The organism is Micromonospora matsumotoense (genome assembly GCF_900091525.1).
GTDB lineage: Bacteria > Actinomycetota > Actinomycetes > Mycobacteriales > Micromonosporaceae > Micromonospora > Micromonospora matsumotoensis.
In genome coordinates this window covers 1-57671 of the sequence record NZ_FMCU01000028.1, presented here as the reverse complement: position 1 = coordinate 57671, position 57671 = coordinate 1, and the positions used below count along the sequence as shown (strand labels likewise).

General features: G+C 67.3%; 49 protein-coding genes and 4 pseudogenes (1 of these 53 running past the window's edge). 32 read left to right on the top strand and 21 right to left on the bottom strand.

Annotation, left to right across the window (positions count from 1 at the left end; all coding sequences use genetic code 11):
* From GA0070216_RS31380 to GA0070216_RS34165, 14 genes are all read left to right on the top strand, one after another.
* Positions 1-634, top strand: partial view of an APC family permease gene (locus GA0070216_RS31380; protein WP_091253752.1) — the 3' end only. It extends 881 nt beyond the left edge of the window; 634 of the gene's 1515 nt are visible here — the last part of the coding sequence; the start codon falls outside the window, past its left edge; the stop codon is at positions 632-634.
* On the top strand, positions 631-1269 hold the full coding sequence (locus GA0070216_RS31375) for a GNAT family N-acetyltransferase (RefSeq protein ID WP_091253750.1): 639 nt from the start codon (positions 631-633) through the stop codon (positions 1267-1269). Before GA0070216_RS31380 ends, GA0070216_RS31375 begins: the two co-directional genes overlap by 4 nt.
* A gap of 310 nt (positions 1270-1579) precedes the next feature.
* Positions 1580-2173, top strand: coding sequence for a hypothetical protein (locus tag GA0070216_RS31370; RefSeq protein ID WP_091253747.1), 594 nt, complete (start codon positions 1580-1582; stop codon positions 2171-2173).
* A gap of 58 nt (positions 2174-2231) precedes the next feature.
* Complete coding sequence (locus GA0070216_RS31365) at positions 2232-2825, top strand: hypothetical protein (RefSeq protein WP_091253743.1); 594 nt, start codon at positions 2232-2234, stop codon at positions 2823-2825.
* The gene (locus GA0070216_RS31360) at positions 2825-3109 is read left to right on the top strand and encodes a hypothetical protein (RefSeq protein WP_141723260.1); all 285 of its coding nucleotides are present in this window, start codon (positions 2825-2827) and stop codon (positions 3107-3109) included. Before GA0070216_RS31365 ends, GA0070216_RS31360 begins: the two co-directional genes overlap by 1 nt.
* A gap of 167 nt (positions 3110-3276) precedes the next feature.
* Complete coding sequence (locus tag GA0070216_RS31355; protein ID WP_091253737.1) at positions 3277-3906, top strand: 3'-5' exonuclease; 630 nt, start codon at positions 3277-3279, stop codon at positions 3904-3906.
* A 100-nt stretch (positions 3907-4006) separates the two neighbouring features.
* Positions 4007-5230 carry a methyltransferase, FxLD system gene (gene fxlM, locus GA0070216_RS31350; protein WP_245722861.1) on the top strand — a complete coding sequence of 408 codons (1224 nt, stop codon included), beginning with the start codon at positions 4007-4009 and terminating at the stop codon, positions 5228-5230.
* Between the two features lie 126 nt (positions 5231-5356).
* Entirely contained in the window at positions 5357-6565 is a 1209-nt protein-coding gene (gene fxlM / locus GA0070216_RS31345) for a methyltransferase, FxLD system (RefSeq protein ID WP_091253731.1), read from the top strand.
* Between the two features lie 82 nt (positions 6566-6647).
* Positions 6648-6806, top strand: a complete 159-nt coding sequence (locus tag GA0070216_RS31340; RefSeq protein ID WP_091253729.1) for an FxLD family lanthipeptide — start codon at positions 6648-6650, stop codon at positions 6804-6806.
* A 163-nt stretch (positions 6807-6969) separates the two neighbouring features.
* A complete protein-coding gene (locus GA0070216_RS31335; protein ID WP_091253727.1) occupies positions 6970-9981 on the top strand; it encodes a lantibiotic dehydratase in 3012 nt (1003 codons plus the stop codon).
* Entirely contained in the window at positions 9978-11201 is a 1224-nt protein-coding gene (locus tag GA0070216_RS31330) for a lanthionine synthetase C family protein (protein WP_218108337.1), read from the top strand. Before GA0070216_RS31335 ends, GA0070216_RS31330 begins: the two co-directional genes overlap by 4 nt.
* Positions 11202-11215: 14 nt before the next feature.
* Positions 11216-12034, top strand: a complete 819-nt coding sequence (locus GA0070216_RS31325; RefSeq protein ID WP_091253725.1) for a thiopeptide-type bacteriocin biosynthesis protein — start codon at positions 11216-11218, stop codon at positions 12032-12034.
* Positions 12031-13194 (top strand): hypothetical protein, encoded by a 1164-nt coding sequence (locus GA0070216_RS31320; protein ID WP_141723258.1) that lies wholly within the window; start codon positions 12031-12033, stop codon positions 13192-13194. Before GA0070216_RS31325 ends, GA0070216_RS31320 begins: the two co-directional genes overlap by 4 nt.
* Positions 13195-13264: 70 nt before the next feature.
* Positions 13265-14293: a YaaC family protein gene (locus GA0070216_RS34165; protein ID WP_176739233.1), complete on the top strand. Its 1029-nt coding sequence runs from the start codon at positions 13265-13267 to the stop codon at positions 14291-14293.
* Between the two features lie 270 nt (positions 14294-14563).
* On the opposite strand, the gene GA0070216_RS34160 is transcribed toward GA0070216_RS34165, so the two are convergent.
* From GA0070216_RS34160 to GA0070216_RS31305, 3 genes are all read right to left on the bottom strand, one after another.
* Positions 14564-15439 (bottom strand): hypothetical protein, encoded by an 876-nt coding sequence (locus GA0070216_RS34160; protein WP_141723256.1) that lies wholly within the window; start codon positions 15437-15439, stop codon positions 14564-14566.
* Positions 15436-15843 (bottom strand): RusA family crossover junction endodeoxyribonuclease, encoded by a 408-nt coding sequence (locus GA0070216_RS31310; RefSeq protein ID WP_176739232.1) that lies wholly within the window; start codon positions 15841-15843, stop codon positions 15436-15438. The genes GA0070216_RS34160 and GA0070216_RS31310 overlap by 4 nt, the downstream gene beginning before the upstream one ends.
* A 222-nt stretch (positions 15844-16065) precedes the next feature.
* Positions 16066-16839 (bottom strand): DUF6338 family protein, encoded by a 774-nt coding sequence (locus tag GA0070216_RS31305; RefSeq protein WP_091253714.1) that lies wholly within the window; start codon positions 16837-16839, stop codon positions 16066-16068.
* 292 nt (positions 16840-17131) lie between these two features.
* Between GA0070216_RS31305 and GA0070216_RS31300 the strand changes: the two genes are divergently transcribed.
* The 8 genes from GA0070216_RS31300 to GA0070216_RS31265 all read left to right on the top strand — a co-directional run bounded on the left by GA0070216_RS31300 (position 17132) and on the right by GA0070216_RS31265 (position 27171).
* The gene (locus tag GA0070216_RS31300) at positions 17132-17329 is read left to right on the top strand and encodes a hypothetical protein (protein ID WP_091253710.1); all 198 of its coding nucleotides are present in this window, start codon (positions 17132-17134) and stop codon (positions 17327-17329) included.
* A 1263-nt stretch (positions 17330-18592) separates the two neighbouring features.
* The gene (locus tag GA0070216_RS35920; protein ID WP_245722863.1) at positions 18593-18913 is read left to right on the top strand and encodes a hypothetical protein; all 321 of its coding nucleotides are present in this window, start codon (positions 18593-18595) and stop codon (positions 18911-18913) included.
* 308 nt (positions 18914-19221) lie between these two features.
* Complete coding sequence (locus GA0070216_RS31290; protein WP_091253707.1) at positions 19222-20433, top strand: hypothetical protein; 1212 nt, start codon at positions 19222-19224, stop codon at positions 20431-20433.
* A gap of 86 nt (positions 20434-20519) precedes the next feature.
* Positions 20520-20972: a hypothetical protein gene (locus tag GA0070216_RS31285; RefSeq protein ID WP_091253705.1), complete on the top strand. Its 453-nt coding sequence runs from the start codon at positions 20520-20522 to the stop codon at positions 20970-20972.
* Positions 20969-21646, top strand: a complete 678-nt coding sequence (locus GA0070216_RS31280; RefSeq protein WP_091253702.1) for a hypothetical protein — start codon at positions 20969-20971, stop codon at positions 21644-21646. The genes GA0070216_RS31285 and GA0070216_RS31280 overlap by 4 nt, the downstream gene beginning before the upstream one ends.
* Positions 21643-24735 carry a coiled-coil domain-containing protein gene (locus GA0070216_RS31275; protein ID WP_091253698.1) on the top strand — a complete coding sequence of 1031 codons (3093 nt, stop codon included), beginning with the start codon at positions 21643-21645 and terminating at the stop codon, positions 24733-24735. Before GA0070216_RS31280 ends, GA0070216_RS31275 begins: the two co-directional genes overlap by 4 nt.
* 29 nt (positions 24736-24764) lie before the next feature.
* The gene (locus tag GA0070216_RS31270; RefSeq protein ID WP_176739231.1) at positions 24765-26102 is read left to right on the top strand and encodes a serine/threonine-protein kinase; all 1338 of its coding nucleotides are present in this window, start codon (positions 24765-24767) and stop codon (positions 26100-26102) included.
* Between the two features lie 40 nt (positions 26103-26142).
* Positions 26143-27171 (top strand): hypothetical protein, encoded by a 1029-nt coding sequence (locus GA0070216_RS31265; RefSeq protein WP_091253688.1) that lies wholly within the window; start codon positions 26143-26145, stop codon positions 27169-27171.
* 83 nt (positions 27172-27254) lie between these two features.
* Here GA0070216_RS31265 and GA0070216_RS36760 read toward each other — a convergent pair whose 3' ends face one another.
* The 6 genes and pseudogenes from GA0070216_RS36760 to GA0070216_RS36755 form a co-directional block, all read right to left on the bottom strand.
* Positions 27255-27617 carry an endonuclease domain-containing protein gene (locus GA0070216_RS36760; protein WP_141723262.1) on the bottom strand — a complete coding sequence of 121 codons (363 nt, stop codon included), beginning with the start codon at positions 27615-27617 and terminating at the stop codon, positions 27255-27257.
* 331 nt (positions 27618-27948) lie between these two features.
* The gene (locus GA0070216_RS31255) at positions 27949-28857 is read right to left on the bottom strand and encodes a hypothetical protein (RefSeq protein WP_141723255.1); all 909 of its coding nucleotides are present in this window, start codon (positions 28855-28857) and stop codon (positions 27949-27951) included.
* Positions 28858-29106: 249 nt separating this feature from the next.
* Positions 29107-30114, bottom strand: coding sequence for a hypothetical protein (locus GA0070216_RS31250; RefSeq protein ID WP_141723254.1), 1008 nt, complete (start codon positions 30112-30114; stop codon positions 29107-29109).
* A gap of 810 nt (positions 30115-30924) precedes the next feature.
* Positions 30925-31941, bottom strand: a complete 1017-nt coding sequence (locus tag GA0070216_RS34875; RefSeq protein ID WP_176739230.1) for a DUF6907 domain-containing protein — start codon at positions 31939-31941, stop codon at positions 30925-30927.
* Between the two features lie 322 nt (positions 31942-32263).
* Positions 32264-32386, bottom strand: coding sequence for a hypothetical protein (locus GA0070216_RS36310; protein ID WP_281190482.1), 123 nt, complete (start codon positions 32384-32386; stop codon positions 32264-32266).
* Between the two features lie 23 nt (positions 32387-32409).
* A pseudogene (locus tag GA0070216_RS36755) lies at positions 32410-32504 on the bottom strand (IS5/IS1182 family transposase); the annotation flags it as partial.
* 748 nt (positions 32505-33252) lie between these two features.
* Here GA0070216_RS36755 and GA0070216_RS31235 point away from each other — a divergent pair.
* The 6 genes and pseudogenes from GA0070216_RS31235 to GA0070216_RS36515 all read left to right on the top strand — a co-directional run.
* Complete coding sequence (locus GA0070216_RS31235; RefSeq protein WP_245722859.1) at positions 33253-33579, top strand: AbrB/MazE/SpoVT family DNA-binding domain-containing protein; 327 nt, start codon at positions 33253-33255, stop codon at positions 33577-33579.
* On the top strand, positions 33576-34595 hold the full coding sequence (locus GA0070216_RS31230; protein WP_245722858.1) for a tyrosine-type recombinase/integrase: 1020 nt from the start codon (positions 33576-33578) through the stop codon (positions 34593-34595). Before GA0070216_RS31235 ends, GA0070216_RS31230 begins: the two co-directional genes overlap by 4 nt.
* Before the next feature lie 208 nt (positions 34596-34803).
* A complete protein-coding gene (locus GA0070216_RS31225) occupies positions 34804-35040 on the top strand; it encodes a glycosyltransferase (RefSeq protein WP_091253669.1) in 237 nt (78 codons plus the stop codon).
* Positions 35041-35358: 318 nt separating this feature from the next.
* Positions 35359-36141: a hypothetical protein gene (locus GA0070216_RS31220; RefSeq protein WP_141723253.1), complete on the top strand. Its 783-nt coding sequence runs from the start codon at positions 35359-35361 to the stop codon at positions 36139-36141.
* An 8-nt stretch (positions 36142-36149) separates the two neighbouring features.
* Complete coding sequence (locus GA0070216_RS31215; protein WP_141723252.1) at positions 36150-36728, top strand: hypothetical protein; 579 nt, start codon at positions 36150-36152, stop codon at positions 36726-36728.
* Positions 36729-36812: 84 nt separating this feature from the next.
* Positions 36813-37913, top strand: a pseudogene (locus GA0070216_RS36515) (IS630 family transposase); the annotation flags it as partial.
* 4288 nt (positions 37914-42201) lie between these two features.
* On the opposite strand, the gene GA0070216_RS31205 reads toward GA0070216_RS36515, so the two are convergent.
* From GA0070216_RS31205 to GA0070216_RS31190, 3 genes and pseudogenes are all read right to left on the bottom strand, one after another.
* On the bottom strand, positions 42202-43209 hold the full coding sequence (locus GA0070216_RS31205; RefSeq protein ID WP_141723251.1) for a hypothetical protein: 1008 nt from the start codon (positions 43207-43209) through the stop codon (positions 42202-42204).
* Between the two features lie 1061 nt (positions 43210-44270).
* Positions 44271-45112, bottom strand: a pseudogene (locus GA0070216_RS31195) (IS5 family transposase).
* 124 nt (positions 45113-45236) lie between these two features.
* Positions 45237-45602: a PGPGW domain-containing protein gene (locus GA0070216_RS31190; RefSeq protein WP_091253655.1), complete on the bottom strand. Its 366-nt coding sequence runs from the start codon at positions 45600-45602 to the stop codon at positions 45237-45239.
* A 211-nt stretch (positions 45603-45813) separates the two neighbouring features.
* Here GA0070216_RS31190 and GA0070216_RS31185 point away from each other — a divergent pair, with 211 nt between their 5' ends.
* The gene (locus GA0070216_RS31185; RefSeq protein ID WP_091253652.1) at positions 45814-49371 is read left to right on the top strand and encodes an NACHT and WD repeat domain-containing protein; all 3558 of its coding nucleotides are present in this window, start codon (positions 45814-45816) and stop codon (positions 49369-49371) included.
* A gap of 210 nt (positions 49372-49581) precedes the next feature.
* Positions 49582-50109: a hypothetical protein gene (locus GA0070216_RS31180; protein WP_091253649.1), complete on the top strand. Its 528-nt coding sequence runs from the start codon at positions 49582-49584 to the stop codon at positions 50107-50109.
* Positions 50110-50233: 124 nt separating this feature from the next.
* Here the strand turns inward: GA0070216_RS31180 and GA0070216_RS36305 are convergent, their stop codons facing one another.
* Positions 50234-50359, bottom strand: coding sequence for a hypothetical protein (locus tag GA0070216_RS36305; RefSeq protein ID WP_281190481.1), 126 nt, complete (start codon positions 50357-50359; stop codon positions 50234-50236).
* Between the two features lie 157 nt (positions 50360-50516).
* Here GA0070216_RS36305 and GA0070216_RS31170 point away from each other — a divergent pair, with 157 nt between their 5' ends.
* Together GA0070216_RS31170 and GA0070216_RS31165 are read left to right on the top strand one after the other, a co-directional pair.
* Positions 50517-51788 carry a lanthionine synthetase C family protein gene (locus GA0070216_RS31170; protein ID WP_245722857.1) on the top strand — a complete coding sequence of 424 codons (1272 nt, stop codon included), beginning with the start codon at positions 50517-50519 and terminating at the stop codon, positions 51786-51788.
* Positions 51682-52227, top strand: a complete 546-nt coding sequence (locus GA0070216_RS31165; protein ID WP_091253643.1) for a thiopeptide-type bacteriocin biosynthesis protein — start codon at positions 51682-51684, stop codon at positions 52225-52227. The genes GA0070216_RS31170 and GA0070216_RS31165 overlap by 107 nt, the downstream gene beginning before the upstream one ends.
* 212 nt (positions 52228-52439) lie before the next feature.
* On the opposite strand, the gene cas6e is transcribed toward GA0070216_RS31165, so the two are convergent.
* From cas6e to GA0070216_RS31130, 8 genes and pseudogenes are all read right to left on the bottom strand, one after another.
* Positions 52440-53105, bottom strand: coding sequence for a type I-E CRISPR-associated protein Cas6/Cse3/CasE (cas6e, locus tag GA0070216_RS31160; protein ID WP_091253640.1), 666 nt, complete (start codon positions 53103-53105; stop codon positions 52440-52442).
* 2 nt (positions 53106-53107) lie between these two features.
* Positions 53108-53809 (bottom strand): type I-E CRISPR-associated protein Cas5/CasD, encoded by a 702-nt coding sequence (gene cas5e / locus GA0070216_RS31155; protein ID WP_091253636.1) that lies wholly within the window; start codon positions 53807-53809, stop codon positions 53108-53110.
* Positions 53806-54570 (bottom strand): type I-E CRISPR-associated protein Cas7/Cse4/CasC, encoded by a 765-nt coding sequence (gene cas7e, locus GA0070216_RS31150; protein ID WP_281190483.1) that lies wholly within the window; start codon positions 54568-54570, stop codon positions 53806-53808. The genes cas5e and cas7e overlap by 4 nt, the downstream gene beginning before the upstream one ends.
* Before the next feature lie 113 nt (positions 54571-54683).
* A pseudogene (locus GA0070216_RS36750) lies at positions 54684-54938 on the bottom strand (type I-E CRISPR-associated protein Cas7/Cse4/CasC); the annotation flags it as partial.
* The gene (casB, locus tag GA0070216_RS31145) at positions 54935-55612 is read right to left on the bottom strand and encodes a type I-E CRISPR-associated protein Cse2/CasB (protein WP_176739229.1); all 678 of its coding nucleotides are present in this window, start codon (positions 55610-55612) and stop codon (positions 54935-54937) included. The pseudogene GA0070216_RS36750 and the gene casB, both read right to left, overlap by 4 nt.
* Positions 55609-56382: a type I-E CRISPR-associated protein Cse1/CasA gene (locus GA0070216_RS31140; protein WP_091253630.1), complete on the bottom strand. Its 774-nt coding sequence runs from the start codon at positions 56380-56382 to the stop codon at positions 55609-55611. Before GA0070216_RS31140 ends, casB begins: the two co-directional genes overlap by 4 nt.
* 13 nt (positions 56383-56395) lie before the next feature.
* Positions 56396-57292, bottom strand: a complete 897-nt coding sequence (locus GA0070216_RS31135) for an IS3 family transposase (protein ID WP_091245182.1) — start codon at positions 57290-57292, stop codon at positions 56396-56398.
* Positions 57289-57591 carry a transposase gene (locus GA0070216_RS31130; RefSeq protein WP_176738962.1) on the bottom strand — a complete coding sequence of 101 codons (303 nt, stop codon included), beginning with the start codon at positions 57589-57591 and terminating at the stop codon, positions 57289-57291. Before GA0070216_RS31130 ends, GA0070216_RS31135 begins: the two co-directional genes overlap by 4 nt.
* Positions 57592-57671: the final 80 nt, after the last annotated feature.

Here is a 57671-nt window from a genome sequence, read left to right as displayed (position 1 = left end):
CTTCGTCGACCTGGGCCACATGCTGTTCGTGACCTCACTGTTCGCCGCCCTGCTGTCCTTCCACCACACGGTGGGCCGCTACCTGTTCAGCCTCGGGCGTGAGCGGGTCCTGCCGGGCGTTCTCGGCCGCACCAGCCGGCGCACCGGAGCCCCGAAAGCCGGCTCGATCGCTCAGAGCGTCCTCGCGTTCGTCGTCTTGGTCGGCTACGCCATCGCACAGGCTGACCCGATCATCCACCTGTTCTTCTGGGTCACCGTGTCCGGCGGACTCGGGGTCCTCATCCTGATGACCCTGACCTCGGTCGCGGTCATCGGCTTCTTCGCCCGCGACCACCGGGGGGAGCCCTCCTGGCGCAGGATCGGCGCTCCCGTCCTGGCGACCGCCGCGCTGGTCTGGATGCTGTACCTGACCGTCGCACAGTTCGACGTGCTGCTCGGCGTCGGCGCGGACTCGCCGCTGCGCTGGTTGTTCCCCGCGTCGTTCGCTGCCGCCGCTGCGCTGGGCCTGGTGCGGGCGGGTCTGCTGAAGGCGTGGAACCCGGACGTCTACGTCGCGGTCGGCATGGGTGCCAACGCGGCACCGGCCAGCCCGTTCACGCTCGTGCCCAGCCTGGCCGAGGCAGGCCAGCCATGACCACCACGCCGGTGCGCCTCACAATCCGCCGGGCGCAGGCAGCCGACATCGAGCAGCTCTCGACGCTGCTGACCGACGCCTTCCTGATCTCGCCGGTCGGCGACTGGCTGATACCGGACGTCGGGGTGCGTCGGAAGGTCTATCTGCCGTACTTCGAGATCTTCGTTCGCCATGGCCTGGACCACGGCATCGTGGACGTCACCGACGACCTCACCGGCGTGGCCATCTGGCAGCCCCGCACTGACAGCGCCCCACCGGACGACTACGACGAGCGGCTCGCTGGAGCCACCGGCTGGTGGGTCGAACAGTTCCGCGCGCTCGACCACACGCTGGACCAGCACCACCCGCGCGGCGTGTTCCACCACTATCTGGCCTTCCTGGGCGTGCTGCCCGGCGAGCAGTCGCGTGGCGTCGGCTCGGCGCTGCTGCGCCATCACCACGCAGTGCTTGACGCCGAAGGCGTCCCGGCGTACCTGGAAGCGAGCCTGGCCCGCAGCCGCGACCTGTACCTGCGGCACGCCTACCAGCAGCGGGGCGTGTTCCACCTCCCCGACGACGGGCCGCCCCTGTGGCCCATGTGGCGCAACCCCTCTGTCCACCAGGTGTCTGCGCAGAAGAACGACAGCCGGTCATGACCGCTTCCTCCATTCTTATGCCGGGCCACCGATGGATCGGGCCAGTCGCGGTCGCGGTCTTCGCGATCCTTTTGGTACCCCGAGACCCTTCGGCAGTGCCGTCCCCCGTGGCGGCCAACGCAACGAGGCCACCGGTGGCGGCCAACTCACCGACGCCGCCTGCCGACGCGGCGGGACCGCTGATTGCGATGGCCGACCTGCTGGAGTCCACCCCGGCCGACGCCCCCACGGCGGGTACTGCTACACCAAGATCGAGCAGTGGGCACGGGCCGACGATCAGATCATCGGGTTCCTTACCGAGACCTGGCAGGTGGAGGACGGCTCCCAGATCCGGTCTGAGAAACGCCTTACTGGGCTGTGGGCCCGCACGTTCGACATGGCCCAGATCGGCGTGCGCCGCGTCTTCGACCCGATCAAGCCGCAACGGACGACCCGCAGTGCTGATGAGGTGGAGTCGTTCCGCGAACCGCCAAGAACCCCGTGGGTAAATCCGGCCGAGCTGGCGCGTGTCCTCGGCGCGGGCTATGGAGGCCGCCCGTCGACGGTCTCGTGCCTGCCGGCGTGCGACATCACGATGCCGCCGTTGGTCTTCTTCGACACCATCAGGAGCCTGTATCGCGAGACCTACCTCGATCGCGCCGCGCGGGCGGCGCTGCTGCGCCTGGTGGCCGTCCAGCCGGGAGTGAGCTTCCTCGGCGAGGCCACCGACCGGGCTGGGCGCAAGGCGATCGGAGTCACCGTCGCCGACGGCGGTACTCGTTTCTCCCTGCTGTTCGAGCGCAACACCGGCGTGCTCCTGGCCTCCGAATACGGCGTGCCGGGATTCGTACTGAACGACTACAGCCTCTACCTGACCGTGGACCGCCGAGGCGGCCTCGCCCCCGCAAACGGTGTGTCGGTGTAACCGACACCCGGCGAAGCCGGGCCGGTACCGCCCACCCCGAGCGTCCTTGGAGGAGACGATGACAACCCGCGTCACACCTGCGACGCCGCCCCTGGCGGCACCGGCCCGGACTACGCACACCATCGGCGGCCTGCTGCTCACCCTGATCAAGAAGATCATTCCCGGACAGGCGAGCACAACGCCCGGCAGTGGCCCGCCTGCGCACGGCCCTTGCGACCACGCACCCGCAGCCATCGGCAGCTGCACCCCCAGTACCCGCGTGTGGGCGTACATCGGCAGCGCATGGCTGCCCGCCACCGTCCACAGCACGATCGGCAGCTCCGCCCTGGTCGCCTACACCGTGCCCGGCTCCGACGAGACGATGGTCGAGACGGTTCATGCCACCCGCCTCCGGCTGCGCGACAGGCCCGCACAAGACTCCCGCCACGGCGACACCGTCTCAGCGAGCGGTGCGCCGGACGCTCCAGGGACTGCTGAGGCCGGCCAGGCACGCACCACCCTCGGTATACATCACACAGACGAGCACGGCATGTGCGCCGCTTGCGCCTACCTGGCCCACTTCTGCTGGGCGCCGTGTCCCCACGCCCGGCGGGCCATGTGGGTGCTCGCCACCGGTTCCGCCGCGTCCGCCGCGCCGACGGGAGCGCCGTGATGGAAGCCGTGTTGAACCGGCCGACCTCGGCACGCAGGCGGATCTATCAGGCTTTGGTCGAGCAGCCCGGACGGCAATGGACCGTTGGCACGCTGACCGAGGCGTTGAAGATCCATGCCAGCGTCAAGGAGACGACCGTCCGCGACGCGGTCAACCTGCTGCTGAGCCTGCGGCTTGTCGACCTGGTGCCCCACCAGCGCGCAATGACCATCAGTCTGACCGCCTCCGGCGAACGAGCCCTCATCGTCGCGCTGCGCCCTGCGCGAACCCAGAAGGGGGCGTGAGCAGCTATGCGCTTCGGTAGCAGCGTGTGGGGCTTCCTCACGGCCGCTCATTCGACGGCCATCTCGCAGACCCTGAGCGGGTCTCGACGCTGGCCGGCGGACGCGAACAGTTCGAGCAGGCGGCGCGGTGTGAAATGACTAACGCTACGTACGGGAAACTCACACAGATGGCTTCGCAGCTCTGGCACGACACCCCGATCGTCGCTCTCGACTTGGAGGGCAGCGGCGCCCAAGACCGCGACGTCGAGGCGATCCTGGAAGTGGCGGCCGTTCCCCTCGTGCACGGGCAGCTGGACCTTGACCAGGCGTTCACCTCGTTGGTCAACCCCGGAAGGTCGATACCTCAGCGGCCCTGGATCTCACCCGGGCTGACCGATGCGGCCCTGGCCAAGGCACCTGCGATGGAGCAGTTCGCGCCGAGACTGGCCGAGCTGATCGATGGGCGATGGCTGCTAGGACACAACATCAACGTGGACTGGCGGCTGCTGAGCAGGCGCGTGCCCACGCTGCGACCAGCAGGTCTGCTCGACACCCTCGCGCTGGCCCGGACGATGGACTTCCCCGACCGCTCCTTGTCCGCCCTCGTGGAACGGCTACAGCTGCGCGAGACGATGCAGGCGGCGGCCGGAAGCAGCCATCCTCACCGCGCGTACTGGGACACGGTCGCGACCGCCTATCTGTTGCCGAAGCTCGTCTACCGGCTGTGGCCGACGAAGCCGCCGACCTTCGACAGTCTTCGCTTGGCGGCCGAGGTTGCCCTCCCCAGCTCTGCCGACCAGCCGGGCTTGTTCGGCTGAACCCGGCCCCGCGCCCACCCCGATTGTCTGCCTGTGCGGAGCTGTGCCGATCAGCAACGCGGCAGGTGGTGTCCGGCCGAGATGAACGAAGGAGTGTCGAGTGGTCCAGGTTGTTGATGCCGAGCGCACTGCTGAGATGCGAGACGTGCTGGTCGCGGAACTGCGCACCCAGGGAATGATCATGTCCGACGCGGTGGAGGCCGCATTCCGCCGTGTGCCCCGCGAGCAGTTCATGCCTGACGACACCGACCTCGCCGTGGTGTACGGCTACGACCGCTCGGTGGTGACCAAGCGCGACGGGCACGGCCGGGCGATGTCCTCGGTGTCCGCGGCCTACATCCAGGCCCGGATGCTGGAGCTGGCCGATCTGCGTCCCGGCATGACGGTGCTGGAGGTCGGCTCCGGTGGGCTGAACGCTGCTTACCTCGCGGAAGTGGTCGGGTCGCAGGGCCGCGTGGTCAGTATCGACATCGACCCGGAGGTCATCGACCGGGCCGCGTCGGCGCTGGACGCCATCGGCCACAGCAGCCGGGTCCGTGTCTTGGTCGCCGACGCCGAGCGCGGCGTGCCGGGGGAGGGTCCGTTCGACGCCATCATCGTCACGGTCGGCGCGTGGGACGTCGCCCCGGCCTGGCTGCGGCAGCTCCGGCCGGACGGCGTGCTCGTCCTGCCGCTGATCATGAACAACGTCACGCGGGTGATTGGTTTCCGGCGCGACGGCGACCACCTGGTCAGCACCGCGACGGAGGTCGCGGGCTTCGTACCGATGCAAGGCGACGGTAGCCGTACCGACCAGGTACTCGAGCTGCCCGAACCCAGTGGCCGGAAGGTCCGGTTGACGTTCGACTCCGACGCGCCGGCGAACATGAGCCAGCTCGATGGTGTGCTGGCAACCGATCAGATCGAGGTCTGGTCTGGTGTCACGATCGAGCACGGGGTCTCCTTCGCCGACCTGCACCTGTGGCTCGCCTGGTACGCCGACGGGTTCTGCCGCCTGTCCGCTGACGAGGGGACTGCCCTTGCCGCCCAGAAGCGCTGGTTCCCGTTCGCCGTCGTGCAGGAGGCCGGGTTCGCCTACCTGGCGTTGCGTGACGCCCTGGAAGGCGCTGGCGCCGAGTTCGGAGCCCGCGCCTACGGCGCCGATGGGCAGGTGGCCGCCGCTGCGATGGTCGAGCAGATCCGCGCGTGGGATCGCGAGGGCCACCGCACGTCGCCCACCTTCGCCTACTGGCCCACCGGCAGCGACCCCGCCCGGATTTCCGCCGACGCCACGGTCATGGACAAGACCCACGGCGTCCTCACGATCTCCTGGCCCCGCGAGTAGCTGAACTCTCCGCTCGGCGAACGCGCAGGCCAGGGCTTATTACAGGCACTACCGGATTACCAACCAGACCCACCGGGCGAAGCGGCATGTAGGCAGCCGACAGCCCTCTACCCCAGAAGGATCGAGATGACGTTGCAGGTTGACGACTTCACTACCTTGCGCCAGGCCATGGTGACTGCGCTGCGCGACGAGGGGCTCATCACCACCGAAGCCGTCGCCGCGGCCATGATGGCGGTGCCCCGCCACGACTTCGCGCCGGGCGAGCTGCTGGAGAAGGTCTACCAGACCAACACCACCCTGGTTCCCAAGATCGACGCCCAGGGTCGCCAGACGAGCGTGGTGTCCGCCTCGCACATCCAGGCCATCCAGCTCGAACAGGCCGACGTACGGCCGGGCATGAACGTGCTGGAGATCGGCTCCGGCGGTTACAACGCCGCGCTGATCGCGGAGATGGTCGGGCCGACCGGCTCGGCCACGACCGTCGACATTGACGCCGACGTCATCGACCGCGCCCGCGCGGGCTTGCAACGGGCCGGGTACGAGCAGGTCAACGTTATCCTGGCCGACGCCGAGCACGGCGTGAGCCAGTACGCGCCGTTCGACCGGATCATCGTCACGGTCGGGGCCTGGGACATCCCGCCCGCCTGGCTCGATCAGCTCACCCCGGACGGCCGGATCGTCGTGCCGCTGCGCTTCGCCGGAATAACCCGGCTCATCGCCTTCGCCCGCACCCCCGACGATCACGTGCTGACGGCCGACAACTACCGGCTCGGCAAGTTCGTGCCGATGCAGGGCGACGGCGCCGCCGACGAGCAGCTGATCGCCGTTACCCCCGATGTCGGTCTGCGCGTCGACCAGAGCAGCGACCTCACCTTCGACGTGCCGGCGCTGCGCAAGGCGCTCCACACCGCACCGGTGGAGAGCTGGTCGGGCACGCCGTTCGACATGCCCGACGAGCTGGAGCTGTACCTGCTGACCAGCGGTCCGGAGCTGCCGATGCTGCACGCCGCACAGGAGGCCGTCGATCAGGGCGTGGTCAACCGCACGGTGCGTCTGGGCACCCCGGCGCTGGTGCGCGGGGACACCTTCGCCTACCGCATCAAACGCGAGAACCCGGACACCGTAAGCGGCTATGAGACCGGCGTCATCGCCCACGGCCCGCAGGCCGACCAGGTCGCCAGCGAGCTGCTCGACATGATCCGCACCTGGGCGGGCCGCTACTTCCGGCGCAACGCAGCGCGCATCACCTACCACCCGAACACCGCCGACGCCAGCGGCCTGACCGGGTGGCACACGACCAAGCGACACGGCGTCCTGGCCGTCAACTGGTCCTAAAAGACTTCGGCGCTCACCTCCGCAACCGACGCGGAGGTGAGCGCCGGGGAAACCCTATCCATCCCTCTCAAGGAGGTTGTCCATGACCCAGCTCGCCACCCTGCCCGACGTCGAGGGCGCGCTTGACGCGTTCGACCTCGACATCGAGTTCATCGAGGCCGGTAGCACCGTCGAGCACATCATCAAGATGACCGAGGACAGCTGCGGCAGCACGTGCGAGTCGGCCTGCACCAGCTGCTGACCCGCCGCACCGCACCGCTGGTAGCGCGCTCTGATCGCTAGCCCGGTCCTGCCGACCTGGCCATAGATCGGAGCCACCACATCGGGTCAGGGATGCCCGGTCTTAGGAGACAGGGCCGGGCATCCCACTCATTGACAGTTGATCACGCCCTAGGGAGGTCGGTGTGTACCGCAGCGTCAACGACGCCTTGATGCTCCGCGCGTCTGTGCTACACCCCGGCCTCCTCGGGCAATGGCCTGACCTGGCCAGCAGCGACGCGGCGGCCAGTTGGCGGCAGTGGCTCGAGCAGGCCCTGACGATCCCCGGATTCGCCGCCGCGCTGGGACACGCCTCACCGGATCTCGCTGGGCGGACCACGGCTGCTGTCAGCGGTGAGCTGGCGCAAGCCGACGTCCGCCGGGTGGTGCTCGCCGTCATGCGCTACCTGCTGCGGGCTACCAGTCGCGCCACACCCTTCGGGCTGTTCGCAGGCGTCGCCCCTGCCACCGCGAACCGCACCGGCGGTATCCGCTGGGGCACTGCCCATCGGCCCTTCGCCCGTATCCCGGCGGCCTGGCTGGCACGTGTTCTCGATGGCCTGGAATCCGACCCACAGGTGCGCCCGCACCTGACGGTGCGCGCGAACAACCTGCTTGTGCAGCGGTCAGGGCAGGTGGTGTTGGAGTACCGGGCCGCGACGAGCGATCCTCGGGGTGCGCCGGCGCATCTGCGGATCAAGGCGACCGACTCTGTCCGCGCCGTGCTGGCGCTGGCCGCCGAGCCGATCCGGTGGGCTGACCTTCGCGACAAGCTCGCGGCCGAGCACGGGGCACCGCACAACGATGCCGAACGGCTGATCAGCCAGATGGTGTCGCAGCGGCTCCTGTTGACCAGCCTGCGCCCACCATCGACCGCACCAGACCCCCTCCCGCACCTCGTAGACGAACTGGATAACGCTACGTCCGCGAGCGGCAATGCGAGCGGGCTGCTCAACCAGCTGCGTACCTTGCGCCACCTTCAGGCGCGACACGACAACGCGCCGAACATGGCGACGGCTGACGCCCGTCGCCGGGATCTCGGCGACGCCGCCGCGATGATCAGCCCTTCCCCGGCGATCGGAGTCGATCTTCGTTTGGACTGCGATCTCGTCCTGCCCACGACGGTGACGGCAGAAGCAGGCCGGGCCGCCGCCGTGCTGGCCCGTCTCGCCCGCCCAACCCTGCCAAGGTGGCGTGACTGGCACGAGCGCTTCCTGAACCGCTACGGCCTACATGCCCTGGTACCCGTCCTGGACGCGGTCGATGCTCAGGTTGGCCTCGGGTACCCGGCGGGATCCACCGGCGAGCCTGCCGAGGAAGCGGCCCTGGTGACCGATCGGGACCGGAGGTTGCTCGTCCTGGCACTGCGGGCGGCGCTGCGCCGTGAGCACGAGGTGGTCCTCGATGACGCCTTGCTGGAGCAGGTGGCCGGCGCGGCGCCGAACGAAATCTTCCCGACCGCCGAACTGACCGTGCGCGTCCACGCTGATTCGGTGTGCGCTATCGAGGACGGAGACTTTCAGCTGTCGATCGTACGGGCGTCCACGCAAGCCTTCTCGACCGCGGGCCGGTTCCTCGACCTGTTCGGCGAAGGCCAGCGGCGCCGGATAGCCTCCCGCGCAGCCGACATCCCGCCAGCCAGCGAGGGAGCGCTACTGGCACAGCTGGCAGCGGTCACCCGCTACACCGTCAGCTTGGACGTCAACCGCGCCGCCCCGGTGCTACCTCACCTGATCCCGGTGGGGGAATACCACCCAGCATCGCAGGACGTTATCGGGTTGGACGACATCGCGGTGACGGCCGACGCCCACCGCCTGTACCTGGTGTCGATCTCCCGCCAGCGCGCGCTACAGCCGGTCGCGGTCAACGCAGTTGAACCGGTACGGCACGCCCACCCACTCACCCGATTCCTGGCCGAAGCGCCCGTTGCCCTGGCGACCGCCTGTTCACCGATGGAGTGGGGTCCAGCGGCCAAAGGACTACCGTTCCTGCCCGCACTGCGCTACGGCCGCACCCTGTTGAGCCCTGCCCGCTGGCAACTGACCGCAGCCGAGCTACCTGACCGGCAAGCCACCTGGCAGCAGTGGGACCAGACGCTCGCCGCCTGGCGGCAGACCACCGGCTGCCCTGCCGCCGTCTGGCTCGGCGTCGGTGATCAGACCCTCGGTCTCGATCTGCACGAGCCCGCTCACCGGGCGGTACTGCGCGACCACCTGACCCGCGAACCCACCGCGCTGCTCCGGGTCATCCCTGAAGGCAACGGATGGATCGGCGGACACCCGCACGAGATCGTGATCCCACTGACCGCGACCGGCCCGAGGCCAGCAGCGCCACGCCTGAGCAGCCCCCCGGTCGACGTTCGCACCCACGGCGACCTGCCTGGCGGCAGCCACCATTACCTGAAGATCTACGCCCGACCGAGCGAGCAAACCACGATCCTGAGCAGCCATCTGCCCCGGCTACTGGCCCAGCGCCCGGACGGCTCGTCGTGGTTCCTGCGCCACGCCGACCCCGAGCCCCACCTACGGCTGCGACTCAACGGCCTACCCATCGAAGCCATCACCAGTTGGGTGCGGCAACTGCGTGACGCCGACCTGACCCGCCGAGCCCAGTGGGACACCGACTTCCCCGAGCCCGGCCGCTTCGGCGGCCCGGCCGCGTACCAGGCCACCACAGCCGTGTTCGCCGCCGACTCGGAAGCCACGCTTGCCGAGCTGGCCGTCACCCTGCGATGTCCGGACGCGAACCGGCAGGCGCTGACCGCCGCCAGCATGGTCGATCTCGTCGCCGCCGTCATCGGCAATTTGAACGAGGCTCTGCGATGGCTGATCTCCCGCACCCGTACGCACCGGCCAGCACCGGCCCGCCCCCTATACGACCAAGCCATCCTCTTGGCCAACCCGTTCGACCACACCGCCCTGACGTCCTTACCCGGCGGTAAGGCGCTGATCCAACGGTGGGCCGACCGTCGTCGCGCAGTGGCCGCCTGGCGAGACCACCTATCCGCCACCAGCGCTACCCCGCCGGTCGATCTGCTACCCGACCTGCTGCACCTGCACCACGTCCGCGTTATCGGACTCGACCTGGACAGCGAACGCGCCTGCCTGCACCTCGCCCGCGCCGCCGCACTCAGCTGGAAGACAAGGAGCACCCCGTGACCACCCCCACCATCACCGCCAACCCGGTGAACGCACTCACCGCCGCCTGCGCCAGACTCGCGAACCCTTCGATCGTCGACCCGTCACCCGACGGGCGGACTCGGCCGCAATCACTGGCCGGAGGCGCGGTGGGTATAGCCCTGCTGCACATCGAGCGCGCCACCGGCGGACACGGCGATGAAGCGACGGCCGACAGCTGGATACGCGCCGCAGTCAGTGAGCCCGTCAGCATCGGGCGCAACTCCGACCCGTTCCACGGTGCCCCCGCACTGGCATTCATGCTGCACAGCGCCCGCGCACTGGGCGGATACCACCGCGCCTACGCCAGCCTCAACGACGTCACGATCATCCTCACCCGGCAGCGACTGGCCGCCGCACACGCCCGCATCGACCGCCGCGAACCGCTGAACATGTACGAGTTCGATCTCGTACATGGCCTGACCGGACTCGCCCTCTACCACCTGCACGCCCAGCCCGACCACCCCGTCAGCCGGGAACTGGTCGCCTACCTCACTCGCATCACCGAACCCCTCAACGGCAACATCACCAGCCCGCCGTGGTGGCTGCACTCCGGCCTCGGCGGCACACCCGCCGCTGACTTCCCCCATGGCCACGGCAACATCGGCACGGCCCACGGCACCAGCGCGATCATCGCCACGCTCGCCTACGCCATCCTCCACGGCCACGACACCCCCACAGCACACGCCGCACTCGCAGCGCTCTGCGGCTGGACCGACCAGCACCGTCAAGACGACCCGGGCGCGACATGGTGGCCCGGATACGTCGTCCCCGACGCCGGACCCAAACGGCACCGGCCCTCCTGGTGCTACGGCACCCCAGGCATCGCCCGCGCACAGCAACTCGCCGGACTCGCCCAACACGACAGCACCCGCCAGCAGCAGGCAGAGAACGCGATGCTCGCCGAACTCACCGACACCCGCCAGCGCGAACGGCTCCCCGAGGTCGGCCTCTGCCACGGCAAAGCCGGACTTCTCCAATCCGCCTGCCGGATGGCCGCCGACAGCACCGACCCACACCGCAAGGCCCAGCTCACCGCCGAGATACCCGGCCTCGCCGCCGAACTCGCCAGCCAGCTCGACGCCGACACCCACATCGAGCCGGAGCTGATGAACGGCACCGCAGGAGCCGCGCTCGCCCTCCACACCGCCACGACCGGCGCCCCAGCCACCGGCTGGGACACCTTCCTCGCCCTCTCCTGAGCACGAAGACGCAGATGACGTCACCCCAGTGGCAACAGACCACGATCACCTTCGCTGACCCCCATGCCGCCGAACAGCTAGCCATCGCGCATCTCGCGCCGGTCCTGACCGAGGCCGAGGCCCGCCAGCTCATCACCACCTGGTTCTACGTCCGCAAGAGCGACTGGCGGCTGCGCTACCTCCCCAGTGCGGGCACGAGCGACGCCGAACGCTACGTGACCAGCGAGCTGGACCGGCTCACACGAGCCCGCCACATCGACTCCGCCATAGCCGGCATCTACGAGCCCGAAACCCACGCCTTCGGCGGTGCCGAAGCCATGGACACCGCCCACCAGCTCTGGCACCACGACAGCCGCCACCTGCTCACCAACAGCCCTGACACAGCAGCACGCGAACCCGAACTGTCGATCATGCTGTGTGCGGCAATGATGCGAGCTGCGGGACTAGACTGGTACGAGCAAGGCGACGTGTGGGCACGGATGGCCGACCACCGCGATCCTCCCAAGGCCCCCACCGTTGACTCCCTGCAAGCCGCCACGAAGAGGCTCCTCACCGTGGACCCGGCCAGCCTCATCCGCTACGAGGCGCCCCTGGCCGGCTGTCGCACGCTGTTCGAGGCATACGCCACCGCCGGTGACGCCCTCCGACAGCTCAACCAGGGCGGACATCTGCGCAGGGGTCTACGCGCCACCCTCGCCCACCACGTGATCTTCGCCTGGAACCGGCGCAGCGTCCCTGGCCTCCGGCAAGCCGCCATCGCCACTGCCGCCAAGAACGTCATCTTCGGCCCCGACCCCTCGACCAACGCTCCCGCATCAGGCGGTGGCTCATGAACCCTGCTGTCGCCCGCCGGTTTCCCCTGATCGCCCGACCCCGACCCGCCTGCACACCGCTGGCCCAGCGGATACACGACCTTCAAGAACGTGCCGCGCTCGCCCAAGAGCGCCATGACGCCGCCTCGGCGACCGCGGTGTTCAATCTCGCCGCCCTCCTGGCATCTGACTGCGGGGTGCCCAGCCTGGCACGCACCTGGTGCCACCGGCTCGCCATCGCCGCGATCGGCCATGACCACGATCCCCAGCACGCACTCGAACCCATAGTGAACCTCGCCCGGCTCAGCATCCGCGCAGGTGACGGCGTTGCTGCCTGGAAGCTGTTGGAAACCCTCTTCCAGGCAATCGACACCCGCACCGACACCGTGATCGACGGCATCGCCATCCCAGCCGCCCGCCTCACCCAAACTCCCGCCACCTACACCAAGGCCCGAACCTGGCTGTGGACAGTGTTGCTCGGCACCGGCGCCCACGCCCTCGCGGCCGCCGGGCTATGGGATGAGGCCAGCCACCGTCTCAAACGGTACAAGGGAGTCGGCGCACGCATGCTCGACGGCAGGCAGATTACCGTCGTCAGCCATCTCGTAGCGGGCCGCTACGACCAGGCACTCGCGACTCTGAGCGCGACCAGGCCCGGCGAACCATGGGAGCAGGCCATCACCACCTGTCTGTACTTGCACGTGCCCGCCCGGGGTGCAGCCGATCGAGTGACCGCCGCGCTGAGCGCCTATCAGGCGCTCGGACCCGCCGGCCGGGAACAAGTAGTCTTCCGCACGAGACTGGGTCTCACCCTCGTTGACGCTCTCGACGCCAGCCAACCCCAACGCGAGCAACTCGCAGTGAAGCTAACGCATGATGCTGCGGCCGACGGCTACGCCGCCCGCGAACTCCTAGCCCACCCACTATGCATGAGCATCGCGTACGACCGGGTGGCCGGACAGCTCACCCGTCTCGTTTCCGACTGCGGCCTCGATCTCCGCGTAATGCCAGAGGAACACGTCGTAACGCTGAACCAAGTTCTGGACGCCGCCGAAGCGGTTCTTACGCAGAAGGGCCGAAGTCAGGCTCCCCAACCCGCAGGTCTCGCTGACGAGCGCGGCGTCATCGGCGAGGTTGAGACGTCCCCTGTTCGACGGGGGCCTTACCGAGACACCTCCTGAGCGTAGCGCAGTACCTTGATGATCAAAAATGAGCTGGCATGTTGGCATCAACATGGAGAGCATGTGTTCCATGTCTAGAACGAACGATGACTCCGCGACCTGGGCGGCACTACGATCCAGCCGCTCGGATCCGCCGGCCGCCACCGTTAATAACTCCGAGCGGCGTGCAACGTACGTAGCGGCCCTGGAGCAGTCAGAACAGCTATTTAAGGCAGCGTCCGCGGTTGGCCCCGCTACGGCTCCGATTTTGCTGTACTACGGGATCAGTCAGGCCGGAAGAGCGATCATCGCGGCTGCGAGGTCCGTTCGTGACAACTGGCGGTTGAGTGGACACGGGATCAATCGTGGTGACCTCACTGTGGCTTTGCCTGCCGTCCGAGTTTACGCGGAGGGGGTACGGGGAAGCTTCGTCCGACTCTCAGCCGTCCTAGACTCTCCGATCTGGGACAAGGATGCTGAGGCAGTCGAGTTGACGGCGCTGTGGGATGCGTTGCCGCAAACCATCGAGTGGCCGCTACGAAACGACGATAGACGTCGGACGGCACATCTTCTGGAGTACCACGATTTCGGTGAGCCGCATCCACTGTTGGGCGTCTCGCTATGCGGCCTGCCGAGAGAGCTAGCCGAGTCGGCTTCCCTCAGGAAGGATCTCGCATTGTACTTACGGTCGTACCCGACGCTGCGCGGTTACTCCTACGTTAAGGCCGACGATGGGCCGGACGCCGATCCGGCAGTTGTCATCTACAGCAGCGGGCGAGGCGAGGTTCACCTCAACCTCGTGGTCGACAACGGTCGTTCGGTAGAGGATCAGGCCCGGCGCGCTTACTTCGAGACGATCGCGACTAAACATGGCGAAGCGTACCGCAGCTTCTATCTCGTGCCTGTCGTTGGCGAGAACAAGCATCCAATGCATCCGCTCATGACCTGGTGGGCGGTGCTCTATACGCTCTCGATGCTTGCACGCTACCAGCCCGCCGAGTGGGCAACCTACATCAACGTCGACCGCAGTTCACACGCGGTACCAATCGAGCACCTTCTGGCAGAGGCGCTGTCCGCTGTTCCAGGGCTTATCGCTTCTACGATTAGAGCTGTCCGCTGAGGAGTGCTTTCGGCGTGCGGCAGGCGAAAGGCCGCACGCCGAAAGCGACATGACCGAGCAGCTAGACGGTCTAGAAATCGTCAGCAACCGGCACAGGGCTACCCCAAGAGCTCGTTCTCAGGTACGCCGGTGCACCAAGCTCACGTAACAGCCCCGACACCTGCTAAAGACTTCTCTCTCATACTGCGCGCTACGCGGAGCCCTTTATCTCGCCGATCGGCAGGCCGAAGCCCGGCAGGCTTTCCATATCGCGCCTGGCCCGGTATTCGGTCAATCTGGCGGTTCAGTGCCCCGCTTCGTTACCCAATCAGTCGAGGTTTCCTCAACGAGCCTCACAGCTTCTTCGATATCCGCCTCTGTGGCGTCTGGGAACTTATCGCGCATGATATCGCCTGCGTCATGTGGGCCGTTGTCGAAATACTGGTAACCGCCCTCATGGTGATCATAAGGGAGCTGGTTCACTGGATCTTCATAGTGCTCTAGAAACCACTCCGCCATCTGATCAGAAGAGATGTACTTTCCCGTTGCTAGGCGTTGTGTAAATTCTATAAGATACTTTATGTCTGCTCTGGCGGGTGTCATTGGTCGACCCTGGTGGGCGATAATGTTTCGCAGAGTGGATAGTTTGATTAGTCGATCGAAATCGGCCTCATTGATGAGTCCCTTACTCGAAAGCGTTGATAGCAATCGTCGTGGTGGCTGCCAAGAGCTGGCCTCACCCGCCTTGGTTGCAAAGTGAGTAATTGCACCTTCAAGTGCAGCCCATGCCGTTAGCAAGCCAGCAGCCGGGCTCAGTTCGCTAATTAAAGACGCTTCGTTCGTCAGCTTAAGAACATCTAGCAATGCAGGTTCGTGCTCCGGAGTGTCGCCCAGCCAATAGACCTCAAATCGCGCACGAGGCAGCGCCGCCACTCTGCGAGATAGTGCATCGATTTGCTCGCTCTTGGCCGTCTGTCGAGAGGCAAATTCAACGACGAGGATTTCGTCCCCACGACTCGCGATTAGGTCAGGCGTGAAATCTCGCAACGTCTCGGGTAGCAAGGTTCCACGAGGCTCGACGTTTGTCGACCAGCCCTCCTTCCGAAGCTCCGCAACAACTTGCTGAAGGATCTCGGGCTGCGAGTTGGGCGGATGGGAGGTGATCATGGGAGCTCCCCAGCTGCTGGCGCAGCTTCGATGCGAATATGCACAAACGGCCCATTGGAGACGAAGCCGTCCGCCTGGGCCGGAGTCATCCCTTTAACGCGATATGCGGCATTAATGTCACGCAAGTGACCATGCGTATCGGTCAGTTGATTATCATCCACGTAGACGATCTCGCAAAGCGCGTCCTGTATCGGCTTGATCATATTGTCGACGTCAAGCGGCGCGCTGTCGTGGTAGTAGGTGATGTGGATCTGGATCTTGTCGGTGAGGGGCTGCTCGCCTGCTGGCCAAGCTCCCGTAGCCGAAGCGGCGACCTTCGCCTTCCATCGCTGCCGGGTAACCGACGAGGCTTGGACGGACGCCGGCACCCCTGGCACCCAGAAGTCCCACGGCAGCGAAATCACCCGCGGAGTGTACTTGATGCCCTCTCGCCCCGTTTGACGAGGGCGGCCAGCCTCGGTACAGACGCACCTGCGGGCAGCTGTGGCGGTTGCGAGAGAGCGCTGAGCTGCCGAGATGTACGGTCGGCCCGAACGGCGACGTGCGCCCACAGGCATCCTGCGAGCTGGTCGGCATGGAGCCGCTACCCGGGATGGGGCGCTCCGGGCGAGTCCTTGCTCGATGCCTCAGACAGGATCGGCCTGAACCTCCGGATCCTCTTCCTGAGCAGGTGCTGTTATCGGGTCCGTGGGGGGTGCGAGGTGAGTGACGTCCAAGCGGACGATGTTCCGGGCAGAAATGATCGTGAAGTGTGCGGGAAGCAGCGTTTTGGTGCCGTTTGCTGCCGTCATCTCGATGGGGGCCATCAGGCAAATCTCGCGGCTGTCGTCCTCATCCGTTCTGATGCTGTAGTGCCGCAGCCAACCGTAGATGTAGGTGCCGTCGTTCATCTGCGCACCGACGTAGATCGGTCCGGTTGGTGACGCGGTCCTTGGTAGCTCTTCCGGCTTGTCGTAGGCGTGAAAAGCCTGATACCAAGCGGAAGTCGGACGGATGGTCGTAGGGCCGGTGAGGTACTTCATCGGGGCCCGCTGGTTCATGTCAGACACCCATCGCGCGAGGCGAGGGTCAGCCGCGACCCATCCCAGTATGGTTGCGAACATGACCAGCGCGAGCGCCCACCATGCCAACTGGACGTGATGGGTGCGTGCGAACGCGTCTGGTTCGCGGATCAGCCCACGAAAGTTCGGGGTACGTTCCGGAAACGCCCATCGGACGCCGGCTGCGATGATTGCGGTGGTGACGAGGCAGGCGACGCTGACGAGGACGACGCGTACGGTCTCGCGGAACGCGGTAAGTGCCTGCGCCGGTACTGCCCGTTCGAGTCGCAGCACGTATGCGAGGCCGGGCGCGACGAGCAGGACCAGAAGTAGAAGCCCAGCCAGCGATGAGGGGATCACAGCACGGGGCTAAATCAATCGGCGCTGCTCGGGGGCGCTGATGTCGCACCCGACGCCGGGGGTGGGCTGGGCGGGGCCGTGGTGGGACGAGGCGGCAGGGGACCCGCTGACTGAACCATCTGCTGTCCATGGTTCTCGGAGAAGGTACCGCCGGGGCGGTTTCCGCTGACCTCTGTCGCGCGGACGGGCTGCTCTGCCACTGATCCTCCTAAAAGAGTGGACACTCAGTGTAGTCACGCCGGAGGATCTTCGGGGGTGGGGTGCGACCTGGCCCAGCGACGCTCCGCCCACCATGGTCGAGGGACGCAACACCGTGCGCCGGCACACCGGCAACGGCGTCGGATCGGCGTTGCAGTTGGCCGGGAAGATGGGCGACGAGCACCAGCTCCCGGGTCTGGCGTTGGTCGTCACTGTGGGTAGCACCCGGTTCTGGCGTGTCGACGTGCCCGGGCAGACGATCGTCGATCCCGAGGCCCGCCGACGTCCATGACGTCGACGAGCCCGTAGATCCTCGCGGGGCGAGCTTCGGACGTACCGCTCGGACACGTTGGCCCCCCACGGGTGGTCTTCACGGCCGCTGAGGGTGGCTCGATAAGGGCTTCTGCCGCTTGCTGCTGATGCGGGATCGCGGGTGGTCGGTGTATCGCCACCCAGGTGGGGATCTCGGTGATGGTCAGCGTTCCGTCGATGGCGCAGGTGACGTGGACATCGTGTTCGAGTAGCGCGGCTACGACGGCGTTGGGGTCGGCGGCCGGGATGCCGAGCCTGCGGGATCTGGTGCCGGCGGACGCGGTGTCCGCAGGCGGCCTCGCCGGTCCGGCTGCCGGAGCCACCAGCCGAGCAGGTCAGGGCGGTCCGACGCTGGCGCGACAGCCGCAGCCGTCGATATGGATAGACAGCGATGCGATCCCTCCGCAGGACTCGGCCACTTCCGCGATTGTCGGCCTGACCTCCTGCGCCCAGAGGGGGTTGCCGTGCATTTAGGGTGACGCGAGGTACCACCGGTGCGGCACCAGCCGCTACTACGCCGTCAGGGCTCCGCGTAGCTCCGTTTCAGGATGTCGACGCGCTCATTGCTGGTGAGCTCGTCGGCTCGCTGGTACCGCCATCAAGGGCGGCTGCTTCCCTCGCTCCCGCACCACGGTCTTGATCAGGTTGAATTCCTTCGCGACCTGACTAACCGTCCGGCCCCGCGCCTGCACACCTCGACGATCTTGGCCTTGAAACTCCGGCATGCACGTCGAGCAGCACGGCGGGCCTACAAGATCAACGGAAGTCGCCGTTACGACCCAATTGGCTGGCCAGCAGGGTCTCGCCGTGCTGGTCGGCGATAGAGGCGTGCATGGCGACGGTCGCGGCGGTGGCCCGGACCCCGACCAGTTGCCGGTGCCGGACCTTGCGGGCCGGGACGAAGTAGAGGTTCGCGTTGTAGGCGACCGGGCAGCCTTGCCGACATATCGCAGATGCCGTGCGGCGACCTCATACGGGCGGGCCGGCAGCGGTCGCAGGGCGGCGCGGACTCCGATGACCTCGCAGTGGGTACGGTGGGTCGGGGCCCGGCGCATCGGCACCCACGCCATGAAGGCGGCGTCCAAGTCCGCGAGGGACAGAGAACCCACGCCCTGCCAGGACGTGGTCCCGCACGATCGTGACCTGCCGCTCGACCCGGCCCTTGCCAGTGGGTCGGTAGGCGGTCAGGGCGTCGATGTGAGCAGGACGGATCACGCGAATACGAAAGCACCAGGTGGAAAGAGTGGACCCTGGCGATCCCGACGTGAGCCAGGATGCCGATCTCGTCGCCCCAGTCGACCTGCGCCTGCGCACCGGGCACCACCTCAAACCTGCGGTGCAACCCGGCCAGCTCGTCCGGGCCGATACCCATCTCCGCGGCGATCCGCGGCCGGGCCTCCTGCAGATACAGCTTCACCCGCTGGTAGTTACCGGTGAACCCGTACTGCTCCACCAGCCGCTCATGGATCACCGTGTCCTTGAACAGCAACTCCGCCCGCAGCCGCGCGTCGATCACGTGCGCCAACGGGCTCAACACCGACGCCGGGGCATCCCGACGCGGTGACCGCTGCGGCGGTGCCGGCGCTGCTCGCCCGCCAGATACTTCCGCACCGTCTTGCGGTCGAGCCCGGTCTCACGAGTGATCTGCGACAGACTCAACCCCGCCTCATGCAGCGCGCGGACCCGGCGCAGCTTCAGCCACCGCTCCGACCGCAGAACCATCGCCGCCCTCCGCCCCAGCTCATACCGGGCGAAGTCTTACTCATCGGACACTCGCCAGGCCATTGCTACGCCGTGACCTGGTGACGTTCAGCCGTACCTAACTGGCGACACCAACTCGTACGCCAACGCCCGGGCTTCTATAGTGAGAATGTGGTGGAGGAGCAAGGCGTATTGGATACAGTGGCGACCGAGCAAGCCATCGTTTCTGTGTTTGAGCAGATTGTCGCTGTCCTGGCACGCAAGGCAGACGCAGCGATCGATGACGCGACCTTATTCCGACTGACGGACACGCTGTTCGCCGCATTTGCCCGCGCGGGTGAGGACGGGCTGACAGTTGAGCAGATGAAGGCGGCATGCGCCGCCTTCCCGGACGACGTAATCGAAAACCGCCTCGGCGTCCTGCGGAGGCTCGGCGCGATCCAGCCCGCATTTGATAAGCCTTACCAGCGCGAGCACCGCGCCTCGTTCACCAGCTACGTGTCAATGCTGTTCGTCCAGCGGATGCTGGCCCGCGGCGGGCAGTCAGAGTTGCACCAACTCCTGACAATGGAGAAGACCAGGCTGGAGGGCGGGCAGAGTACAGCTGAGGAAGCCCGCGACGTTGTCGTCGGGATAACCACGGCGTTGCGGCTCCTGGTCGCCGAACTCGTGGCGCTGACCATCGGCGGCACCGTGGAGGCGCTGCGGGAGCGCGCCCCACTGCTGTGGAACGCGAAGTCGCTGATCGACCAGGCGTCTGCGGTGCACGAGATCCTGCTGGAGTTCTGGCCGGAACTCAGCCGCTTGTGCGGGGAACTGCGCTCGGCGATCGCCGCCTACGAAGATGCCTCGACGAACGCGTCAGCGCGCTTGATAGCCGCAGCTGGGACCTCACGGGCGCTGAACCTGCTGCCGCCCGAGATGTGGAGGCGCTTCGCACGGCGAGCGACTGTGGAGGAGCTCGCGGCAGTTCTGGCCGATCAGGTCTTTGACGCACCTTCCCCGTGGCACGACGTCGCCGACCTGGCGGAGGCCGTTGTGGGAAGGCCGCAGCCGACCAGCGGCCGTTCGACACCGCCGCGGTCCCGGGTTCCCGATGGCGATGAGCGACCCCCGCAAGAGTGGTCCGACGCGGAGGCTGAGCGACTGGCGGGAATCGCCGAAGAGGTCCTCAGCGGCGAAGACTCTGTTGCGGTCGAGCAACTGCTGTCGGGCATGGACTGGGTAACGGCGCGCCGCGTGCTGGCCGACCTGGTCGCCGCGAGCAACAATGAACGACTCAGCTACCGGCTGACGTGGTCCGGCCCGGTCCAAGTACGGCCAGACAGCGTGCCCTCCTGGCTTACCCCTGGAGTGTTCGAGCGAGCACGGAGGCACGCGTGAGTAGTCCGGAGGCGGCGCTATGGTGGGCGAGGTCGCGGGCCGAGGGGCCGCTGCGTGTGCCGTCAGTGACCAGAACCCCGGCAGGCATGCTCCGGCTGGTGGAACGGGACGGTGAGCACTGCTGGCTGCTAACCCGCCCGCCCGACGACGTGACACCGGCCATGCTGCGCGAGCTGCGGATGCAGGTGCTTCCAGTGGAGTTTCCGAATGAGACCAGGCGGGTCCTGGCCGCGGCACTGCGCTGCTGCTGGACCGACATCCAGGCAAGCCCGTGGCCGGGGCAGCCGGCGACGATGCGCGAGGTGCTGGACGTGGTGGATCAGCTCACGCCCGGACGAGGGGAGGAGGTGCTGCACCGCTTCGGGATGGGGGCGTTCCGCCGCCTGAATGCCAGCCGATGGCTGGATATCGATGACGACGTGCAGAGGGTCTGCCTCGGCCCTCGGGTGGCTACATGGCCGGACCAAGACCTGCCGGCGCTACGGGAACTGTGCCGAGAATTGCCACCCCCGCGGCCCGACCGGGAGCCAGACCGGTGAGCGGCTTGTTCGATGACCTGCTCCAGCCGCTCGGCGACAAGCAGCGCGACGCGCTGGTCTCGGCCTGGGCCGCGCTTGAGTACGGCAGCGAGCCCGCCAGCGAGGCCGCACTGCCCGCACTCCGGGACGCGGCGCTACGCCACCTGCTTGACCAGATGCTGCAAAGGACCGGTCGCACGCTCGTCCGTGCGGGCGCCTACCTGTGGACATCGGGATACCGAGACGATATCGCCGCAGTACTCGCGGCAAACGGCTGGGGGATTTTGCCACCACTGGAGCGGGCCGCACTGATATTGGTGCTGATCCACTCCGTTGCGATCCCCCGGGCAGAGGGTCGCCTGGCCGGCGACGACTGGCAGTCGACCCATCCGACTACACCGACCCATCTGCGGAAGCTGTCGCAGGTTCGCGGGCAGCGACGCCTGTCCGATGCCCTGCAGTGGCTGCGCGCGGCCGGCCTCGTCCGCTTGGTGCGCGGCGCCGATTCTGAGATGGCTGGCGCCTCCTACGTCCCCGGGCCGGCGCTGCGCCGGCTCACTCCAGCCGCGCGCAAGCGCCTGCAGGAGAACCTGATCCTTGCCGTAGGCCCGGATACCGCGCTCGCTACGGCGATCACGGTCCGCCGGAGGCTGGGCCGCCCAGAAGTGACAACCTCCCAGAGGAGCGGCTCATGAGCGGCAGCACGCCGCAAGGGGAGGACATCGTCGGTGACCGCGTCCTGGTCGGTCTGCAGAGCGTGCGAATCTCCCGACTGTCCACGCATCCCATCCCAGTCGCCGCAGGCACTCTAATAGCCGTGGCTGGGCAGGGGCCGAAGGACTCCAATGGGGCGGGGAAATCGTCGCTGCTGGCCCAGATCAGCTTGCTGCACGCCGATGAGCAGTGGCGATTCGGCTCCGGCGCGCCCGCTGCGGTCGATCTACTGTTTAACTCTGAGGACGCTGGCGGTGAAGACCGCTGGGGCAACGCCGACCATGGGTACCTCATCGGCGTGTTCGCTCCGGCCGCCGGAACTCTCGACCAGCTTCAGGCCTGCGCTCTGACCGTCTGGATACGGATCGACCGCAGTAACCAAAAAGGTCCCCGGCTGAAGCTGCGCTGGCGGGACGGGCTGCATCTACCCGTTGGGGACAGCGAGGCTGAGCGGGAGCAGGCCGCTGACTCGGTCTGGCAAGCCCTGCCCCCGCGGGCCGGGCGGCAGGACGTGGCGGCCCGTGACCTTCCGCGCACCCTCTACGGCGAGCACGTGCGGTGCGTGTCGTTCCTGTCGACGTCGGTGCGGGCCAGCGCCGCCCCAAACCTGCTTGCCCAACCGTTGAACGAGATCTCAGAGCGGCGGATCTTCGAGGCGATCGCTGCGCTCACCGGCATCGACACCGAGCTAGAGAAGGAACGCCAGGCACGCCGCCACGAGTATGACCGCCGGCAGGAGGCCAGCGGCGCCGAGTCCGACCTTGCTACCTGGGAGGAAAGCGCCCAGGTCATTGAGGATGGCATCGACGCCCGGGACCGGGCGCGCGAGCTCGTCGTGGAAGCGGCGGATCGATGGCGGTCGCGCACGGCACGGCTACTATGCGACGCCCTCCAGCGTGACGCCGACATCCAGGTCGAGATCGCCGAGATCGACACCGTGATCAACCGGGACATCCGCACGGCGCAAGAGCTAGCCAGGCAGGCGGCGGAGCTGGCCGATGACGAGGCGTTCACGCGACGGCAGCAGGCGGCGATGAGCACGTTCGGCAAGCTCGACAGCGACGACCGCGAGCTGGGCAACCAAATCGCGACGCTGGAACAGCAGATCGAGGACATCGACCGCCTGCTGCGCGCAGCCAGGGAAGCGGCCCGTGACGCTGACGGCCGCAACGAGCAGGCAGCCGAACGGGAGCGCGCCGAAGCGGACGCAGCTCTGGAAGACACGGTCAAGGCGGTCGGCGTGGCAGAGAAGGCGCTCTCCGACGCCGAATCAAGCCTGCGAGACGCGGAAAGCGGTCGGGATCTGGCCCAACAACAGATTGAGATCCTCGCGGCCGAGGGAATCGGCGCTATCGGCCTCTTGGATGCCGTTGTCCTTGACGAGCCGGACCGGGCCCGTTGGGAAGCTGCCCTCTGGCCCTACCGCGAGGCGGCGGTCGTGGACTCAGAGCAGCTCAACCGAGCCAGCCAACTCCTGGCGGGCATACCTGGCTCGATCCTGATTGCTGCCAACCGCGCCTCGTCAGCGCCCGGTAGGCTCCCGGGCAGCGCCGATCCAGAGTACGACGTGAGTGGTTTCCTCGCAGCCCTGCACGCTCGGACCACAGCCCGCAGCGACCCCGACCGGGTCTACGACGACGCCGGGATCGTGGTAGTCGGCGGGTTCAGCCAGCCCGCAACCGGCCGCGCCACCCGCATCGCGGCTGCCCGCGAAAGGGTCCGCCAGAGGTCCACGGCGCACGAGGACGCCGTCAAGGCACGGAATGCCGCCGGGCAAAAGGTAATTAGCGCTGAGCGTCGGCAAAAGGGCGCACGAGCGGCAGCGGAGGCATACCAGCTGGAAGGGCAGGCTGGCACGTTGCGGAAAAAGGACCAGGCCACCAGACAAGCGCGCGGGGAACTCGCCCCGACGCTCAGTGCCGCGCAAGCCGAGCGGGACGCGGTGCTCCGCCTGGCAGGCGTCCGCCAGCAGCAGATCGAGTCACTGCAGCGTCAGAAGACCACCCTCGACAACACGAACAAGACCCGGCGTGAGAAGCATGGGAAGCTCGAGGAAGAACAATCGCAGCTCGGCTTGCCAGAACTCATCGTCCGATGGGACGGCACCCCCGACTCTGCCAGCGAGTATCTGCGCACCCTGCCGGACAACCAGCAGTCCTGGTCGGCCGACGACTGGTGGGAGGAAGCCAAGGACCTGATCAGCACCGCGATATCTGAGTGCTTCCCTCCCACCGCGTCGGACACGATGCCGATGGAGATCACCGGCCTGCTGGAAGAGTCCAGCCAGCGTGGGCCCGGCAGCAGCCGACGGGCGCAGGTCGCCTTTGCCCCACTGCTCCGCGCACTTCGCGTTTACCTTCGCCAGCAGGAAGGCACCGACCAATACGAGCGCCAGCAGATCGCCATCCAGCGCGAGGAACGGCACAAGAGTCTCGCCGCTGCGCGGATCGGCCACGAGGAGGCGGTTCAGGCCAGCCGCGCCTACCGAGGGGCGCTCACCTCCGCCATCAAGAAGACGTTGGCCGACGTGGCGGCCGAGTTTGACCGGCTCGATGGGGCCTACGGCGGGTACGGAGCTTCGCTCCATTACGAGGATCCTCCGCCGCCAGCCGACCCCACCGAGGCGTGGGGCTGGAAAGTCACGCCGATGTGGCGGCGCGCCGAGGGGAGGCGCCACATCCCCTACGACCGGCGGGCCAACACGGCACAGATCGACGACCGGGCGATCAAGCTGGTCTGTGCCGCTGCGGCCGCGAGTGGCACCGGCCGCCCATTGGTACTCGTCTTAGACGAGCTAGGCCGCAACCTCGGCAAGCAACACCGCAGGGAGGCGGTCGCCCTGCTCGGGCAGATAGGCAGGGACAGCGGCATCACAGTCGTCGGGGCACTGCAAGACGACATGGAGACCTACGCCATCGACGCCTGCGGCCAGTACGTCAAGCTGCGCCGCAGCTCAGACTCCAGCCCGTACAACGAGCAGCCCGTCGTCGTCGGCTATGACGAGCACGCCCCGCGTGTCGAACTGCTCCGTGCCTGGCTGACCGGCAACGGGTACCGCGAGCCGGCATGACCGCCCGCCCCAGCCCGCGAGGTTTCGCAATGCGCCACCTCAGCGTCTACCCCGGCCTCACCACGTACGCCGTCCCCTTACCTGACGGCAGCTACAACACCGACCGCAACGGAAATCCGAAGATCACGCGCGTCACTCTGGAACCGGAAGGCTTCCCGTTACCGCACCGCCCGGGCGGCCTGACCGAGAGCCAGTGGGCCTTCGCCACCAAAGGCTCCCGTCGGTGGCAATCTGCGCTGACCAAGTTCGGCGACCGCGCCCAAGATATAGCCGCAGAGCTAGCGCGCAACGGTTGCATCATCCTCGAATGCGACTTCCGCGACGCCCGCGTAGTCCTGCCACCCCGTGGCTGGGCCCCTCATCCTGACCTGCACGCGGCCCGGCAAGAACAAAACAGCCAGCGCGCCGTGCGCCGGGCCGCTCAGGACGACGAGGCATGCCGTCTCGCTGCCGAGCTCACTCACTATCCGACCGCCGGGCCACTGGTAGCCATACTCAGAGCACAACGGGACGGACCCTACCGTGACCACGTCATCGAGGCCACCCGCGCCTTCCTCACCGACGACACTATGACCGACACGGGTAGGGCCGCGCCGTGGGCCGCGGTGCGCTGGCTCAAGCGCGGAACGAAGTCGGATTACGAGAGGGACCACGAGCCGCTCGCTGAAGGTGGTCAGGGCGCGGTCTACAGCGGCGTGCACAAACACACCCGCATCCCCGTTGCGGTGAAGCAGCTCCGCTACGGCGATGAAGACGCCGTACACCGCATGCGCCGCGAGGTCTCCATCGGGCTCCTCTACGGGGAGCACCCGAACGTCATGCCGGTCCTGGACTCCGACCCAGACGGGCGGTGGTTCGTCATGCCGCTCGCGATCGGCAGTGCCGCTAGCCACGTGGATCGCTTACAGCGGGAACCAGGAGCCGTCCGGGACCTCGTCACGGCAGTCTGCGAAGGACTGCGCCGCCCACACATCGACGACCGGATCCACCGCGACATCAAGCCAGCCAACGTCCTGCTCCTGAACGGCAAGTGGGTTGTGGCGGACTGGGGGCTAGGCCGACAGCCCCGAGGGGAAACCAGCATTCCGCGCCGAACTCGGACCGGCACCGGCTTCGGCTCCGAGGGATTCGCCGCACCGGAGCTGTCGTCCGGAAACCCCCATAACGTCACGGCCGCCGCCGATATCTACAGCATCGGGCGGCTCATCGCAGCCATCCTGACCGGGGAACGACCGGAGCAGAATGTCCTGCTGCTGCCCGCCGGCGGACCATGGCGAGCTGTAGTAGCGGAGGCAACCCACCACAAGCCGACCGACCGGCCGCAGGACGTGGACGAATTCCTCCGCCTGCTCAAGGACATCCCGTGACCGTTCCCTCGCCGTCCCGACCGAAAGGATCATCTCGTCGATGACGCGCATTGCGCTCGAGCCGTACTTCCTGCACCAGGACCAGGTTCAGTCCCTACTCGGAGAGCACCGGACGGAATCCGCACGGGCGCGGGCGGCCCGCAGGAGCGATCCCGAAGCAGCGCTGCCCTACGTGCTCGCCGCAGAATTCGCCCAGGCGCTCTCTTCGCTGGGAATCGGCGAACTGGCCAGGCGCGTCTTGGAGCGGGACCTACGTGCGGGGCAAGTTGTCGGCACCGAGCTGCAGTTTGAGTTCCAGCGAGACCGGGATCGCGATGCCCCAGGCTTTAAGCCAGCCAGCTTCACGGCGGTGCTCGACGCGGGCGAGCCGATGCGTGTCACCGGAACATTCAACGCGGCACGAATCGCCAGTTCCTCCGCGTCCGGGAGCCTCGCCGGGAACAGACGGGTTTACCTGATCGGGACGGTCACCAATCTCAGCGCGGAGCAGGTCGAGCTCAGGCCGGTCTTCATCGGAATCAGATCGTTCGTCGATGACGACCTTCCCGCCGTAGCTTCAGCGCCGAGAGCGCGGGTCTACCCCAGCGATATCGGCCAGTTCAGCGGGATCGACTTCGCATCTCCCTTCGCCGAGGCCGAGGGTGAAGCGGTGCTGCGTGTGCCGGAGGACACGGTGAAGCGCGCTTTTGCCGAGCTGCTCGGCGAGCCGTACGTTCCGAAAGATTGGGGTGGCGAACGCTCCGACCTCTACACCTCGCGAGTGTTTGCCCGTGGACGCCAGCTGTCGGCCGCATGGCTGTTCAAGGGACCGGGCTTCCCTCGCGCGATGGACGTGAAGGCTCTGGGCAAGAACGGTGACCAGATCGACCGGCTGTTCACCGAGCCCGCGGAGCTACTCGTTCTGCAGCACTGTCACCAGATCAAGTCGAGCGTGGTTGGCATGATGGATGCCTACGCTCACGACGCCCGGCACCCCCGTTTCTACATGATCATTGATGGGGCCGATACCGGACGCATACTGAGGTCTCTGGGTCTGCTCCCTGCAGCCCCAGCACGTCCGCCTCTGTAGATACAAAGGAGCCGGCGGCCGCTGGGCAGCGGGTCGAGCGGCTCACCTGGAGTGGACCGTTGCCGCATCGGTGGCATCAGCTGTCAAGCGCGGCGCGCCCGCGTCAGGTACGACCGTGCTGCCGCCTCCCACTGGCCGCCGTCGTCCCAGCCATGAAGCCGCCCCCGTAGCTCGAACTCGCCGAGCCAGCCGTTGCACCCGGGGCATAGAAGCCCGCGCACGCAAATTCCACACGTCCGCTGCTTGTTGACGACGGCACAGCAGATGTGGTCATGGTCGATCACCAGCGGCTTATCGGGGGTGACGTGCCCACAGATGGCGCTGATCCCGTCTTGAGCGGCCCGAAGCGCCCGGTACCGGTCGGGGGTGAGCCGGTACCGGGCCAAGGTCCGGGCGGCGGGGAGCCGGATGGCGCATACGGCGCCCCAGCCCTCCTTCGCCCTCATTAGGCTGACGCGTGTCGCGTCGGGGAAATTGGTGGTCACGGGTTCCTGTCTACTTGGCGGGGGTAGGTCAGACGGCGATGATCCAGCGGATCCTTGCGGCCAACTACGGCGTTTAACGGCGAACGCGTGATTTGGCACGAGTTTGCGCCGACGCGGTGCGCGAATGGCCCGGCGCACCGAGTGGCTGACTCGACGTCAAGTGCCTTCCCGCTCAGCCCTCTGACGACGGATCGGGTTTGGCGGGTCCACCGGTGCCGTAGCTGCTGGGCCACGCCGTCGTCGAGCAGCAGAAGAGTGTCAAATCCAGGAGTAGAGCACCGACGGCTGGTCTTCATTCCGCGAGGTGTTCGATGAGGATCCGGCGCACGCCAGCATCGAGCAGCGCCTGGGCGCGGTGCTGGCCGTTGTTGTAGCCCTCGCGGCGCGGCCAAGGCGCATACGGGCGAATCGTGTCGACCATGAGCGAGAGCAGGGCCTCGCGTTCCCACTCGGTGAGGCCCTGTGAATCTGGGTGGTCGAGCACGTACGGCGGCGTGTCCTCGAAGCTGACGCCGGAGGCCTTAGCCTGTGCGGCAAGGCGTATGGCGAGGTTGGACACGGTGTGCCAGTCGCCGCCGTGGTACCAGCAGCAGTCACGCCCGCCTCGCCGTGGCACGAGTTGGCGGCCGAGGCGGCGCCACCACGGCACCCCGGCTGCCATGCAGCCGTTCTTACGGAACGGCGCCGGGCGCGGCAGCATCATCACCCATCGGGCCACATACGTAGGTTCCGGGTCTGGCTCGATCTCGGGCGGGGTGAAGCCGCTCCCGCGTTCCAGGTCGACAGGTCCGCCGACGAGCGCGTCAACGGAGGTCGGTGATATCTGCCGCCACTGAGGCTCGCGCAGGGTGTGCTTGGCCGGGTCTACGGTGAACGTCACCATTGTCAGGTCCCGCATGTCGTCAATAATCATGTGGGCGAGCCAGATCGGCGGCTCCGGGTCGTCGGGGAAGTGCTGCTGCCACACCGTCGCGGCGTACGTCTCAGCAGCGTTGGTCAGCGAAGCGCCTTCACCGGTGCCAGGTTTCTGTGTGGCGATCGCGACCGGGCGCAGTCCGGGGGCGGTGAACAGCTGCAGGCGGAATGTTCCCTGCCTGTTTGCCTGCGGTGGTAGCCGGTACATGTGCTCATCGATGATCCGTTCTCGGGGGCCGGCGAGATCAGCCAGCAGCGCAGGCAGAGGCGGCACGGGATCGTTCATGCCGCACGATATCGGGCGTAACAGGCCCACGGCGAGCAGTTCGCGGGTCGCCGATCTGGCGCGACCAGCCGCCGCTGGCGTCAGCACCCCCACCCACGACCTTCGCGACATCTTCAAGGTCGACCCTCCGAGCCGCCGCGACCGCCCTTACCGGCCAACCCATCCCCTGGCCACGTCCGCACCGATGGAGGTTGCTCTCGGTCAGGTATCGACCGGACCGTCGTCCAAGAACATAGATGACGATCAGACCTAGGCCGTGGTCGTGTCCTTGATCTGGAGTACGACTGGCCCTGCCATTGTCGGAGCTATCCAAGCTTCGTAGGTGGGATCGCGAGTGTCGGTCTTCGTGGTTCCAAGCCAGCTGTAGCGCACGGCCAACTCGTACGTGCCCTTGACGCGGTAGATCGCGAACTTCGGATCGAAGGTGGCGCGAGCGGTCAGGAGTGGATCACCCGTGAAAGACCAATTGATCTTCTCGGCGCCCGACGGCGGACTCCACTCGGGGCATCCGGCGGGCATGGCCGACTTCGCGCCGCGCACGCAGCGTGTGAACGCGTCGCTCAGTTTCGCCGCGACCAGCTCCCATGGCACCTTGGGATCCTGCTTCATTACATCGGGGTCGCCTATGGCCGAGTGTTCCTTGATCTCCTGGACGTCAAGCTTCCCATCGGCCCACTTGACCTTGGCCCAGAACTTTGCTGGCGTCACGGCGCGGCGTAGTTCCTTCGCCGCGGTGTAGTCCGCTGTCACGATGACGGTGCCGAGCATGTCGAAGCGGCTCTCTGCCTCCGTGTAGTGGATGACCGCAGCTTCGAGGGGGTTGCCGTGGAAGTTCCAATGGACCTTGGAGACGTTCGAGGTCTCGATGATGGATTGCGGGCAATTGGCCGGGGCCGCAGACGCTGACTTGGCGCATTTGTCGAGCCAGACACCTACAGCGGCAACCACAGCCTCCTGCTTCACTTCGCCCGGCCAGGGATCTGATGTCGCCGGGAACGGCTCATCTCCGCCGAGGATGAAGTAGCCCAAGACAGCAAGAACGACGATTACGCCCAGTCCACCGCCGCCTGCGGCTGCTGCCGCGCCATTTCCCGGGCCAGACTCTGTTGCCTCATCTTGGCTAGAGTCGGGATTAGAACTGGTTCCGTAATGGTGATGCGTGTGGGTGCTCTTATCAACGTTCCCTTCGTAGTAGGACCCCTTGACGTTGGCCTGACGTTCGCCACCAAATCCAGTTTGCCGATCTGCCACGCTCACCTGCCCTCGCGATCGTCATGGCCTCGCTCGAAGTAGTCGCCCGCGACGTTAGCCTGACGCCCACCACTGAACCCGACCTGGTTGACGACGGGACTGTCCCTGCCCGACTTCGCTGGGCCGCTCGAGGTGTCCTGATCCCGAGCGCCAGGCGAGGATGCCGAACCGCTAGCGCTTCGAATCGTTAAGATGACGCCGACGATCGCTACCGGTAACGCGATGATGTTTGCCCAGGCCGCAGCGCCATCGAGGCTCCCACTAGAGATCATTACTAGCGAGACGACGATCATCAGAACGAGGGCGCAGACGGTCAACTGTCGTTTGGACACGACGTCTATCATGGGCGATGGATGCAACCTTGCGTAAGTGCCGACGACCAGAAGTGTCCTTGATCTGCCACGTCGGCGACATAGTACTTCCTACTGGTGCGGCACGCTCTCCGTTCGAGGGGCCCGGATCGGTGGGCGGGAGCCGGGGCAGCACCTCGCGATGCGGCGACCGCCGCGACAGATCCTGGTCGCGGCGCAAGTCGGCCGCGAATTGCCTATCGTGGCTAGGGGCATCCGGTCACGGTACTTGCCACCACCCTCGCAGGCTTAAGGGACAGCTACACTATCCTTCGATCTTCCCGACGGCTCTAGCATCCAAAGCTGAGCACGGATGCGTCCAAGTCGACGCGCAACCGCCTGACGAAGTCAGCGCACACCGCGTTGCGCGGCGACGGGTTCGGCCACTTCCGGGTGAGTGCTGGCCAGTCCCTGGGTGTCCAGCACCCCGGCGAAGGACTTGCTGCTGTCTGGTCTGACTTACTCGTCAGCTGCCTGGCTGAGCTTCGAGGAGGAACTTCTTGGTGAATTGCAGGGCGGCAATGGTCTGGTCGATGGCGGTGGCGTCGAGTTCGGCACCGCCATCTCCGCCGAGGAGTTGCAGGTAGGCGAGGGGTTGCGCGCGGTCGGTGAGGCTGTTGATGCTGATGTCGATGCTGCCGGGGCTGCTGGAGGTGGTGATCGGAATGCTGGTGATGGGGCCGCTGTGCAGAAGGTGGCTGCCCAGTTGGCGATACTCGGTGATCTCAGTCTTGTTGTGGCCACTGCACCAGGGGTGACGGTGAGGGCAGGGAAAGGCCGGATCGCCACCAACGGTCATGCCCTCGATGGGATTCCACGGCCAGGTCGTTTCGACGGGTAGACCTGCGGCCCGAACGAGCTTCAGCAGGTGTGCGGCGAGGGTACGTGCCTCTGCCGGGGTGAGCCGCAACTCGGCCTGCTCGGATTTGATGACGTGCACGCGCGCCGTGGTGGAGCGGTAGTGCTGGGCGACGGTTACCTCCAGTTGCTCTGGGATTCCCTCGGCGGCCGTCTCGAGCAGCAGGTCAATCAGGGTTCGACCGCCGGAAGGCAGGCCGCCGGAATGTAGGCCGCCGGAATGTAGGCGGTCCTCGTAGGCGTCCTCGGGTAGGTGACCACCTTCGCACCAGGATGGGCATGCGGTGTCCTGCCAGAATGGGCCGTCCGACGCACCATCGGTGGGCAACGGCGCTTCTGCGAGCCCAACGGCGTGGCCAAGCAGGTCAGCGAGCCGTTCCGCCTCCGCCGGCGTGCATCTCACCCATGCCTCGGTGGCAGTGGCATCGCGGTACAGGGCGATCGCAGGGTGAATCTCATCAAGGCGCTGCACAAGCCGGATGAACAACGATGCCGGCACCCACCGGTGTAGGCGGGGTGGGCATTCGCCAAGGTCAACAGCTTCGGCCAGCGACAGTCGCATTGCGACCCGGTCGCTCTGGTGGCGGCGATCTACGCGCCGGTCATCTTCGAAATGGCCATGCACGCACCAGATTGGATCTGCGATCCCGGCAGCGACAGCCCCTGCCGTCGCGTCCAGCGCGACCGTAGGCGCCGACGGCGGCGTGGACCGTCCGGGTTCGTTGATCGCTTCGGAGTTGGCCGCAGGTCGAGGCCGAGGTGGGCTCGACTGGTCGGCGGCGGCGGGGTTAGCGAATTGGGGGATGCTCGGGTGTAGGGCCATTGGGATGATGAACTCCTCCACGGTACGGCGTGCTGCATCACGCACGGTCAGCCAGTGTCCTGTCGGTCACACCAGCGGAAGCGGACGCCGTGTGCGGGCTCAGAGCGTGTTGGTAACCGGAGGGCTACCTGACGTTGGAGGCCGTCGTTGAGACGTCGGCTGCTGTGGTCTTGATGGGACCCTGCGGATCGACGTCCTTGCCAGCCAGGCCGACGGCCATCATCCGGATCATGGTGACCTTGATCATTGCCTCGGCATGAGCGGTTTGTGCTCGTAGTCGTAGGCCAACCGTCTACACCGTCCATCTAGGCGAACGTCTTCTCCACTACCCACCGTCGGGGTAGCGCCTGGAAGCCCTTCACGTCGGTGTCGCGTGCCACGATCTGCAGGTCGACCCCAGCGAATGCACGCGCCCAATCGAGCAGGCCCGCACCGACGCGATTGACGTAGTCGCCATCGGCCCAGACCAAACCCAACAAACGGAAGAGCCTCGGTCATCCCGGCCAGGACCAGCTTGGCCCGAGCGCGTTCCTGCACCACGTTGAGCAGTAGTCCGCCGAACTCGCCCTGACCGCCGAGGACGTCACCTATATCGATGAGATTGCCCCAAACGGTGGCCTCGGCGGATGAGCCGCTTAACGCGCCGCTTGGGTTTGCCGCGTTCAGACGCGCGGGCCCCGCTCCTGAAGGGAGCGGGGCCCGCGCTGGGATGTCGTGCAAAGCCGATGACCCAGGGTCGTAACACCACGAGAGCGCCGAGGCGTCGGAACGCCGTAGCTAGATCAACGGGATCGCCGTCGCCAGCGTAAGGCCCGGTTGGGTTTTGGTTTGTGTTGCCCCTCGGACACACTTTTGCAGCATCCCTGCTGTCTATGACGTACGTGTGGTCAAGCACGCTTGACCACACCAATCTGATCTCCGTCTCGACGTCGGCCGGTCCCTCTTCGGGCGGGGGTGGTCGGCGTGGCTGACGTTGTGGTCGCTCCCGTTGTCCCGCCGGTCGTGCTGGCGGGCCGGGGCAAACCGGGTGGTCGTTCTGACGGGGTTCTTCGTCGTCGACCGTTGCCGCTTCCGAATCTTCCGACCCCTCGTGCCGGCAGCATGGTCTATGGGGTGGCGGCGCTGGATGCCAGCGGTCGGATCGCCGACAGTGGGGTCGTTCGGGCGCTCGGTTGGGTGCCGGGCACCCGGCTGCACGTTCATGAGGGTGCCGGTCTGGTGGTGTTCCGCGCGGATCGGCAGGGCGTGTTCACGGTGACGGGTCAGGGTCATCTGCGGCTACCGGCGGCGGTGCGGCAGTGGTGCGGGTTGGCGGCGGGTGACCGGGTGCTGCTGGCGGCCTGTCCTGCGGATGGGTTGTTGGTGGTGCATCCGCCGGCGGCCGTGGACGCGATGGTCGTCCCGGTGCACGCTGCTGTCCTGGGTGGTGGTCGGCCGTGACCGATGGTGCGGTGGGGCGGGCGGAGCTGGACGCGGCCCGGTTGCTGTTGGCGCGGATGGGGATCTCGCCGGCTGATCTGGTGGAGGCGGCGGCGGTGCGGCCGGTGGCACCGACGTTCGCGGAGTACGTGCCGGTCGTGTCGGCGGCGGTGACCGCGGGCACGCGGCGGGCGTACGGGTCGTACTGGAAGCGGGTGGTGGAGCACTGGGGGCAGCGGCGATTGGATGAGCCGAGCCCGTCAGAGATCGAGTGGCTGGCGGAGTACGTCAAGACGCATGTGGTGGCGCGTCGCAATGCGCGGGGTGGGCGGAGTGCGGCGGAGCATCTGATCGCGGCGTTGCGGTGTCTGTACAAGCGGGCGGTGGCGGACGGGTTCGTCGCGGCGGCGGACAATCCGGCGGTGAAGGTGGCCAAGCCGCGGCGGTTGGTGAGCACCAGGCGGGCAGTGGCTGATGCCCGGTTGGCGGAGATCAACGCGGTCGCGGCGGGTACGGGTGATGATCCGGTGTTGGACAGCCTGTTGTTGCGGTTGCACACCGAGACGGCGTGCCGGCGGGGTGGGGCGTTGGCGTTGCGTCCGGTGGATCTGGATCCGGATCAGTGTCTGATCCTGTTGCGGGAGAAGGGTGACACGGTGCGGTGGCAGCCGGTGTCACCGACACTGATGCGGCATCTGCAGCGGCACGCGGAAGAGCGTCGTGCTCCGGCGCGGGGCCAGTTGCTGCGGTACCGCAACGGGCAGCCGATCACCTACCGGCGGTATGACCATCTGTGGGTGCGTATCGGTGAGCATCTGCCGTGGGTGTACGTGCAGCAGATCAGCACCCACTGGTTGCGGCACACGACGTTGACGTGGGTGGAGCGGAACTTCGGTTACGCGGTGGCCCGTGCCTACGCCGGTCATGCCGACAGTGGCGGTGATGCCGGTACGACCACCACGTATGTCCGGGCGAGTTTGCAGGAGGTCGCCGCCGCGTTGGCGGCCTTGACGAACGAGCCGCATCCCCTCACATGAGTTTCAGCAATGGGCGTGCGGGGCCTGTTCTGCGGTCTTGAGCGCTGCGGTTGCGCGGCCACCAGAGGTGGCGGTCGGGGGTGCGGGGTCACCGGAGGGCGTGGTGATCCCGCATCCCGCATGGGCGGGAAGCGGCCCGCAACCGGGAAACTGGCGTGCCTGCCGCGCCGGACCACTCTCGCGTGCGCGGGGAGCAGCTGCACAGGTCGTGACCACCACGGCGGGCGGGCTCGCCGAGCGGGTCAACGACGGCGTCACCGGGTTCATTGCCGAGCCGGGACGGCCGGATTCGCGCGCGACCGCCATCGACCGCGCGTTGACCGTGACACCGAAGCACCGCGACCGGATGCGCCGGGCAGGTCAGGACGAGATGGCCTCTCGCTTCGACCACGACGCCACGGTGGGCCGGTTTGTGAGGACGGTAGCGCCGTGGACAACCCGCTAGGCGACGACAGCCGGCGGCGCGGTGGGCGTCGGGGCCGGACGCCGGCACACCGCCCTCAACGCCGCCGCCAGCCGCTGAACGTCGCCCTTCCAAGGCAGGTGCCGCAGAACAGCTGGGAGAGGGCGATGAATGACGCGGTCGACAGTACCCAACGTCCTCACGGGACGAGGCCTGCCCCGCTGTCGAACATCTGACCCTGTGCCACTGCAGCGGAAGCTACCCTCTGACGGGACCTATCCGGTTGGGGGCCGCGTGTCACGTAAAGCGCACCGCAGTCGACGAGTGGCACCGGATTCGACCAAGAAACAGCCTGTTCCCTTGCATCGCAGAACTGTGGTCTGGTTGGCCGGCATTCTGGTCGTCGCGTTGACGGGCGCAATGACGACGCTGATCACCGAGGCCATCGGCACCGGTGCGAAGAAGGTCAGGAACGCCGTTGTCGGCTCGCCGTCGGCGACGCCCGACGAGGGACCGGTGGTATCCGTCTCGTACGGTTCGCCGACGAACGACGCCTGCTCCACTGGCCTGAACTGGGCGTTCCCCAAGGCAGCCGACCAACTGGCACCGCTACCCGGCAGCCGGGACGAGCAACTCCGGTTCGCGGCTGCCAACGGCGGGGTGCCGACCGCCGGGACGGTACTGACCCTGACGGTACAGGGGCGCGACGACCGCACCGTCGTCCTCACCGGTCTACGCGCCAAGGCACTGACGCGCCGGCCGGCGGTCACCGGCACCGCGATGGCCACCCTCGGCTGCGGCGGCGTCTCGCCACGCTGGTTCGCCGTCGACGACCTGGACGCCGACCCGATCCGGGTGATCCCACAAGACGGCCAGGACGCCGCGGGAAACGAGATCCCGGCGGTCTCGTTCCCGTACCAGGTGTCCGCCAGCGACGTGGAAGTCTTCGAGCTCGCTCCGCTCGGACACCTGCACGACGTCGATTGGATCGTCGAGATCGACTGGGCCTCCGCCGGCCGGACCGGCGAACTTGTCGTCAACGACCACGGCAAGCCGTTCCGGTTCACCGGAGGCTCGGCAGCCAAGCCGTACTACTTCGATCCACGTACCCGGAAGTGGACCAGCGCCAGTCAACCCCGGTGAGGTGCTGCATGGACGATATTCGCCGCAGTTGGCCGGTGGTCGCGATCGTCGCGGTGCTCCTTGCGGGTGCGGTGCTGCTCCTGAGCCAGCACCTCGATGACCGGAAAGGCCCGAGGGGCAACCGGTCGGTCGATCCGGGCCTCCCCAGCACGGCGGCCGACGAATCCGCATTTCTGCCCTTCGTTGGCAGGTGGGCCGTTCACGGCGCGACGCTGCTCATCAACAGCGACGGTAGCGGCGTCGAAACCTGGAATGCCGGCCCATGCACTGATGCGATGACGGACCCGGAACCGGAGATGTGTTCCGGCCATGCCAACCTCCATTTCGCTCCGGCGAACGCCGGCCTCACCGGGACCTATACGAAGGTCTGGTACACGGACCAGCGCAACCGGGAGGTGCCGGGGTTCGATCCCGGCAGCTCAGCCATCGAGGCGACCGACACGTTCGAACTGACCACTGCGGCTGACGGGGTGCTGGCCCGGAAACCCTTGAAGACCCATCTGAGCGCCGAGGACGTCTCGGTCAGCAACTCCTACCTCTGCGCCACCCGGGCCAGCGCGGACTGGCACGCCCGATGCAACGCCTAGCCGTGACCACGAACGTTCACGGTGTTGGTTGACACGCCGTCCGGCCTGTCGGCCGGACGGCGTCGTGCTGGTCAGGCTGTGGCGGTGGCAGATCCTGTACGCGTGCGGCGGCTGAGTGACCTGGAGGGTCAGCAGCTGCTCAGAATCACCCGCCGGGGAACCGGTTCACCGATCCGACTGCGACGGGCGATGGTCGTGCTCGCCTCGGCCGGCGGGAACACGGTGCCGGCCATCGCCCGGCTCGTGCAAGCCGATGAGGACACGATCCGGCAGGTCGTCCACCGGTTCAACGAGATGGGGATGGCCAGCCTGGACCCTCAGTGGGCGGGTGGCCGTCCCCGCCAGATCAGTCCTGACGAGGAGCAGTTCATCGTCGAGACGGCCAACACCCGCCCCGAGAGACTGGGGCGGCCGTTCACCCGCTGGAGCATCCGCAAGCTCGCCGACCACCTGCGCGTCCACTCCGCTCGACGGGTCCGGATCGCGCGGGAACGGCTACGGCAGATCCTGCACCGACACCGGATCACCTTCCAACGAACGAAGACGTGGAAAGAGTCCACCGACCCGCACCGGGACGCCAAAATCGCCCGGATCGAGTACGTGAGCAGCCACTTCCCACAGCGGGTGTTCGCGTTCGACGAGTTCGGGCCCCTGGTGATCCGCCCGCAGGCCGGCACCGGGTGGGCACCGGCCAGGCACCCGCACCGGCTGCCCGCGAACTACCACAAACTGCACGGCGTCCGGCAGTTCCACGGCTGCTACTCCGTCGGCGACGACCAACTCTGGGGCGTGGTCCGACGCCGCAAGAGCGCCGCGAACACTCTGGCCGCGCTCAAGTCGATCCGAGCCGCCCGCCCGAACGGGGCACCGATCTACGTCATCCTGGACAACCTGTCCGCGCACAAAGGCCTCAAGATCCGCACGTGGGCGACCCGGAACAAGATCGAACTCTGCTTCACCCCGACCTACGCCTCCTGGGCCAACCCGATCGAAGCCCAGTTCGGACCGCTACGCACCTTCGTCATCGCCGGCTCGAACCACCCCAACCACCCGACGCTGACCCAGAAACTGCAGGCCTACCTGCGATGGCGCAACGCCAACGCCCGCCACCCCGACGTCCTGACCGCCCAACGCCGCGAACGAGCCCGAATCCGCAGCGAACGCCAACGACGCTGGGGCCAACCCGACAGTGGGCTGGGTGTCGGTCTCAGCGGGCATCCGCTTCCGGGAGACCCAGGTACGAACGCTTCTTCGGGGGTCGCTGGCCAGGGCATCAAGCACCGCAAGTGCGTTCTCGTCGCGGATGTGGACGTCGGCATGATCACGGATAGCGCGGGCCAGGTTGCGCCGCACGCGGTAGTCGTCGTCCCGGGCGAGCCGGATCGCGGCTGCGGGGGACAGCACGGCCGGGTCCTGTGCCCACCGCACGGCCGCAAGTGCCCGTACTGCCGGAATCGGGTGAACCGCGCAATGCTCGAGGTTGAGCGTCGTCGCGGCCGCGGGAGTCAGGAACAGGGCGCGGACGGCCCGCCACCGGCTGGGCTCGTCAGCCGTCTGCAGCAGGGCGATGCCGATCTGCTCGATCTCGGCGCGCCGGGCGTCGCCGGTGACGAGCCGAGCCGCGCATTCCAGAGCACGATCCGTCAGCGTCACGCCGCGCCGGAAGAAGTCGTCGACCAGGTGGTCGTCGTGCTCACCGCGCGCCATGTGCAGGACCGGCGGGAGCAGGCCATCGCGGGTTTGCTCGTCGAGGTGGGGGGCGAGCACGGTCAGCCCGGCTAGGCCGTCGTACCGGCTCGACGCGGTTTCCCTGACGTCCGCAGCCATGTCCAGCATCGCCTGCGCCACCTGTCGACGGGTTGCCGGGTCGAGGACCGAGGCGAGCAGCGCCGTGTGCTGGGACCCGGCGTACACGGCTGTCACGCCCGGATGATGAGCCCTGGGAAGCAGGTATCGGTTTACTCGTTGCTGTGCGAGCGTCGTGACCGGTGCGGTGTCCAGACCGGCGAGGATCAGCGCCAGGCAGGCATGCTCGTTGGTGGCCGCGGCAGGACGGAGTAGTTCCTCGGTGATCTTGCTGTTCGCGGTGAGAGCCTCGATGCCCTCCTGCAGGATGATCTCCGCCATCTGCTCATCGGCGAGCAGGGCGCGCAGCAGCAGCACCACGGCCTCCCGCCGCCGGCCCGCGATCGAGATGAGGATCTTCGTGACGGCCTTGTCGCTGAACCGGTAGTGGTCGGAGTCGCGGTCGATGAGCGGGTCGAGAATCACGAGCAGCGAGTCCACCTGCTGGTCGCTCAGACAGCCGCCGAGGGCGGCCAGCGCGTCGAACGCCGCCAGCCGGGCCGACGGGCCGGCGATCGGTTCGGCACGGTGCCCGGCGACCTCACTGATGGCGGCGTCCGCCCACTCGCGTGCCTGCTCGTCGGTGATCAGATCGGCCGCGGCCGCGACCGTGGCGTACGCGGCGGCGCGGCCCGCCTCGACCGCGGTGAGCAGGTCCACGCCGAGGTCGGCGGGCACTTCGGGGAGTGTTCGCGCGGCGGCTGCGGCCTGCCTATCCGATCCGGCCCGAACGAAGCAGGTAACGGCCGAGCGCGGATCTTCCGCCCGTTCGTACAGCGTGCCGAGCGCCGCGACGGCCTCGCGCTCCTCGGCCAGGTAGCCGCGCACGACGGCTTGCCATCGCCAGCGGCGGGCCTGCTGGACGGCTTCGCGGGGCTTGTCCTTGCTCAGCATGGCGCTCATGGCGAGCTCGGCGGTGTGCGGCGATCCGGGAAGCCGGCTGGGCGTGGCGTTCGCGCGCAACGCTTGGGCAAGAGGGTGCTCGTCATCGTCCCCGGCGACGTCGCCGTACCAGTACCGCACGATCCGCGCGGCGTAGAGCCAGTCGGCGGCCTCGTCGAACATTTTCGCGACACAGGCGCGCTCGATGGCCAGCACGTACTGTGCCTGCGCGCCGGCGCCGTCGCCGTTGAGCGCGAGAAAACGGCCGTACCGGGCATGCGCCCAGGCCGTCATCGCCCCGCCGTGCCGGCGATGAATCTCGGGCAGCAGCGGCGCCCAATTCCCGGTGGCGTCGGCGACGCACATCAGAATCCGCGCGCCGCACCGTCGTGACGCAGCCTCGCCTTGACGGGCGGCTGCCCGGGCGATCGACTCGAGCGTGGTGGCGCGCTGTGCCACCAGCGTGGGCCTGCCATCCGCGATGGCCTCCTCGCACAGCAGCGCCGCCGCCCGCTCGCGGTACGGATCTGCGTCCTCAGCGGCGTCGAAGGCATTGATCAGCCCGTCGAGATCGGCGCCCTTCGCGACCCCGACCGCGGCGTCGGCGAGCGCGACGACCCGCTGCGCTGCCTGTCCGAGCGCACGCGTGGAACCAGGCTGCCGCCCGTCCTGGAGGGCAAACCCGGCCTGCCACGGCTGCACCGCGTCGAGGTGTTCCCACGCCAGAGCTGCCCGGACGATGCCCGCGTCGTCTGGGGCCCCGGACCGTTGCCGGGCGTCCGCCTCACGCCGGCGCATGATCACGGCGTTCGGAAGCATGCCATGCTCCTCCAGCCGCTCTGCGATCTGGGCGAACAGCTGCGCCGCGGCCGGGTCCGCAGCTTCGTACCGGCGTTCGGCCTCGTCGCGGACTCCCTCCAGTTCGAGCGCGGCGATCGGACCACGAACGACCGCATCGGCGTCGAGTTCCGCGAAGCCGGTCGCGGCGGCGTCCGGGTGCGACGTCCGCATGCCGAGCCCACGTCGGCGCAGATGGCGGCGCACGGTGCCGGCGTCGGCAATGCCGGCCACCACACCCCATCCTTGGGCCAGGGCGGTCAGGTGCTCGAACAGGTCGACCGGCTTGACCGCCAGCGACTGCGCGATCGGCCCGAGACGATCGAGGGCGGCGCGGTACTCCGCCCCGTCGGTGCTGTCGCTCACGCACCAGACGTGCAGCGCCGACAGGAACGCATGCGCCGAGAAGTCCACCCCGCCCAGGTCGGGCGCCTGTTCGGCGAACGCCGCCGCGACCGCCTTGCGCACGTGAGCCCAGCGGTTGCGCACATTCTGGTTCGTGACATCGCGGACGAGCAGCTCGGCAAAACGGTCGTGCGTCGTATGCCCACGAGCCAGCTCGCTCAATGCCGCGAGCTGCGACAACGCATCCGGATCACCTTGCGCCACGACCCCGAGGGCGAGGTCGCCGCGAGCCACCTCGTCGCCGCGGCGATGAAGCTGGTGCAGTGACTGCGTCACCACCTCGACGAACGGCGGGTCCGCGCCGGTGACCATGAGGCTGCGTTTGACCTGGAACTCTATGCACAACGGATGAGGCCCGGGTTCGGCGGTCAGCACGATGTCGTCGAGCAGATGACCGTGCACCCGTTGCTGAAGGCCCACCGCCACCAGCGGTACCACGAGACCTGGCGGGTGCGTGCCGGTCAGCAGGTGGCTGTAGACGATCGCGGCGACCCGGTACTCGAAGTGCGTGCCGGCCCCGCCGGTGGACGCCGGTGAGACCGGCTTCTTCACCGTCATGATCCGAACCGTGATGCGCCGGAACGCTTTGCCTTGGCCGGACGTTGGGACCACCCGCCGTGTCTGGCCGGCGCGCGGTCAGGCCACCGGCATCGCCTACCTGTCTTCATCCCCCCGCCTCGGCTGGTTCGGCGCACATCGATGTGCTGTCCCGGGCGATGACGCTAGCAAGGAAAGCGCGGGCCAGCGACATAAGGACCCGTACGGATGGCGGGCGAGAATGTGCTTCCGGTTAACAGCTCCTAACTCAATGAGGTTGGGCGTAACCGGGCGGACGTGAGGATCGTTCTGTCTGAACGTGAGGAGGGGTGAGCATCCGCCGTGGATCGTCTCGGACGAGTTGTGGGCCGAGGTCGAACCGTTGCTGCCGCCCCGCCGTGACTTGATCAAGCCTCGACTACGCGTGGATGTCGATCGACAAAACCGCTCGCCAAGCTGCAAGGTCAGGTTCGCGAGGCAAAGGCATCCAGCGGGCTCGGCCCCGGGCAGGCCACACCGTTTTCACTCACCCCGCCACCGGTAGACGAGGACGTGTGGGCAGCAATGGTCGACCAGCACGAAGAAGACGAGTACCGGCGCGGACCTCGGTAGACGCGGTGGGGGCGGGCCTCATCTGAGGCCCGCCCGCCCGGCCACCCGCCGCGAAGAGTTGCCACGGTGAGACCCGTCGACCTGGGTCGGTACAGCATCACCGCGAACCTGCCGTCGATCACGTTACGGACGCGCGCAGTCGCCAACAAGTCCCGCTCCGCAGTCCGTGAACCGGCTGTGCTGCACCGCGCACCCGGATGGATGAGACGTTTCGCGGGCGACGACCACGGGCCCGCCGCAACGGGCACAACCGGCAAGTCGGGTCACGTCCATGAGCCCACGGTAGGCGTTGACCGCGCTGCCCACGACCGCTGCCGCAGAGGGAGGTCTCAGCGCCGGCCGCGAGGAGCTGTGGTCAGGCCGTGGTCGTATCCTTGATCTGGAGTACGACTGGCCCTGCCAATGTCGGAGCGATCCAAGCTTCATAGGTGGGATTGCGAGTGTCGGTCTTCGTGGTTCCAAGCCAGCTGTAGCGCACGGCCAACTCGTACGTGCCCTTGACGCGGTAGATCGCAAACTTCGGATCGAAGGTGGCGCGAGCGGTCAGGAGTGGATCACCCGTGAAAGACCAATTGATCTTCTCGGCGCCCGAGGGTGGACTCCACTCGGGGCATCCGGCGGGCATGGCCGACTTGGCGCGGTTCACGCAGTGTGTGAACGCGTCGCTGAGTTTCGCCGCGACCAGCTCCCATGGCACCTTGGGATCTTGCTTCACTATATCGGGGTCGCCTATGGCCGAGTGTTCCTTGATCTCCTGGACGTCAAGCTTTCCATCGACCCACTTGATCTTGGCCCAGAACTTTGCTGGCGTCACGACGCGGCGTAGCTCCTTCGCCGCGGTGTAGTCCGCCGTCACGATAACGGTGCCGAGCATGTCGAAGCGGCTCTCTGCTTCCGTGTAGTGGATGACCGCAGCTTCGAGGGGACTGCCGTGAAAGTTCCAATGGACTTTGGAGACGTTCGAGGTCTCGACGATGGATTGCGGGCAATTGGCAGGAGTCGCAGACGCTGACTTGGCGCATTTGTCGAGCCAGTCAGCTGCAGCCGCAACCACCGCCTCCTGCTTCACTTCGCCCGGCCAGGGATCTGATGTCGCCGGGAACGGCTCGTCTCCGCCGAGGATGAAGTAGCCCAAGACAGCAAGAACGACGATTACGCCCACTCCACCGCCGCCTGCGGCTGCTGCCGCGCCATTTCCCGGGCCAGACTCTGTTGCCTCGTCTTGGCTAGAGTCGGGACTAGAGCTGTTTCCGTAATGGTGATGCGTGTGGGTGCTCTTATCAACGTTCCCTTCGTAGTAGGAACCCTTGACGTTGGCCTGACGTTCGCCACCAAATCCAGTTTGTCGATCTACCACGCTCACCTGCCCTCGCGATCGTCATGGCCTCGCTCGAAGTAGTCGCCCGCGACGTTAGCCTGACGCCCACCACTGAACCCGACCTGGTTGACGACGGGACTGTCTCTGCCCGACTTTGCCGGGCCGCTCGAGGTGCCCCGATCTTGAGCGCCAGGCGTGGATGGTGAACCGCTAGTGCTTCGAATCGTTAAGATGACGCCGGTGATCGCTACCGGTAACGCGATGATGTTTGCCCAGGCCGCAGCGCCATCGAGACTCCCACTAGAGATCATTACTAGTGAGAAGACGATCATCAGCATGAGGGCGCAGACCGTCAACTGTCGTTTGGACACGACGTCCATCATGGGCGATGGATGCAACCTTGCGTAAGTACCGACGACCAGAAGTGTCCTTGATCTGCCACGTCGGCGACGCGGTACTTCCTACTGGTGCGGCACGCCCTCCGTTCAAGGACCGGATCGTCGGCGGGCAGGAGCCGGCGCAGCACCTTGTGGGCCGCCGGGCTCAGCCCGTCCGAGCACAGCGACGCCGTCTCGTGGCTCACCGAGTCGGCCCTGACGGACGACATTGCGATCGCCGGACGCCGCGAGTCTATGCAACCGGCTCGACAAGCTGGCCGGGACCACGACCAGATAGCCGCCATGCCCGACCGCAGCGACCTGTGGAGCCTGCGCGGTGTGTACCCCGAGCCGGCTTGGGCCGACGCCCGTCCGCACATCCGGCGCACCGCGCAGAGCATCTGCGCCATCGTCGGCTGGGACCCCAAGGGCCCGGCTCCGCCCGAGGGGCACCCGCTGCGCGAGATCGGCTACCCTGCCTGCCCGCACGCTGGCGAGGCCGCTCTCGTCCCGTACGTGCACGACGCCCATCTACGCGAGATCGACGCCTTCCGTCGTGTCGCCCTCGGCAAGTCGTGGCAACATCATCACGTCATGAGGAAGCTGCGGCGGGCAGTGGCTCGATCAGCCGCCGGGAGAGCGGCACATCACACTGCGACCCATCGGTCGCCCAGTGCCGCTGATCGAACCCCAAAGTCGTAGCTAAGAGGTCGCGCAAGTAGGTGGGCTTTATGGTCGGCGGGTGGGGCGGGTGTCCCACCGGTACAAGATCCATGCCTGACGGATGAGGCTACGGATGGTGATGATGGCGTCGGCGAGGTCGAAGTAGGCGTTGACCACGTCTTCTTTGCGTTCGTAGCAGCGTTGCGGCCGGTTGAAGGCGTTGTGCCAGGCGTTCGTGCGCTCGACGTGCCACCGCCGGGTAGCCTGGACCGGGGCTTTGACGCCCTTGCGGGCGATCTCGCCGGTCAGCCTGCGGGCGGTGAGTAGGTCGCGGGTCTTCTGGGAGTCGTACCCGGAGTCCACGTGCACGGTGATGGTGGCGGGCAGCGGGCCGAGGTCGTCGAGCCGGTCCAGGGTGGATTCCCGCAGCGGGGAGTCGTGGCGGTTGGCGCCGGCCAGGACGCGGCCCAGTGGGATGCCGCGGGCCTCGACCATGACCGAACGTTTCATGCCTTGCTTGCCGCGGTCGACCGGTGAACGGCCAGCGACCTCGCCACCGCCGGGCGCCTTGGTGTTGCACCCGTCGACGGCGAGGTCGTCCAGCAGCAGCCCGACGAGTCGGTCGTAGGCGTTCAGCGCGATCATCTTGAGCTGGGTGAACACGCCAACTGGATCCACTCGTCGCGGCGGTTGCGGATCGTGGTGGCCGAGCAGGTCGAGTCGGCGATGCCCTGGTAGGAGCAGCCGAACCGCAGCACCTGCAGCAACTTGTCGAACACGATCCGGTCGGCGATCCGCCGGCGGTGACAGCCCAGCAAATGGGTGGGATCGGTAGCGGGACGCAGTGGCAGCAGCGCGACGAACTGGTCCCACAAGGGGTCGCTCAGCCATGCTGGGACAGCGGGCACAGGCGTTCCAGTGATCATTAGGCGTAGGAACCTTCATGATCACTGATGCCTGTGCCCGCCTCCTACCCGACTCACCCCGCTGACCTACTTGCGCGACCTCTTAAGTCGTCTTTTTTTCGAGGCGCTAGAAGAATACCTGCCAGACGACAACGCCGACCACGACCAGCATGATAAGCGGCATGGCGATCTTGACTGCGGGCGGTTGCCTTTGGATTCGCTGCCGAAGTAGCAGGGCACGCCACTCGGTCCAGGCCCGCGCACGAACTGCCCAGTCGAACTCCAGGGCAAGCAGCCCGAAGCCCGCCAGCAACAGCGGCAGACCGAACTCCGGCGCCCACACCAGCAGCAAACCCGCGAGGGAAAGGAGCATGCCACCAGCACCGACGATTACCCGCACGAACATTGGGCGGCGCCGGTGACGCTCGCGTTGGGCGGCTATCCGCGCCAGTGTCGCCTGTTTGACGGACTCTTTCTCCGACGAGCTCAACATGCTTCCCTCCGCATGGCTGATCCGTGACTCGTGGCCGAGCCTAGTTGCGGTGAGTTGCTGGTGTCCCCCAGGTTCGCGCAGAGCAGACAAGTTTCTTGTCTTCTAAGTCAGGGCCTGAGCCCAGTTCCGGCCACGGCTGCTGTCTCTGTCGGCTATTCGTCACGTGCTGGCGGGCGGCGCCTTCTCGTAGTGCGATGATCAGGTGAGGCGGATGCCAGGGGAGTACCGTCGCGAGTCCGGTGCGCTGCTGGGCACGATCGCCGTTGGTCTGGCTATCAACATTGTGACGGCGCGAACGGACAGCTGGCATGGTCCGTGGCGGTTTGTTCTTGACTACGCCTACCTGTGGCTTCCGCTCTGCGTTGTTCTGTGGCTCGGCTGGCGGTACCTCCTGCACCGCCGAACGGCGTTCACGTGGCGCAGCGCGGAAAGCCCGTACCCTGGCCTCGCGCCGTTCACGGTGGAGCGCGCGAGTGTCTTCTTTGGCCGCGACCGCGAGGCAAGAGACGTACTGCACCGCCTGGAGCGCTCGGGGCCGGCGCCGGCAACCCGGATCGTCGCTATCGTCGGCCCCTCAGGAGTGGGCAAGTCATCGCTGATTCGCGCGGGCGTCATCGCTGGACTACCACGGCGGTGGACCGTGGTGGGTCCGCTTCGCCCGGCTGCCGACCCGTTCATGAGCCTCGCCGCGGCATTGGCGGAGGGTCCGGCCGCTGTGCTGCAGACGGCGCGGCTGTTGCGCGAGGAAGCCGCCTGTCCGGAGGTCCCGCTGCAGGTTGTGCCGAGCTTCCTCGGCGTCGCCCGCGGACCAGTGTTGCTCATTGTTGATCAGGTTGAGGATCTGTATACCCTGACCGGCGAGCGTGACCGGGTCCAGTGGTGGGGCCTGTTGACCCGGACGCTGACGGTGTTGCCGGAACTGCGCTTGCTGGTGGCGATCCGGCCTGAGTTCCGCCGCCGGCTCACCGAGCAGCAAGCCGGCTTCATCGTCCGGCCGGTGGCCATCGGTCTGCTGGATCCGGCCCGTATCCGACAGGCCATCGCGGGACCCGCGCGGGCTGCAGGACTCACGTTCGAGGACGACCTCATCGACCGCATGACCGCCGACGCCACGGTCGGTGACGCGCTTCCCCTGCTCAGCCACCTGCTGCAACGCCTGCACCTGCAGTCCGACCGCCGACACATCACGGTGGCTCAGTACGAAGAGGCCGGCGAGGTGGGCGGCGCTATCGCAGCTCACGCCGAGCAGATCTACGAATCCCTCACCGCGCGGTACCCCCAGCACGCCATCGACTCTGCTCTGCTGCGGGGCGTCGGCATGGAGGGCAAGGAAACCGTACGACGGACGATCCGCCGAGCCGACCTCGATACCACCGCCGCCCACATCCTTGAGGAGTTCAGGGCAGCTCGCCTGATCATCGATGTCGACGACGGCACCTGCCTCGAACTGACCCACGACGCACTATTCCGCCAGTGGCACCGGCTCGCCGCTCTGATCAACGCCAACGAGGAGCGCCTGCACCGCATCACCCGGCTCGAACACCGCGCGGCAGCATGGCAAGCGAACCCACAGACAGACGACCTCCTGCGCGGCCAAACCCTCGCCGACGCCCTCGCGCTGGCCGCCGAGGTGACCCTCTCCACCGCAGCCCGCCAGCTACTCGACGCCTCTCAAGAGACCGATCACCAGGACCGCGCCCGACAGTCCGAGCGCGTTGCCGAGTTCGCGCAGCAGGTGCGCCGACAGGACCACGACCTGGCCGTGGCGCTTGCCCACACCGCGCTACACGAGCTACCACCTACCCCGGCAGCGACGATGACGCGCTGGGCCCTGACCGCCACACCGCGAACAAGGCGCCTCAAGATCGGACACACCACCGGCATCACCTCCGCAGTCTGGCTGCCCGACAAGCAGGGACTGCGCACCGCCGACAAGATGGGCCGCGTCTGCACCTGGGACGACACCGGCCGCCTCACCGAGGTCGCTTTCGCTGATATGGAAGCGTGCGGGCACACCCTGCTCAGTTCCACGGGAACGCTTGCCCTTACCGAGCACGATCGAGGTGTCATGCTGTGGCGAGTCGCGGACGGCCGCAACCTGGGCAGACGGAGGGGGGCTCTCCTGACGTCGTTCGACTCGTTCTCGTGGGGCGGTGATGCGTGCTTCGCGGGAACGTTCGACTACCGAGCCGTTGAAGTCTACCGCCTGGAGGACGACGTCCCCGGGTTGGTCACGAGCATCCCGGCCACGAATGTTCACGCCACGGCATGGTCTCCTCAAGGTGACCGGCTGGCCATCGCCTCAGGCGACCTGCTGCTCGTGATCGGCATCGGCGAGCAGAAGTCGGAGATCCTGCGACAGCAGGAAGCGTGGTCAGACCCGGTGTTGTGCTGGGCGCCCGACGGAATCCGCCTCGCGGTCTCAGCCGCTCCGGCGTTCTCAATGCGCCGCTCTGCGACCCCCGCACGGGAAGTCCGCACACTGTGGATCTACGACACCGACACTGGCCAGGCCGCCGTAAGCGCGCCTTCCGGTTTGGCCGAAGCAATGGCGTGGTCGCCCGTCGACGACGTCATCGCCTACGGCGTGCGTCGAACACGACACCAACACCGCGTGGCGCTGATCGACGTTGCCACCGGACGGACAGTCGAGCGGCGGGCACGCCCTCACCAAATCAGCACGATCGCGTGGTCCTCCGATGGCAAGCGAATCGGCCTGGGAAGCTCATTCCATAACGTGGAAATCTGGGATGTTGTTGGCCGAAGCTTCCGTCGCCTGCCCACCGGTAGCCTAGGAGAAGTGTCATGGTCGCCGGATCTTAAGCGAGCCGCCGTGAAGCGGACGGCAACGACGCCGGAGATCATCGAAACGGACGAGGCGACGCTGCCGCTGAGACTCGGAACCGACAACTGCATGTCGATCGCGTACTCGCCGCTGGGTAACCTGGTTGCCACCGCCAGTCAAGAACAGATCACGGTGTGGGACGCGCTATCCGGTGCCCTACGAGCACAGTGGGGCGATCGTCCACGACCAACCCCGAAACACACAAAAACATCGACGCCATTACCGTGGGTCTACGGACTCGCCTGGTCCGGCGACAGCTCACGGCTGGTCGTCCACACACATTGCTTCTTCGGCAGGACACCACCGTCCCTCTCGGTCTGGGACGTGACCAAAGCCCAGCGCCTAGCGGTCCTCGACGGAGGCGAAGAAAGCGCGGGAACGCTCGCCTGGTCCCCAGACTCAAGCCTGATAGCGGCGGTCGTCAGCAAACACAGCGTGAGCTTCTGGCGAGGAGACGACTACACCCGCGCTCATCAATGGCGAACCGAAGGGGAAGGCGAGGTGGCGGCCCTGGCCTGGTCGAATGACTCCACCGGAATCGCTGCCGTCGTCGGCAACCAGATCGAGATCTGGAACCTAGCCCAGCAGCGTATAGGCATGCGTTGTGTCGGCCATACAAGTGCCGTCCATCAACTCATATGGTCACCCGACGGAGGCATGCTTGCATCCATTAGTGCCGACGACACGCTCTATATTTGGCACACCCAAGACGGGCGGCCCATCGGCGTACTCGAAACGCCAGGCGGGATAGTGCGCAGCCTGTCCTGGCAAGATACCCTCGTCGTCACCTATAACGACGGCAGGATCCTGAGCTGGGACGTATGCGGTGACCACGCGAAGCCGTCGGTCGAAGACCTAGAGCCGCGAGCGCTGACTGCAGAAGAACGCGAGCGATACGGGCTGCCCTCAGCGCCGAACGACTGAGACTCGCCGGGCCGCAAGCGGGTCGGTTTCAGCTTGATGGCTACACGTTGACACGTCGATCGCCAGCCACAACGTCGGTGGACCAGATGCCACAACCGCTCCCCACTGGCCTACGACTCACCTACCCGTCAGCTGCCTGGCTGAGCTTCGAGGAGGAACTTCTTGGTGAATTGCAGGGGGGGCCGCTCCCGAGGCCAGGTGTGGGCAAGTATGCTCGCCTTGCTCAGCGCGGCTATGGGAATTGCTGGGGCGGTGGTCGCCGCTACTGTGATCGGATCAATCAACGAGCAGTTCGATCGCATGACCGGTAGTCCTCCCACGGGGCCGATGACGTTCGCTGTGGTCATCACCGTCATCGTGAGTCTGCTCATGATCGTCTTTGGCGTGTGGTGCTACCTCGCAGGCTCGCGCGCCGGGTCAACGGTCGTGACCGCCGTCTGGGCGCTGTTCTCGATCGTGCTAGGCACCGCCTGCATCACGCCGGGGTGGTTCACCGGCGCCTTCCTCTACGCGGATCCTGGCGGCTCCGGCCGCTACAGATACATGGCCTTCGTCGAGCTAATCCCGAGCTGGCTTTCCACCACCTCACTCGCGTTGGCCATCGGCAAGGTGGTGACGTTCCTCGCCGCGGCGATACTGCTGTCGGCGACGCACTCACGATCTGCCCAGCCGCCCCGGCCGCAAGGCCTGTTCCGGCTGTCCCGCCGCCCGCTCGGGGGTAAGTCTGCGGACCTTTGACAGCGGCCATTGAGGGGGCGCTGTCTGTCGCCGGTTTGGTGCCGACTTGCCAGGAAAGCACCGTGGCGACAGGCGAGGAAGTGTGGCTTTTTCCGTTTTTGACCGTTGGGTGTGATTGAGATGTTTAGATAGTGATTCGTTCGCCGTAGGCGAGGACCAGGGCGTTGAGGGCTTTGGCCCAACCGGAGACCCGGCCGGTGATGCTGCTGCCCTTGCGTTTCCGTTGGACGACGAGGTAAAGGACTTTCACGCGGCCTGCTCGGTCGGGAAGTGTCCGCGTCGGCGCTGCGGACCCTGCTGCACGAGCACCACATGCGCGCGGTCGGCGTCGATCCCGACTTCGAGCGCAGGACCAATCACGTCGCGCGAGCAGCGGCGATGCGCTGCCTGGCACAGGCAGGCCCGCGATGGCGGCCACCGCCGGGCCCACCGGCACCGACGCGAACGGAGCGGGCCGACAGTCCCTCGCGACCGGCGCCGTCGGCCCCCCGATCCTGGCCATCGAACGTGCCCTGAACGGTGCGGGGGACTGGACCACCGCACACCACCTCGTCGCCCGAGCCACGAGCAGCCCCATCGACGCCGGAAGGCACATCGGCCTGTACCACGGCGCACCCGCTGTCCCTTTCCTGCTCAACGCGGCGACCGCCGACGACCGCGACCGTTACGCCGCAGCGCGCCAGAGCCTCACCCGTCACGTGCGGCGGCTCGTCCGCCAGCGGCTGACCGTAGCGGACGACCGCCTCCGACGTGGCCAGCCCGGCACGTTCGCCGAGTACGACATCTTCTACGGCCTCGTCGGCACCGGAGCCCTGCTGCTCCGCCACCTGCCCGACGCCGACGAACTCGGCTACCTTCTGACGTACATCACGCGACTGACCCGACCCTGCACCCACGACGGACAGCGATTACCCGGCTGGTGGGTCGACCACGACCCCGACCCGACCCTGCCCACCCCCGGTGGCCACGCCAACCTCGGGATGGCCCACGGCGCAGCTGGCCTGCTCGCCCTCGCCGGCAGGACGGGCCACCAGGTCAGCGGCCAGACGGATGCGATCGAGCGCCTGTACGCCTGGTTCGACCGCTGGCGGCAGGACGACGCCGCCGAGGGATCGTGGTGGCCCCAGTGGCTCACCCGCGACCAACTCCGCACCGGCCGTCCCACCCAGGCCGGGCTGGGCAGGCCCTCATGGTGCTACGGCGCGCCCGGGATCGCCCGCGCCCTCCAACTCGCCGCCATCGCCACGAACCACGCCGGCCGGCAGACCGACGCCGAGGCCGTACTCGCCGGCCTACCTGAACGACCATCAACTCGACCGGCTCACCAAACCCGGGATCTGCCACGGTCTGGCCGGCCTTCACCACACCGCGCTCCGGGCCGCCGCCGACGCGACGACCCCGGACATCGCAGCGCGGCTGCCCGCCCTCACCGAACGCCTCACCCGCCACGAACCCGACCCGGACGACGGCTTCCTGACCGGTCGCACCGGCCACCTCCTCGCAATGGGAACGGCCCGCACCACCGCGCCACCCCGAACCAAGTGGGACACATGTCTGCCGAACGTCTGACCAATGGAGCGCCCGCCGCGATCGCCGTCTTCGCCGGGGCCACGCTGGAGACGGCAGCCGCAGCCGCCGGTATCACCCCGGACGAACTCGACACTGTCGTCCAGACGTAACCGGGCCGGGGCATCGCCGCTGGAGATCCGCCACGACAACGCCTGGTTCCAGGCGCGCATCCGGCCAATCGACTGGGCCACCGCAGAGGCCGTCTTCCGGACACGGATCGGCCCACAGCTCGACCGGCTCGGTGATAACCGAGCATCCTGGTGGTTCCTACGCAAACACCCGAGCTGGCGGATCAGGATCCGCACCACCGACCACGGCGCAGCCGGTGCGCTCCTCGACGACCTCGCCGCCGCCGGAGTGATCGCGGGCTGGGAAGCGGGCATCTACGAGCCCGAGACGGCCGCGTTCGGCGGGCTGTCCGCCACCGCCATCGTGCACGAACTGTTCTGCGGTGACAGCCGCGGCGTCCTCGCCTACGCGTTGCCGTCGTGGACCGGCAGTCGGGGTTGCGGGGGCCGTCGTACGGCTGTTCGCCGAAGGAGGAGATGATGTTCCTCGGTGCCGGTACTGCGCCGGTGTTTCTCTGCACCCTGTTGGTAGGGGTGTTCGTGCTCCGAGGGCTTCTGCAGAAGAGCCGGGTCAGGTCGGCGGTGCTACTCGGCACGGCCGCCACGCGGCCTACGCTCCTGCTCGTGACAGCCGGTCACCCTCATACACGTGTGGTGACGGGCGTTCCCGGTCGACCCTCGGCCGGGTGGTGGTCAGGTGATCGAGGCGAGGGTGAGCAGGCCGCAGCCGTACGCCTTGGCATGCCCGATTCCGCTGGTCATGGCGCGGCGGATGGCGTCGGTGTCGGTGACCTGGAGGATGCCGTCGTACGTCACCGTGGTGAGCGTGACCGTTCCCATGCCCCGTTTGAAGGTCTGGGCCTGGCGGCGGTGCAGCCGTAGGTTGGGTAGGCCGTCGTGTTGCGGTGCGATGGCGAAGCCGTGGCGGTCGGCGCGGCTGGTCAGCCAGCCGATCTGTTCCTCTTCCCGCAGGTAGCCGAAGCGTTGGGTCTCCTTCGCGTCGGCGGTCTTCCGGCCGCTGTGCGTCGGGTTGGCGGTGAGTCGGAATGCCCACTGCTGGCCGGGGCGGAGGGACTGGAGCAGTCCGTCGTAGTCACGGGTCACCCAGGCTTCAGTGGTGGGCCAGCCGGCCTGTTCCACGAGGTGGGTGAGGTCGGGTCGGCCGGGGCTGACGATGTAGAGGTGCACAGTCGCGGTGGCCGGGGTGTCGAGTCGCCACAGGGTGCGGCTGCCGGCGTGCTCGTGGTCTTCGGGTGCGGCGAAGGCTGCCCGGACAGCCCCGTGCATGGCGTGGGGTGAGGAGAGTAGCTTTCGCGCTCCCCGGCGGGCGACGTTGATTCGGAACCGGGTGAGGTACATGGTCAGCCTCCCAGCAGGCTCATCGGGTCGTGGTCGGTGATGTGGGCCCGTTCCGCGAGGTCGTTGGTGACGTCCACGTGTCGGCGTAGCACCGAGCGCCAGGTGTGTTGCCGGTGGGCGGGGTCGAAGCTGACCGGTTCGTCGGGCACGGTCTCGGTGACCGGTTCGTCCGGCCGCGCATCCCGGATGATCTCCAACCGGATGGTGCTGGCCGCTTTGCGGCGGTACCAGTCCGCGGCGAGCCAGGGCCATGTCGTCAGTGCGCCGTCGAGGGTCAGGTCGTGGACGCCGAGGTTGATCGGGCCGGCGGGTGGGCAGGAGCGACGCCCGAGGTAGAGGGGGAACTGTGGGCGGCTCAGGGCTTCGGCCAGGCCGTGCAGCAGCTCCCGTTCGCCGCTGAGGACGACGAGGAAGGCGGCGTCGGTCAGGTAGTAGCGGTAGGTCAGTGGTGCGCTGGTGCGTCCGTCGAGGGAGTGGGCGGTCTGGAAGTCCCGCAGGAGCTGTCCGGGTTGGTCCAGGCGTACCCCGAACTCCAGGCCGAGCAGTTCGGTGAGCGGTTCGGTGCGGCGGATGCCTCTGGCGGCGGCGAGGAGGCCGATCACGCCACTCTTGGTGGGTGCGATCTCGGTGCCGCGCCGGGCGAAACGGCTGGACGAGCCCCACGACTGCAGCGGTCCGGCGAGCCTGAGCACCAGCACGCTCATGCGGGCTGCCCGAGGGCCAGGGCGACGTGCTCTCCCACGCCGTTGACCAGTTCGCCGAGGCTGACCGCCTTACCGAGGCCGGCCAGCACGGCGGTCTTCTCGCCGACCTGGGTGACCCAGCTGGCGGTCGGCCGCTCGCCGAAGGCGTTCTCGACCGCGACGGTGTGCTTCGCCAGGGCAGCGGCGGCCAGTTCCACCCGGCCGGCGGTGTGGGTCTCGCGGACGGGCGTCTCGAACGCGCCGACCAGGTTGATCGGCTGGGAGTCGCGCATCCGCACCAGCACCGCGTCGGGCAGGGTGCGGTGGGCGAAGGTGTTCTGCTTGCCGGTCGGCATGCTACGGACGAAGGCCGTGAGGAACGCCTCGACGGCGGCCCGGGTGGCGTCTCCATCGCCCAGGGTGCGGTGCAGGGCGTCCACGTCGAGGGTGGCGTAGCGGTACAGGGTGGACGAGTTGAACTCGACCGTGCCGATCATGCCCGCGCCGGTCTCGCTGGCGTCGGCCTTGCGGTCGTCGACGGCGGTGAAGTAGTCGAACTCGTTGTCGACGGCGTGCACGCTGATGGCGTGCGCGACCTGGCAGGCGGCGTCGACGTTGATGTCGGCCATGTCGGCGACCATCCGCCCGAACAGGGCGATGTCGATCGAGTGGTCGGTGTTGGCCAGCGCCTTGAACCGGCTTTTGTCCAGGGCTTCACCGGCGCGGTGGGCTTCCAGGGTGGCAGCGGCGATGTTGTCCAGTTGTCGGCGGCTGAGGAACAGCAGGTAACCGGATTCGACGTCCTTGACGTCGCCCTTCTTCTTCTCCGCTTCTCCGCCTTGGCGAGGCCGGATGCGGCGAAGGCGTCGGCTGCCAGGACGGAGGCCGCTTCGTCGGACAGGCTCGGGTCGAGGGTTTTGAGTCGGGCCGCGAGGGATTCGCCCACCCGCTTGGTGCGCTCCCCGAGCTGGGAACGGTCGACCAGGGTGGGGAAGGCCAACCGGACGGCCCGCTTCCATGCCTGGCTGGATACCCGGGCACGGCGGACACCGCCGTAGATGGCGGTCTTCGGCGAGCCGGTGTCGTCCCGGTTGAGGTTGCTCGGCGGTACGGACTGCAGCACGTAGACGTCGATGATGGTGCGGCTCATGACGCGTTCTCCTCAGGGTCGGGGGTGACACCGTCGGTGTCGGTGGCATCGTTCGGGTTGCTGCGGAAGAACTCCCGGCCCCACACGGCCTGCACCCGGGGCCGGAGAGCCGGTTGGCGCAGGGTCTGCAGGTCGTCGGCGAGCAGGCCGTAGTCGAGCGGAATCTGGTGCTCCCGCAGCATCACGATCAGGCTGCGGAGGTGGTAGACGCTTTCGGGGTAGGAGCTGGCGGTGCCCAGTGCGGCGAAGCGACGCCGCACCCCTTCCGGTGACCTGGAGGCGCGGACGAGTGCGGCGAGGGCCTGGCCGAGGCCGTGTCCGGGGCTGTGCATGCGTTCCCGGCGCGACTGTTGGTGCAGCGCGTACAGGGTGACCGCGTCGTGGGCGGCGTACTCGGCGTCGGCCGCCTCGGCATCGTCGGCGGGCCGGTGGCCCAACAGGTGCGGGGGAACCTGGAGGTACCGCTCCAGGGTGTAGTCGAAGCCGGGCACCCGGCCGATGCCGCGGCGGAGTCGGGCCAGCGTGCTCACCGCCTCTGGGTCGGGCGCGTCGCGCAGCAGCCGTGACTGTAGGACGCCCACCGTCCGGGAGACGTGCTTGCCCAGTTCGCCGCAGGAGCGCACCCACGGCTTACGTCTCGGGGTACCCGCCTGCTCCAGGTCGACCACAGTCATACCGTCTCCTCCTGCCGCTGCTGCGTGCGTTCGGCCACCATGGGCAGCGCCCTGGCCAGGCCGGTGCGGAACCATGCCTCGGCCTGCGAACTTGAGTAGTGCACCGACTTGCCGGCGCGGTCGACGCCGGGCCGGCCGACCCAGGCTGCTGGGCCGGCGGCGGTGACCAACTCGCGGCCGAGTCGGTCCACCGCCCGCCACACCTGGCGCTGCCACCAAGCCCGCTCGGCTACGGGATCACTGTCCGGGCCGAGCGTCGCCAGCCAGTCACGGAAGGCGCGGTCGAGTACGGCATAGGCGCGCTCCGCCGCACGCTCGGCCTCACCACTGTCGGTGTCGCGCCCGCCGGCAGCGCGTACCAGATTGGTGGCGAGGCGGCGCAGCACCTGGACTGCGGCCTCGGCGTCGGCACTGGCGTCGATGACCGTCGCGCGCAGCGCGGAGTGTTCGACCAGCAGCAGCACGTTCATAGCCAGTGCGTCGCTGAACACCTCGTCGATGACCGACTGCTTCGATCCGTAGGCGACACTGACCGCGCGGGGCCGGACCTGCATGTGGTGACTGATGACGCCGGTGACGGTCAGCCGCGCCAGCCACTGGATGACCATCGGTGACAGCCGCTCCGCTGCGTCGCCGCCGCGCGGTGGCGGGGGCGGCAGCAGGGTCTGGAGTCCTCGCCACAATGCGCGGGTGTGGTCGTGGGGGCGGGGGAGGTAGATCGGGGTTCGTTTCTGTTCTGGGCTTGACCCGTTTCGACGGACGGGGTCGATGTGGTGATCTTATCTAGGCGGCCTGGTGTACCGGTTGAATGGTGTGGCGGGTGGCTTCGTAGGCGGCTGGGCTGAGGTAGCCCAGCGAGGAGTGCCGGCGACGGGTGTTGTACCAGCCTTCGATGTACTCGAATGTGGCCTGGCGGGCGGCGGTGTGTGTGGGCCACGGCTGCCGGTGCAGCAGTTCGGTCTTGACCGTAGCGAAGAAGGACTCGGCTACCGCGTTGTCCCAGCATTGCCCGCGACGGCTGTTGGACAGGCGGATGCTGTGGGTGGCGGCGAGGCGGGCGTGTTGGGCGCTGGTGTACTGGCAGCCGCGGTCGGAGTGGAAGATCAGCCCAGACGGTGGGCGGCGCCGCACGATCGCGTCGTTCAGGGCGGCATCGATCAGGTCGGTTTTGAGGTGATCGGCGACGGCCCAGCCCACGACGCGACGGGATGCCAGGTCGATGACAGTGGCCAGATACAGCCAGCCCTGCCACGTGTTGATGTAGGTGATGTCTCCGCACCAGCGGGTGTCGATGCGGGCGGGGTCGGTGGTGAAGTCCCGACCGATCAGGTCCGCACGATCGGCTGCCGCGGGGTCGGTGATGGTGGTCGTCTGCCACCGGCGCGGGCTCTTGCCGCGCACGCCGACGTCGCGCATCAGCCGGGCGATGCGTTTACGTCCGTGCCGCAGCCCGGCGTCGGTCAGTTCGGCGTGCACCCGGGGGGCTCCGTAGGTGCCCTTCGACATCGCGTGCACCTCGATGATCTTCGCGGTCAGCGCCTGGTCGGTCAGGTCTCGCTGCGACTGCTGACCGGTGGCGTGCTGGTAGTAGGCGGATCGGGAGACCTTCATCAGCTCGCACGCGCGTGTGACGTTGTGCTTGCCGGCCTTCTCCGCCTCGATGAACGGGTACACGTTCACCGGGTCTCCTTCGCGAAGAAAGCCGTCGCCCGCTTCAAGATATCGACGTCCTCGCGCAACCGGCGGTTTTCCCGCCGCAGTTGGGCGAGTTCGGCCTTCTCGTCGCTGCTCAGCCCGTCGGAGCGGGTACCGGTGTCGAGTTCGGCTTGCTTGACCCAGTCACGCACCGCGGTCTCGGTCAAGTCGAAATCGTCGCTGACCTGCCTGATCGTGCGGTCCCCACGCTGACACAGCTCAACGATCTCGGCCTTGAACTGCGCCGTGAACGACCGGCGAGGCCGGGGCCGCTTCTTACCCATGCTCTCCATGATGCTGGACATCCTCCCGGAGCCCACCGGGCTCCTGATCTCGGATGTCCGTCAAAACGGGTCAGGCCCAG

What these genes read in the sequence shown, in the direction of transcription:
- GA0070216_RS31375 (WP_091253750.1), top strand. Translation starts at nt 631, where the DNA reads ATGACCACCACGCCGGTGCGCCTCACAATCCGCCGGGCGCAGGCAGCC.
- GA0070216_RS31365 (WP_091253743.1), top strand. Translation starts at nt 2,232, where the DNA reads ATGACAACCCGCGTCACACCTGCGACGCCGCCCCTGGCGGCACCGGCC.
- GA0070216_RS31360 (WP_141723260.1), top strand. Translation starts at nt 2,825, where the DNA reads ATGGAAGCCGTGTTGAACCGGCCGACCTCGGCACGCAGGCGGATCTAT.
- GA0070216_RS31355 (WP_091253737.1), top strand. Translation starts at nt 3,277, where the DNA reads ATGGCTTCGCAGCTCTGGCACGACACCCCGATCGTCGCTCTCGACTTG.
- fxlM (WP_091253731.1), top strand. Translation starts at nt 5,357, where the DNA reads ATGACGTTGCAGGTTGACGACTTCACTACCTTGCGCCAGGCCATGGTG.
- GA0070216_RS31340 (WP_091253729.1), top strand. Translation starts at nt 6,648, where the DNA reads ATGACCCAGCTCGCCACCCTGCCCGACGTCGAGGGCGCGCTTGACGCG.
- GA0070216_RS31325 (WP_091253725.1), top strand. Translation starts at nt 11,216, where the DNA reads ATGACGTCACCCCAGTGGCAACAGACCACGATCACCTTCGCTGACCCC.
- GA0070216_RS31320 (WP_141723258.1), top strand. Translation starts at nt 12,031, where the DNA reads ATGAACCCTGCTGTCGCCCGCCGGTTTCCCCTGATCGCCCGACCCCGA.
- GA0070216_RS34165 (WP_176739233.1), top strand. Translation starts at nt 13,265, where the DNA reads ATGTCTAGAACGAACGATGACTCCGCGACCTGGGCGGCACTACGATCC.
- GA0070216_RS34160 (WP_141723256.1), bottom strand. Translation starts at nt 15,439, where the DNA reads ATGATCACCTCCCATCCGCCCAACTCGCAGCCCGAGATCCTTCAGCAA.
- GA0070216_RS31300 (WP_091253710.1), top strand. Translation starts at nt 17,132, where the DNA reads ATGGTCGAGGGACGCAACACCGTGCGCCGGCACACCGGCAACGGCGTC.
- GA0070216_RS31285 (WP_091253705.1), top strand. Translation starts at nt 20,520, where the DNA reads ATGCTCCGGCTGGTGGAACGGGACGGTGAGCACTGCTGGCTGCTAACC.
- GA0070216_RS31275 (WP_091253698.1), top strand. Translation starts at nt 21,643, where the DNA reads ATGAGCGGCAGCACGCCGCAAGGGGAGGACATCGTCGGTGACCGCGTC.
- GA0070216_RS31270 (WP_176739231.1), top strand. Translation starts at nt 24,765, where the DNA reads ATGCGCCACCTCAGCGTCTACCCCGGCCTCACCACGTACGCCGTCCCC.
- GA0070216_RS31265 (WP_091253688.1), top strand. Translation starts at nt 26,143, where the DNA reads ATGACGCGCATTGCGCTCGAGCCGTACTTCCTGCACCAGGACCAGGTT.
- GA0070216_RS36760 (WP_141723262.1), bottom strand. Translation starts at nt 27,617, where the DNA reads ATGAGGGCGAAGGAGGGCTGGGGCGCCGTATGCGCCATCCGGCTCCCC.
- GA0070216_RS31255 (WP_141723255.1), bottom strand. Translation starts at nt 28,857, where the DNA reads ATGAACGATCCCGTGCCGCCTCTGCCTGCGCTGCTGGCTGATCTCGCC.
- GA0070216_RS36310 (WP_281190482.1), bottom strand. Translation starts at nt 32,386, where the DNA reads ATGATCAAGGTCACCATGATCCGGATGATGGCCGTCGGCCTGGCTGGC.
- GA0070216_RS31215 (WP_141723252.1), top strand. Translation starts at nt 36,150, where the DNA reads ATGGACGATATTCGCCGCAGTTGGCCGGTGGTCGCGATCGTCGCGGTG.
- GA0070216_RS31190 (WP_091253655.1), bottom strand. Translation starts at nt 45,602, where the DNA reads ATGTTGAGCTCGTCGGAGAAAGAGTCCGTCAAACAGGCGACACTGGCG.
- GA0070216_RS31185 (WP_091253652.1), top strand. Translation starts at nt 45,814, where the DNA reads ATGCCAGGGGAGTACCGTCGCGAGTCCGGTGCGCTGCTGGGCACGATC.
- GA0070216_RS31180 (WP_091253649.1), top strand. Translation starts at nt 49,582, where the DNA reads ATGCTCGCCTTGCTCAGCGCGGCTATGGGAATTGCTGGGGCGGTGGTC.
- GA0070216_RS31170 (WP_245722857.1), top strand. Translation starts at nt 50,517, where the DNA reads ATGGCGGCCACCGCCGGGCCCACCGGCACCGACGCGAACGGAGCGGGC.
- GA0070216_RS31165 (WP_091253643.1), top strand. Translation starts at nt 51,682, where the DNA reads ATGGAGCGCCCGCCGCGATCGCCGTCTTCGCCGGGGCCACGCTGGAGA.
- cas6e (WP_091253640.1), bottom strand. Translation starts at nt 53,105, where the DNA reads ATGTACCTCACCCGGTTCCGAATCAACGTCGCCCGCCGGGGAGCGCGA.
- cas5e (WP_091253636.1), bottom strand. Translation starts at nt 53,809, where the DNA reads ATGAGCGTGCTGGTGCTCAGGCTCGCCGGACCGCTGCAGTCGTGGGGC.
- casB (WP_176739229.1), bottom strand. Translation starts at nt 55,612, where the DNA reads ATGACTGTGGTCGACCTGGAGCAGGCGGGTACCCCGAGACGTAAGCCG.
- GA0070216_RS31130 (WP_176738962.1), bottom strand. Translation starts at nt 57,591, where the DNA reads ATGGGTAAGAAGCGGCCCCGGCCTCGCCGGTCGTTCACGGCGCAGTTC.